The sequence below is a fragment of the Aeromonas sp. QDB23 genome, from assembly GCF_027707745.1.
GTDB classification, from domain to species: domain Bacteria; phylum Pseudomonadota; class Gammaproteobacteria; order Enterobacterales; family Aeromonadaceae; genus Aeromonas; species Aeromonas allosaccharophila.
The window spans coordinates 1-46,117 of record NZ_JAPCJA010000040.1; the positions used below are offsets into that span (position 1 = coordinate 1).

The following is a 46,117-nucleotide window of genomic DNA, read 5'->3' on the forward strand; positions in this document are numbered from 1 at the left end:
TCAGAAGTGAAACGCGGTAGCGCCGATGGTAGTGTGGCATTCGCCATGCGAGAGTAGGACACTGCCAGGCACCCAATTAAACAGCGACGTGCACATCACGACGTTGGCCGAGAGGATGACACCTTATTGAAGCGGCAGACAATTTAGCAAAAAGCTAACCAGACAGCGGAGCGGTAGTTCAGTCGGTTAGAATACCGGCCTGTCACGCCGGGGGTCGCGGGTTCGAGTCCCGTCCGCTCCGCCACTAATTTGAAAGGCCTTCCCGACTGGGAAGGCCTTTTTGCTATGGGCGATTTTTGCCCGGTGACCACAGATTTGCACACCAGAGCCAACACCAAAGCCCGGTCGAGAGACCGGGCTTTGGTGTTTTTAGCGTATTAAACGGCCAATGTTTGGTTTTTACCTGCCAAGAGAGTGCCAGATAGCCTGCTATTTCCACCATTGTTTAGCTATTAAGACTTCATTCGAGGCCATTCGAACGAGTCTACAGGTGGTCAAATCAGGCTTCTGCTGCTTTCTGACTACAGGGCAGCTCCATATTGACCACCCCGTCTTCCATCTGGACGTCGATCTTGAAGCCAAGCCGTTTGGCGAGGTTGACCATGCCGCGATTGCTGGGCATGGTCATGCCGGATAGCTGGCCAATCCCCTGCTCTTTGGCATAACGGATGATCTTCTCCATCATCAGTTTGCCGAGCCCCACCCCTTTCAAGTCCGATCGCACCAGAATGGCAAACTCGGCATCGCTCAGATCCGGAGTCGAAATAGCGCGTACCACGCCGAGGATCTGATCCTGCAGCTCGCCATCTTGCCCCACCGCTACGAAGGCCATCTCCCGGTCGTAATCGATCTGGGTCATGCGAGCCAGCTCTTCATGGCCCAGCTCGCCCACATCGGCGAAGAAGCGTTTGTACCTGTCTTCATCGGAGACTTGCAGTACGAACTGTTTGTGAGCCGGTTCATCTTCCGGCCGGATCGGGCGTAGCAGGATGTGGCGCTGATCTTTAAGCCAGGCGCCCTCCTCCAGTTCGGTAGGATAGGGGCGGATCGCCAGTCGATTGCTGGTCGGGATGGCGGGGTCAGCCAGTGTGAGGCTGGCATCCAGTACCACCATTTCGGCACCGCACGCTTGCAGCGGGTGCAGATCCAGCTCCTGAATCTCCGGAAAGGCGAGCAATAGTTCGGAGAGCTGGCAGAGCACCTGACTGAGAGCATCGATATCCAGTCGCTCCGGCGTGGCCTGTTCGCGGATCTTGCGGTTCTTGAGCGCGCCGATGATCTGGTAACGAGCCAGCGCCTGATTGAGCGGTGGCAAGGCTGCTACCATCTCCTGCGGTTCGGCGCCCGACTCGCCCAGCAGGATGACGGGGCCAAAGATGGCGTCTTGCTGGATACGGACTCGCAGCTCCAGGCCGCCGCTGCGGCGAGCCATCCGCTGCACCAGCAAGCCTTCGATGCGGGCGCCCGGATCGTGTTGTCTGACCCGATCCAGAATGGCATCCGCAGCTTGCGCTACCTCGGCCGAGGTGCGCAGGTTGAGTACCACGCCGTGCACGGCAGACTTGTGCAGGATATCTGGCGAGCGCAGCTTCACTGCCACCGGATAGCCGATCTGCTCGGCGGTCAGGGTTGCCTCGATGGCGTCGGTAACGATCCAGGTTGGCAGGGTCGAGAGGCCCGCAGCCTGCAAAATCGGATGCACCAGATGGGTATCCAGCCTCAGCTGTTTGCGCTCCTGCGCCTGACGGATCAGCTGCTGGCACATCTCGACATTGAGCTGGTTGCCGTGCAGTGACGCCGGGGTCTCCATCAACTGCTTCTGGTTGCGGCGGTATTCCACCATGTGCATGAAGGCGGCCATGGCACTTTCTGGTGTGCGGTAGGTCGGGAAGCCCGCCTCGGTAAAGAGTTTGCGCCCCTCCTGCGCGGAGTATTCGCCCGCCCAGTTGGTGAGGATATTGAAACGGCGCGCTCTGGGGTGCTGTTTCAAATGGGCGATAAGATGGCTTGCCAGCGGCGCGCTTGGCGCCGTGAGCGAGGGGGCGTGGATGATCAGGATGGCGTCGATACCATCCTCCTGCAACACGCTGTCCAGCGCCTCCTGGTAGGTGCTGATAGTGGCATCGCTGCCAATGTCGAGCGGTGGGCGAGCTAGCTTGCCGCCCCGTTCCAGCAGCACATCCACCGCCATATTGGCCAGTCCGCGGCCGTTGGAGATGATGGCGAGCCGCTCCCCCTTGAGGGTCATGGAGTGGCTGAGGGTTTCGACTGCGGCAAACAGCTCGTGGGTATCTCGTACCCGCAGCATACCGGCGCGGCGGATGGCGGCGTCATAGACATTGTCGAGGCCGTGGGCCGGATCGTGGCGCCCGCTTTTCAGCACCAGGATCGGCTTGTTGCGCGAGGCTGCCCGCGCCGCCGAGAGAAAGTGGCGGGCGTCGTGCAGTTTGTCCATGTAGATCAAAATGGCGCGGGTGACGCTGTCGCGGGAGAGCTGGTCCAGCAGTTGGCCGAAGTCGATGTCGCAGTGATCGCCAAGGGAGATGAAGGCGGAGAAGCCCAGTTCATGCTGCTTGGCCCAATCCAGAATGGTGGTGCTGACGGCGGCGGATTGCGAGAGAAAAGCGACCTGTCCCGGCTTGGCTGCAATGGGGGAAAAGCTGGCGTTGATCCCTTGGCCGGGCAGCAGCATCCCCATGCTGTTGGGGCCGAGCAGGCGAATGCCATATTGCTGGCAGACCCGTTTCAGCTCCAGCCGTTCCTCGGGAGAAAAGTCGGCGGCCAGTATGATGGCCGCGCCCGTACCTTTTTGGCCGAGCGCCTCCAGCAACGGCAAGACCCGCTCTCGTCTGGTGCAGATGATGGCGAGATCCGGGGTCAGCGGCAGGCTGGCGATATCGGGATAGGCCAGCACGCCGGCGATGGCCTTGTTGCGTGGGGTGACCGGGAGGACGGGCCCTTTGAACTGGCCCGCCAGCAGGTGGCGCACGATCACATGACCCGCCTTGAGCGGGTCGGTCGAGGCGCCGATCACGGCGATTGAGTGGGGTTTGAACAGCCGATCCAGACCGCTTGCTTTCATGGGCACTCCCGACAGAAGGGGGAAGATACCAGTCTAATACGCCTTTGCTGCGGGTTCTGTGACCGGATCCTGATCACCGTTTGTTCAGGGCATTGGCGCGCAGATAAAAGCGCAGTTCGCCTTGTACCCGGCGAATGGCGCCCAGGTGACGTTCCTGCAGATAGATATCCTGCTCCCGGTCCAGTGCAGTGCTGGGCACGCCCATGCTTTGCAGATACTCGTCAAACAGGGTTGAACCCTTGATCTCTACCAGATGCTGTTTCATGGCTCTCCTCCCTGCGCCTTGGCGTTTGTTGATGAGCGCCCAGTCTGCGATGACCTGCCGAGTTTGCCTATTGTCACTTTTGACACGAGATTTGACTCGAGAGCGCTCACACATCTTTCAGAGAGGGCACGGTGGAGGCGCTGGCTGGCGTTATAGTATGTCGAGGAGCACGAGGCACGGATGGTGCAAGGGATGATCAGAGTCTGGTGGTGGTGCATGGCACTGTGGGCGGTTGGCGTATCGGCAACCGAGCAGCCTATCCGTGCCTGGAATCTGCTGCTGGATCACCCCAACCCCGCCGTCGTCCAGTTGCTGCGGCTCTCCCTCGATCTCACCGTGCCCGAATATGGCCCCTACCAGCTGGTCTCCAGCCCGCAGATGGAGCAGGGACGGGCGGTGAAAGAGCTGCGTAGCGGCGAGTTGGTTCAGGTCGGTGTCTTTGCCCCGGATGGTGAGCGAGAGCGGGAGTTGCTGGCAATCCACATTCCGCTGGCCAAGGGGCTGCTCGGCTGGCGGGTTTGCCTCATTCGGCAGGGCGATGAGGGGCGATTTGCCGCGATCGGGTCGTTGGCAGACTGGCATCGCGCCGGGCTCTCCATCGGTCAGCACAGATCCTGGCCCGATACCCGGCTGCTCAAGGCCAACGGCCTCAAGGTGACGGTGGGCAACCTCTATGAAGCGCTCTTCAACATGCTGCGCAAGAAGCGCTTTGACTGCTTCCTGCGCTCGGTCATCGAGGTCGAGGATGAACTCAGGCAACATCCGGATCTCGCCATCGAGCCCCGTCTGGTGTTTCGCTATCCGCTGGCGCTGCTCTTCTTTGTCTCGCCAAAATATCCGGAGCTGGCGCAGCGCATCGAGCTTGGCCTGCAGCGGGCGCGGAAAACAGGGGATTTTGACCGGATCTTCGAGGAGGGGTTTGGCAGCACCATTCGGCGGTTGAAACTGGATGAGCGGGTGCGCCTCGAGCTGCATAACCCCGACTTGCCGCTGCCCAGCCGCATCATGATGGCCGATCCGGCCCTTATCTATAGTCCGGTGTCAGCGCAGTGAGCCCTGATTCTGCGCAGTATCCCAGAAGGCGCGGATCAGCGGTTCTTCCAGTCGCTTCTTGAGCACCCCAATACCCACATCAAATGGCTTGAAAGCGGGTTTGAGATCGATGATCCGTACCTTGTCGCCGAGCGGGCTGTGGTCGATCACCGCAGCCGGTACCAACCCCACGCCACAACCGAGCGCCACCATGGCGACAATCCCCTCGTTGCCCGCCACTTCGGCGTAGATGTTGGGGGCTATTCCCTTGTTGCGAAACCACTGATCGCTGCGTTTGCGGGCCAAGCCCTGCTCGGAGAGGATGACCGGCAACTGCTCCCAATCAGGTTCTCCCTGACGGAACCACTGGTTCAGCTGCGGAGCATTGCGCGGCGCAATAAAGACCAGCGGCACCAGCTGCAGGCTGGCGAACTCCAGCTTGGCGGGCAGGGCATCGGGGCGGGCGGCGATGGCGAGATCGGCCTCATCGGCCAGGATCTTGTCCACCGCCAGCGCCGGGTCGCCGGTCTCCAGTTTGATCTCCAGCTGGGGATAGCGGCGGCGAAAACGCTCCAGCACCTCGGGCAGCAAGAAGTAGCTGGCAGTGACCGAGCAGAACACTCGTAGCCGCCCCTGCAGCGGTTCGTCGCTGCGTTTGAGCTCCTGCTTGAGCTGACGCCACTCCTGCAACAGGCCGCCGCCAAACTCCCGCAGCTTCTCGCCGGCGGGGGTGAGCCGTACCGAGCGGTTGTCCCGCTCGAACAGGATGCAGCCGGTCTCCTGCTCCAGTCGCTGGATGGCGCGGCTCAGGGTGGATGGGCTGACAGCCATGGCATCGGCGCTCTTGCCGAAATGAAGGGAGTCGGCGAGGTGGAGAAACAGCTCGAGATTGCGAAGGTCCATTGATCACTTCCTGCTGCAGTCAGGGCATAAATTCATGCCTTACCGTCCGGTTCCTGTAACCATATCCCCGCACAATTCAGCGGCGATATTGTCGAAACGGGGGCGTGCATGGGGCGCAATTGCCAAGAATAATCTTTCAATTATTGCAACGTACTGTTTCGAATATATCAGTTCAGGCAATGAGTGTCCCGCGCTATAGTGGTTCAGACAACGCCGCTACCCGGCATGGAATCAATCGAACGGAGCAATCACCATGGCTAACTATTTCAACACCTTGAACCTGCGTCAGCAGTTGGCCCAGCTGGGCAAGTGTCGTTTCATGCAGCGCGAAGAGTTCGCGGACGGCTGCAACGTGCTGAAGGGCAAAAAGGTGGTGATTGTGGGCTGTGGTGCCCAGGGTCTGAACCAGGGTCTGAACATGCGTGACTCCGGGCTGGACATCTCCTACGCCCTGCGCAAGGCCGCTATCACCGAGAAGCGCGCCTCCTGGCAGAAAGCTACCGATAACGGCTTCGCGGTCGGCACCTATGAAGAGCTGATCCCGACCGCCGATCTGGTGCTGAACCTGACTCCGGACAAACAGCACTCCGACGTAGTGAAAACCGTGATGCCGCTGATGAAGCAGGGTGCCGCGCTGGGCTACTCCCACGGCTTCAACGTGGTGGAAGAGGGTCAGCAGATCCGCGCCGACATCACAGTCGTCATGGTCGCGCCGAAGTGCCCGGGTACCGAGGTTCGTGAAGAGTACAAGCGTGGCTTTGGCGTGCCGACCCTGATCGCCGTTCACCCGGAGAACGATCCCAAGGGTGAAGGCATGGCCATCGCCAAGGCGTGGGCCTCTGCCACCGGCGGCGACCGTGCCGGGGTGCTGGAGTCCTCCTTCGTGGCGGAAGTGAAATCCGACCTGATGGGCGAGCAGACCATCCTCTGTGGCATGCTGCAGGCCGGTTCCCTGCTCTGCTACGACCAGCTGGTTGCCGAAGGGACCGACAAGGCCTATGCCGGCAAGCTGATCCAGTTCGGTTGGGAGACCATCACCGAAGCCCTGAAGCAGGGTGGCATCAGCCTGATGATGGACCGCCTCTCCAACCCGGCCAAGTTGCGCGCCTTCGAGCTCTCCGAGCAGCTCAAGACCCTGATGCGCCCGTTGTTCGAGAAGCACATGGACGACATCATCGCCGGTGAGTTCTCCCGTGGCATGATGGCCGACTGGGCCGAAGATGACGTCAAACTGTTCACCTGGCGCGAAGAGACCGGCAAATCTGCCTTCGAAAACGCCCCGGCGTTCGCTGGCAAGATTGCCGAGCAGGAGTACTTCGACAATGGCGTGGTGATGGTGGCCATGGTCAAGGCGGGTGTCGAGCTGGCGTTCGAAACCATGGTGGCCTCCGGTATCTATGAAGAGTCTGCCTACTACGAATCCCTGCACGAGCTGCCGCTGATCGCCAACACCGTTGCCCGCAAGCGTCTGTACGAGATGAACGTGGTCATCTCCGATACCGCCGAGTACGGCAACTACCTGTTCGCCAACGCCGCCGTGCCGTTGCTGCGCGAGCACTTCATGCCGACCCTGAAAGCGGGCGATCTTGGTGCCAGCAAGGCGGAAGGGCAGAGCGTCGACAACCTGGCGCTGCTGGCGGCCAACGAGGCAACTCGCAACCATCCGATCGAGAAAATCGGCCAGGTGCTGCGCGGTTATATGAAAGACATGAAGCGCATCGCCGTTGGCGGTTAATCAGGTATGACCCGCAACCATGCCTGATGCGAGAAGATCGGTCAGGTACTGCGTGGCTACATGAAAGACATGAAGCGTATTGCCGTTGGCGGTTAAGCCAGCATCGGGCTGGATGATGAAGGGGCGGGGATGACGATCCCCGTCGCCGGTCGGACTGGACACCCGACCGGCCCGCCAGAAAACCCAGCCCGACAGCCATAAATAAAAAAGCCCCGCTCATCGAGCGGGGCTTTTGCATTCAGAAAGGCCGGATAAATCAGGCTTTCCACGCTTTCCAGGTGTTGATCAGACCGTTAGTGGAGCAGTCGTGACTGGTGACAGCCTCGGCGGTGTTGAGCTCCGGCAGGATCTTGTTGGCCAGCTGTTTGCCCAGCTCCACGCCCCACTGGTCGAAGGAGAAGATGTTCCAGATTGCGCCCTGTACGAAGATCTTGTGCTCGTACATGGCGATCAGGGCGCCCAGGGTTTTCGGGGTCAGGCTCTTGAACAGGATGGAGTTGGTCGGGCGGTTGCCTTCAAACACCTTGAACGGTACCAGATCCTTGACCTGCTCCAGCGTTTTGCCAGCAGCCAGGAACTCGGCTTCGACCTGTTCCTTGCTCTTGCCGAAGGCCAGTGCCTCGGTCTGGGCGAAGAAGTTGGCCAGCAGTTTCGGGTGGTGGTCACCGATCGGGTTGTGGCTGATGGCCGGAGCCAGGAAGTCACAGGGGATCAGCTTGGTGCCCTGGTGGATCAGCTGGTAGAAGGCGTGCTGGCCGTTGGTGCCCGGCTCACCCCAGATGATGGGGCCAGTCTGGTAGTCAACCGGCTTGCCATTGCGATCCACGTACTTGCCGTTGGACTCCATATTGCCCTGCTGGAAGTAGGCAGGGAAGCGGTGCATGTACTGGTCGTACGGCAGGATGGCTTCGGACTCGGCACCGTAGAAGTTGTTGTACCACAGGCCGATCAGTGCCAGCAGCACCGGCACGTTCTGCTCATAGGAGGCAGTGGCGAAGTGCATGTCCATCTCGAAGGCGCCTTGCAGCAGGGCTTCGAAGTTCTCGAAACCGACGGAGAGGGCGATGGGCATGCCGATGGCAGACCAGGAGGAGTAGCGGCCGCCAACCCAGTCCCAGAACTCGAACATGTTGTTGGTGTCGATGCCGAACTCGGCCACGGCCTTGCCGTTGGTGGAGAGCGCAGCGAAGTGCTTGGCAACGTGGGCCTTGTCACCGGCGATGTTGATGAACCAGTCGCGGGCGGTCAGGGCGTTGGTCATGGTCTCCTGAGTGGTGAAGGTCTTGGAGGCCACCAGGAACAGGGTGGTTTCCGGATCGATCTTCTTCAGGGTCTCGGCGATGTGGGTGCCATCGACGTTGGAGACGAAGTGCATCTGCAGGTGGTTTTTGTAGGGACGCAGTGCCTCGGTGATCATCACCGGGCCGAGATCGGAGCCACCGATACCGATGTTGACCACGTGCTGGATCGCTTTGCCGGTGTAGCCTTTCCACTCGCCGGAGATGATCTTCTCGCAGAAGCCTTTCATCTTGGCCAGTACGGCGTTCACTTCCGGCATCACATCCTTGCCGTCGCATTCGATGGGGCGGTCGGAGCGGTTGCGCAGGGCCACGTGCAGTACCGAGCGGCCTTCGGTCATGTTGATCTTGTCGCCATTGAACATGGCGTCGATCGCGCTGCGAAGATCGGTCTCTTTGGCCAGATCAACCAGCAACTTGAGGGTTTCTTCGGTGATCAGGTTCTTGGAGTAATCAACCAGTATGTCGCCGCCGAAGGTGAGGGAAAACTTGTCAAAGCGCTTCGGGTCCTGCGCGAACAGATCCTTGAGTCGGGTCTCTTTGTTTGCTGCAAAGTGGGCTTCCAGTGCCTGCCAGGCCTGGGTTTGGGTTGGATTGATGTTTTTCATAGGATTCCTGAAATGCCAAGTTGTGTTTGAACCTTGCAGGCAAGGTCCCGCCAAACCTTATTATCCGAGCATTATAGCGAGCCGATCGGGCGGCCCGTGTAACAGATTTTTACCGATTGTCTTTTTACCGCAATGGGTCACTGTCGGGAGCATACAACCAGAACATTGGGATTATGAGTCACGAAAGCAAGGCGGATCTTGCGCTTGCTCATGATTGGGGCCACCCCGATGGCCTGAAATTGTTTTCATCCGATTGGCGTGGTTATGCATCGAAACGGCCATGGGCTGGGGCCAGAAACGACAATGCCAGCCCGAAGGCTGGCATTGTGGGTTGCTGCAGAACCGCGATCACGCCTGCGGTTTTTGCATATGCATTACCATCTGCGGGAAGGGGATCTCGACGCCTTCGGCATCAAAGGTCAGTTTTACCTTTTCGTGGAAGTCGAACCAGACACCCCAGTAATCGGCGGTTTTCACCCACGGGCGCACCACGATATTGACCGAGGAGTCGGCCAGCGCGGCGACGGCGATGGTGGCTGCCGGATCTTTGAGGATGCACGGTTCTTCGTTCACCAGACGCTCGAGGATCTGCTTGGCCTTGCGCAGGTCAGAGCCGTAGCCGATGCCGAAGGTCATATCGACGCGGCGGGTATCCATGCGCGAGTAGTTGACGATGGTGCCGTTGAGAATGGCGGAGTTCGGCACTACCACCATCTTGTTGTCACCGGAGGTGAGGGTGGTGGTAAAGAGCTGAACGGACTGTACTACACCGTTGGTGCCCGCTACTTCGATAAACTCGCCTGCCTTGATGGGGCGGAAGATGATCAGCAGGAAACCGGCGGCGAAGTTGGAGAGCGAGCCCTGCAACGCCAGACCGATGGCCAGACCGGCGGCACCGATAATGGCGACGAAGGAGGCGGTCTGCACCCCGACCCGGCCCAGCGCGGCGATCACCACGAATACCAGAATGGCGTACTTGAGGATGCTGCCGACGAAGTGGGTGACGGTGGTGTCCAGCTTGCGGGCCTGCATCACCTTGACCACGCCCCCGCTGAGGAGGTTGGCGGCGATATAGCCGACCAGCAGGGTCAGCAGGGCCGCAGCGATATTGACGCCGTATTCGATCAGCAGTCCCTGATTATTGACCAGCCAGGTCTGCGCTTCGGTAATGATTTCGGGTTCCATAGGATGTCCTGTCAGGTTCTAAAAGGTTTATGGTGGATGAATCTAACACCGCAGCGCGACAGTCCGGGTCGCATCTGGTACTTCTTTTCTGCCATAAAAAACTGACACAAAAAAGAAGGGAGGCCAAGGCCTCCCTTCTTCATGCTCGCTGAAAAGCGCTGCCGATCAGCTCTGCAGCAGCTGACTGCGGATAAATTGCCACTGATCTTCGAATCCGGCGGTCGGCTTGAGCTTGAACTCGGAGCGCACAAACTGACTGATGCGACCTTCGGTGTAGGCCAGCAGCAGATTGGCCAGCATGGTCTCGTCGAGCTGGAAGCCCTGACCCTCGCGCAGCCGCTTCTCGCGTAGCACCTGCTTGATCTGGGTCTCCAGCTTGTCGAACAGGATGCTGATGCGATCCCGCAGCCGATCGTGTTCACCCAGCAGGGCGTCGCCGTTGAGGATGCGGGTGATGCCGGGATTGCGCTCGGCAAACACCAGCAGCAGCTGAAGGATGTGGTGGCAGCGCGCCATGGTGTCCTTCTCTTCCGCCATGATCAGATTGACCCGTGACAGCAGGGAATCCTCGATAAAGTCGATCAGCCCCTCGAACATCCGCGCCTTGCTGGGAAAATGTCGATAGAGGGCTGCTTCAGAGACGCCGACCTCGGCCGCCAGACGGGCCGTGGTGATGCGCTGACCCGGACTGGTTTCCAGCATATGGGCGAGCGCTTGCAGGATCTGATCGCGCCGACTCTGTTTCTGATTACTGCTTGCCATGGATTCCCCTAAAAAAACAATGGCTTGATTCTATTATTAAGCACCGCCCATCGGGCTGGTGTGGTCTGTTATTGGCGACCAGAAGAACCAAAACCGCCTTCACCCCGTTCGCTCTGATTGAACTCATCGACCAGTTGGAAGCTGGCCTGAACCACCGGCATGATCACCAGCTGGGCGATGCGCTCGCCGGGTTGCATGGTGAACTCATCTTTGCCACGGTTCCAGACCGAGACCATCAGCTGACCCTGGTAATCGGAATCGATCAGACCGACCAGATTGCCCAGCACGATGCCGTGCTTATGGCCGAGGCCGGAGCGGGGCAGGATGGTGGCACACAGAGCCGGATCCTGGATGTGAATGGCCAGACCGGTCGGCACCAGGGTGGTATCACCCGGGGCCAGGGTGATTGGCGCATCCAGCAGTGCGCGCAGATCCATACCGGCAGAGCCCGGTGTGGCGTAGGCGGGCAGCGGGTACTCGGTACCGATACGGGCATCCAGAATCTTCAGTTCAATTTGTGTTGTCATGAATCGTTATTTCAGTTGGAACTTGTGGCGGCGCCCCTCTTGCACGGCAAGGCGGGGCGTCATGAGTCTTGCGTTATCGGGACGCTCAGCGCCGGTAGTGGCGCGCAATCAGGGCGATCAGGTGACGGGCCAGCGTCAGCTTGTCGGCCAGCGGCAGCGGGGCCTGACCCCCTTGCCAGAACACGGTCAGGGCGTTGTCATCGGCGTTGAAGCCCTGCCCCTCGCGGGACACATCGTTGGCGGCGATCATGTCCAGCCTCTTACGCTGCAACTTGTCGAGGGCGTATTGTTCCACATCCACGGTTTCGGCGGCAAATCCGACGGTGAAGGGTTTGTCTGAAAGGGCGCCGACGGCCGCGATGATGTCGGGATTTTTCACCAGCTTCACCACCATCTGGTCGTTATCGCCGGTCTTCTTGATCTTCTGGCTGGCCACCTGCTCGGGGCGATAGTCGGCCACCGCCGCACAGCCGATGAAGAGGTCGCACTCGCCGACCCGGCTCATCACCGCCTGATGCATCTGCTCGGCGCTCTCCACATCGACACGGGTCACGCCAGCAGGCGTAGCCAGCGTCACCGGGCCGCTCACCAGCGTCACCTCTGCGCCTGCTTCACGGGCGGCGCGGGCGATGGCGTAGCCCATCTTGCCGGAGCTGTGGTTGCTGATGTAGCGGACCGGATCCAGCGCCTCGCGGGTCGGACCTGCGGTGAGCAGCAGCTTGACGCCCGCCAGCAAGGGCTTGGCGGCCAGTTGCTGGCAGCAGCGATCCACCAGTTCGAGGGGATCCAGCATCCGGCCCGGGCCCACATCGCCACAGGCCTGGCTGCCGGCATCCGGCCCCCACAGCAGAATGCCGCGGCTGGCCAGGGTCTTGAGGTTGGCCTGGGTCGCAGCGTTGAGATACATCTGCTGGTTCATGGCGGGCGCCAGCGCGATGGGCGCCGGAGTGGCCAGACAGAGGGTGGTCAGCAGCTCGTCGGCCATGCCGGCGGCCATCCGCGCCATCAGGTTGGCGCTGGCAGGGGCGATCAGTACCAGATCGGCCCACTTGGCCAGCTCGATATGGCCCATGCCCGCTTCGGCAGAGGGATCCAGCAGGCTGTAGGCCACCGGATGACCGGAGACCGCCTGCAGGGTCAGCGGGGTGATGAACTCCTTGGCGGAGCGGGTCATCACCACCCGCACTTCGGCGCCCTGATCTTTCAGGCGGCGTACCAGCTCGGCACTCTTGTAGGCGGCGATCCCGCCACTGACACCCAACAGGATGCGTTTATCGGCCAATCTCATCTGCTGTTTCTCTATCCGGCTCATTCTGACTGGTCGGCTAAGATACCACAGGCAATGGATGGCGACAGGGGTTGGCATCAAGGGGCGGGTCGGGCGCGCGCAATTTTTTGCTATGTTTTTTCTCAACAGGGATGAGGGAGAGACAAATGAGCATCAAAGAGTGGCCGGAAGATGAACGACCCAGAGAGAAGTTGTTGCGTCAGGGGCCCGCTGCGCTCTCCGATGCCGAGCTGCTCGCCATTTTTTTGCGCACAGGCGTCAATGGTTTAAGTGCTGTCGACTTATCACGCAACCTGTTGAATCAATTCGGCTCTTTGCGAAGCTTGCTGGGGGCGGATCAGCAGGCATTTTGCGAGGCGCACGGCCTTGGTCCGGCCAAATATGCCCAGCTACAGGCGGTGCTGGAGATGGCCAGACGCCATCTGGCCGAGCAGTTGCAACGGGGTGATGCGCTCACCTCGCCCCAGCTGACCCGGGACTATCTGCAGGCCCAATTGCGGGATCGACCGAGGGAAGTGTTTGCCCTGCTGTTGCTCGATAATCAGCACAGAGTCATTCAATTTGTTGAGCTTTTTTTCGGCACCATCGATTCGGCGAGCGTCTGGCCAAGAGAAATCGTGCAGATCGCGCTCAAACATAATGCAGCCGCGGTGATTCTGGCGCATAATCACCCGTCCGGCGTCGCCGAGCCCAGCAGGGCCGACCGCCAGATCACGGATCGGATCACGGCCGCCTTGGCCCTGATCGATATCAGAGTGCTGGATCACTTGGTGATCGGTGACGGCATCACGGTTTCTTTTGCCGAGCGCGGTTGGTTATGACTGTGCTCTGGCACCGTATTAGTTGATCTTTGATCACGGATGCTGTATAAAATGCCGCCTTCTGTTTGCCCCGCAATCGAAGGCCAGCGGGGCAGATATTTGCTCGAGCAATGAAGTAAGATTTGGAGAGACTGACATGTCTAGAGTATGCCAAGTAACCGGCAAGCGCCCGGCAGTTGGTAACAACCGTTCGCACGCTAACAACGCCACCAAGCGTCGTTTCCTGCCGAACCTGCACACTCACCGTTTCTGGGTTGAGAGTGAAAAACGCTTCGTAAGCCTGCGCGTATCCGCAAAAGGCATGCGTATCATCGACAAGCGTGGCGTTGAAGTGGTTCTGGCTGAACTGCGCGCCAGCGGTGTTAAGGTATAAGGAATTAGATCATGGCTAAAGGTATTCGCGAGAAAATTCGCCTGAACTCCAGCGCCGGTACTGGTCACTTCTATACCACTACCAAAAACAAGCGCACCATGCCCGAAAAAATGGAGATCAAAAAGTTTGATCCCGTTGTTCGTCAGCATGTGATCTACAAGGAAGGCAAAATCAAGTAATTACTTGATGCTGCATTCCCAAAAACCCGGCTTCGTGCCGGGTTTTTTTATGCGCCGAATTCAGTACACTGCCGGTTCAAAGGGAGGCTTGCCATGTTCAAATTGAGCCGCAAAGGCTGGAATAACGTGATCATCGTGGTGGTGCTGATCGTGATCACCCTGTTGCATCGGATGGAGACTGCCCAGCAGGAGAACAGCGCCAAGCGGGCTCGCCCCTTGCTGCCGGATGCGGCCGTAGTGCTCACCTGGCAAGGGCCGAGCTGGCAGATTGAGCGGATCGGTCAGGGCTGGCGCAGCGTGCCGGATCTGGGGCTCGACACGGCGCAGCTGGATGCCCGTCTGGCGCGCTGGCAGGGCTGGTTGCTGCCCCCCGGCGAGGCGGTGCGCGGCACCCCGGTGGCCATCAAGGTGTGGATTGCCGGCCAGAGCGATCCGCTCGAGATCGGCCTCTATCAGAACAGCGGCCAATATGGCGCCCAACTGCCGTCCGGTCTCTGGCTTGCCCTTACAGCCGAGCAGTATCGCGATCTGCTGCGTCCTGCCCCCTGAGTTTCTTTTCCTTGCGAGGTGCCCATGCCTGAATTGCCAGAAGTTGAAGTCAGCCGTCAGGGGATCTCCCCCTGGCTCACCGGCATCAAGGTGACGCGCGTGGTGGTGCGGGATGGCCGCCTGCGCTGGCCGATCCCCGGTGAAATTCAGGAGCTGGTGGACCTCACCATCCATCGGGTGCGTCGCCGTGCCAAATACCTGCTGCTGGAGACCGATTTCGGCACCGCCATCCTCCATCTGGGGATGTCCGGCAGCCTGCGGGTGCTGGATATCGGCACGCCAGCCGAGAAGCACGACCACGTTGATATCGAGCTGGAGAATGGCAAGTTGCTGCGGCTCAACGATCCGCGCCGCTTCGGCGCCCTGCTGTGGACCCGTGAACCGGCCGAAGCCCACGCGCTGCTCGCCAAGCTGGGGCCTGAGCCGCTCACCGATGCCTTCAATGCCGATTACCTGCAGGGGCGTGCCAAGGGGCGCAGCACCGCCGTCAAGCAGTTCCTGATGGACAATCAGGTGGTGGTCGGGGTGGGCAACATCTACGCCAACGAGGCGCTCTATGCCGCCGGCATTCACCCCAAGAGGGCGGCGGGCAATATCAGCGGCGAGCGGCTGGGAACCCTAGTGGCCGAGATCAAACGGGTACTGACAGAGGCGATTCGTCAGGGCGGCACCACCCTCAAGGATTTCACCAGTGCCGATGGCAAGCCGGGCTATTTCGTGCAGCAGTTGCAGGTCTATGGCCGTGGCGGTCAGCCCTGTTTCCACTGTCACACCCTGCTGAGCGAGATCAGAATGGGGCAGCGCACCACGGTTTTTTGCAGCCATTGCCAGCGCTGAGCGCACTTTTTTCCCCGATCCGGGGGAAGTTGTAACAGCGTATTTCCACGCTGTTGAAGATTTGCACAGCGGTCACTAGTATCTCGTCCGTTCAGGCGGTTTGAGAACTAAAAATGACTGTTAAATCAATAAACTGGGAGTATTTGTCCCGGCAGGAGCGCTATTGCGCCAAAAAAATGGCCCGCTTCCTCTATCCGGAGGGATGTGAGCGCAAGACCTTCAACCGTGGCAAGTTCGTGCTGCGCAGCCTGCTCTACCGCAAGTCGCTGAGCCGGGTCTTCAGCCTGTTTCAGTGCGACTCGCTCAAGGCGTTGCCAGCGGTCTATCCCGAGCTGCTCGACAAGCCGATGCGCCCCTATCGCTTCGCCTGTGCCACGGCCCGTCAACGGGCCGAGATGCTGGAAAATCACTACCGGTTGCTGCTCGAATGCTACCCGCAGCTGATCGACCCACTCTATCTGGGTGAGGGGATCGAACTTGGACACTATCCCCAGAGCAGCTGCCGCATTCTGCTGCGCCACGATGGCACTTTTCGCCGTGAGGCCGAGCTGGCGCTCTCCATCGTCAATGCCGAAGGGCAGCGCCTCTACAGCTGCGCCTTTTCGCTGGCGGGCAGTGAGGAGCGCTTGATGCTGATGATCGGCTCCATGCAGGGGCCGGAGCCGGCGGTCGATAATGCCCAGGCGCGGGTACGCGAGCTGACCAAAGAGGGGCACGGCCTGCGGCCCAAATCCCTGCTGGTGCAACTGGTGCTGCAACTGGCGCAGACCATGGGCGCGGTAGAGGTGCTGGCGGTGCGCAAGCGGGCCCACGTGTTTCAGGCCAAGCGCTATAGCAGCAAGCAGAAAGCCAATTTGCAGGCCGATTATGACGAACTGTGGCAGGAGTTCGACGCCCGGGATGTGGACGCCAACTTCGTCGCCCTGCAAGCCCAGCCGCGCAAGCCGCTGGAGGAGATCGCCTCCAAGAAGCGGGCCATGTACCGGCGCCGCTACGAGTGGCTCGATCTGCTGGTGCAGGAGATGAGCGAGCGGTTTGCCCGTCAGTAACCGGCAAGCAGGCTGACCTCTTCATAACGAGACAGATACAACAAGGGCTACCCGCGGGTAGCCCTTGTTCGTTGTTGCCGTCGGGGATTACGAGTGTGGAAGGGGATCACCCTTTCTGTTTGGCGGCGATGGCTTGGGCCACCACGGGGTCGACAAACTGGCGGATATCGCCACCGTGCAGCGCCACCTCTTTCACCAGAGTGGAGGAGATAAAGGAGTTCTCCTCCGCCGGAGTGAGGAAGACGCTCTCAAGCGTTGGCATCAGGCGGCGGTTCATGTTGGCCAGCTGGAATTCGTACTCAAAGTCGGAGACGGCGCGCAGGCCGCGGATCAGCACGTTGGCCTGATGCTCTTTGGCGAAATCGACCAGCAGGCCGGAGAAGCCCACCACCTTGACGTTGGGCAGCTGGCTGGTCACTTGCTGGACAAGCTGGACACGTTCTGCCAGATCGAACAGCGGGCGCTTGCTCGGGCTGTTGGCGACCCCGACCACCACCTCGTCAAACAGCTTGGCGGCGCGGCCGATCAGATCGGCGTGGCCATTGGTAACGGGATCAAAAGTCCCGGGATAAATTACCCTGGTAGTCATCTTTGCGGTCCTGCAACCTGGAAATTTGGTCGCATTATAAGGTCGTCGCTTGAGAATAGCAGTGCATCAGGCAAGAATACGCCATCGCGCATCAAGCCTCCTTGCATTGGTGACAGGGAGCAAAGGGATTTTTTATGAAACGTATTCTGGTCGTTCGCAATGACAAGATTGGTGACTTCATGCTGGCGTGGCCGAGTTTCGCCATGCTCAAAGGCTCCATGGAGTGTCATGTGACTGCCCTGGTTCCGGCCTACACGGCGCCGCTGGCCCGGCTCTGTCCCTGGATTGACGAGGTGATCATCGATCCGGGCGTGCGGGCCGACAAGGAGCAACAGCGAGCGCTGCTGGCGCGGATCAAGGCGGCGGCGTTCGACGCGTCAATCTGCCTCTTCTCCAACTCCCGCAACGCCATGCTGGTGTGGAAGGCACACATCCCTTACCGGCTGGCCCCGGCGACCAAGCTGGCGCAGGTGCTCTACAACCAGCGATTGGTGCAGCGCCGCTCCCGCTCCCAGAAGCCGGAGTCCGAGTACAACCTGGAGCTGATCCGCCGCTTCCTGACCGATCAGCAGGTGGCCGTGGTGGAGCCCAAGACCCCCTTCCTGCAGTTCGATGACGAGACCCTGCGGCAGGTACGTGAGCAGCTGGCGCTCAAGCTCAAGCTCGATGCCAGTCGCCCCTGGCTGATGGTGCATGCCGGTAGCGGTGGTTCGGCCAACAACCTCTCCATCGAGCAGTATGCCCGCATCATCATCAAGCTCAATCAGGCCTGCCCCGAGCTGCAGTGTGTGCTGACCGCAGGCCCGGGCGAGGAGAAGATGGCGGAACAGCTGGCGGCCGAGCTGCTGGCCCACGGCGGTAACGGCTGGATCTACCGCTCCAGCGACGGTCTGCCGATGTTCTGTCAGGTGCTGGCCAACGCCGCCCTGTTTGTGGCAGGCAGTACCGGGCCGCTCCATATCGCCGGTGCGCTCGATGTGCCGACCATCGGCTTCTTCCCGATGCGTCGCTCCGCCACCCCGCTACGCTGGAAGCCCCTCAACAGCGAAGGGCGTCACCTCGCCTTCAGCCCGCCCGAGGATAGCGACCATCCTGAGGATATGAGCCAGCTCGATCCCAAGACCATGGTGCCGGTGATGGCCCGCTGGGCGGCGCCGTTCTGGCGCAAGTAAGGTATGCAGCAATGCAAACAGGGCCCCGCGGGGCCCTGTTTCGTATGACGGTTATTCCGGCTGCTGCGGTTGCTGGCGCACCCAGAGGTCGGCGTATTTGACGAAGGTGGAGTGGGCGGAGAGGATCGCCAGCAGTAGCCCCTGCTTGCCATCGAGGAAACCTGCTTTGAGCAGGTACATCTTGAGGAAGCAGCCGACGGCGTGGATCAGCCCCTGACTGAGGGAGCCCTTCTTGCCGCGAGCGGTGCGCTGATCGGCCCAGGCGCGGGCATAACCGGCGGATTTGACCAGATAGTGCTCCAGATCCCGATAGGTGAAGTGGAGCAGGTCGCCATGAATATTGACGATCTTCATGTTGGCGCGCACCTCCACCTTCTCGTGCACCAGCGCCTCGTTGTAGCTGGTGAGCGCCTTGGGATAGAGGCGCAGCACCCGATCCGGATACCAGCCGCTGTGGCGGATAAAGCGGCCAAACACCCAGGAGAGGCGCGGGATCGAGTAGATGGTATCGCTGGCCGGATTGGCCATCACGTTGGCGATGGCGGTTTTCAGCTCGGGGGTGAGCCGCTCGTCGGCGTCCAGCCACAGCACCCAGTCGGATTGCACGTGGGATTGGGCCAGTCGGCGCTGTTTGCCAAAGCCTGGCCACTTGGCGTTGACGAAGAAGCGGGCGCCAAACTCGGCAGCAATGGCCGGGGTCTCGTCCTGACTGCCGGAGTCCAGAATGACGATCTCGTCCACCAGTCCGTCGAGGGAGGCGAGGCACTTGCGCAGGTTGTCGGCTTCATTCTTGACGATCAGAACGGCAGCCAGAGTCGGTTTTTTCACGAATGTGGGCTCACGGTTATTGCCCGGCTGGCGGGTCGAATGCGTATTGATGGGCCATTCTAACGGAAAAACGGGTCAAAGAGAGAGCTGCCATTGCCCGTTTCTGCCAGCTGTTTGCCTGCCCGGCTGGCGTTGCGTCTCTTTAGAAGACCTGTGGAAAAATGAGACGGCAGAGGCGCCTGGCAGGGATCTGCTGTTATTTACCCGACCATTCTTGTGGCGCGTAATCTCGCCCAGTTGGAAGAAGAGCGTCACTGGGAAAATGAGACGGCAGAGGCGATTGCCAAGGATCTTCTGTTATTTATCCAGTCATTCTTGGGGCATAATCTCGCCCAGTGATGATTAACAGCCGGGCCTGTCCCGAGAGAAGACGCGTGATGAAAATATTGGTGATCGGCCCCTCCTGGGTCGGCGATATGGTGATGTCCCAGAGCCTCTACAAGGCGATCAAGGCCAACCATCCGGAGTGCGAACTGCACGTGATGGCCCCCGCCTGGTGCTGCGCCCTGCTGGAGCGGATGCCGGAGGTGGACAAGGCGATCACCATGCCCCTTGGCCACGGTGACTTCAAGCTGGTGGCGCGCCGCCGCCTCGGCAAGCAGCTGGCGGCCGAGCAGTACGATCAGGCCATCGTCCAGCCCAACTCCATGAAGTCGGCGCTGATCCCCTGGTTTGCCCGCATTCCGGTGCGTACCGGCTGGAAGGGCGAGAGCCGTTACGGCCTGCTCAATGACCTGCGCAGCAACAAGTCCGCCTTCCCGCTGATGGTGGAGGGCTATCTGGCGCTCGCCTATCCCAAGGAGCAGATGAAGAGCCGGGCCGATATCCCGACCATTCCGCATCCGGCGCTCCACGTCGATCTGATCAACCAGAGCAAGGCGCTGGAGCGGCTGGGGCTGGATCGCGCCCGTCCGGTGCTGGTGCTCTGCCCCGGTGCCGAGTTCGGCCCGGCCAAGCGCTGGCCGGAGGGACACTACGCCGTGGTGGCCCAGCAGCATCTGGACGAGGGGTGGCAGGTGTGGATCTTCGGCTCCAACAAGGATGTGCCGGTCGGCAACACCATCCGTGATCGGGTCAATCTGCTGACGCGCCCCAACTGCCATGTGCTGGCGGGCAAGACCAGCCTGCACGAGGCGATCGATCTGATGGCGCTGGCCAGCAGGGTCATCTCCAACGACTCCGGCCTGATGCACATCGCCGCCGCCCTCAACCGGCCGCTGGTGGGGGTCTATGGCTCCACCTCGCCGCTCTACACCCCGCCGCTGGCGGATCGGGTCGAGATTGTCCACACCGACATCGATTGCCGCCCCTGCTTCAAGCGCACCTGCAAGTTCGGTCATCTCAAGTGCCTGATCGACTTGCCACCGGAGCAGGTGGTCGATGCCTGCAAGAAGCTGGAGCAGAGCCAGTAAGATGCCCTACCGTCTGCTCTACAACCTGCTGATCCATCTGGGATTGCCGTTGGCGCTGCTGGCCCTCTACAAGCCGAAGAAGGGCAAGCCCGGCTTTGGCGAACGCTGGGCCGAGCATCTCGGACGACTGCCCGCCACCGGACAGGATGCACCGCTGTGGATTCATGCGGTGAGCGTGGGGGAGACGCTGGCCATCACGCCGCTCATTCGCGCCCTCAAGGCGGAGCGGCCCGATCTGCCGATCCTGCTCACCACCACCACCCGCACCGGCGCCGAGCAGGCCGCCAAGCTGGGGGAGCTGGTGATGCATCGCTACGCGCCGCTCGACTACCCCTGGGCCGTGGCGGCCTTTCTCGACACCTTCAAGCCGCGCGCGCTCTGGGTGATGGAGACCGAGTTGTGGCCGAACTGGCTGGCCGCCTGCGAGGCGCACCACCTGCCGGTGACCATCATCAACGCCCGCCTCTCCGAGCGATCCTGCCAGCGTTACGCCCGCTTCCACGGCGCCTTCGACGCCCTGAGCCGGCCGTTGACCCATCTGCTCTGTCAGCATCAGGACGACGCCGACCGCTTCGCCCGTCTCGGCATCGGCCGCGAGCGGCTGGCGGTGACCGGCTCCATCAAGTTCGACATCCAGTTTGGTGACGAGGTGCAGGCCAAGGGGCGTGCCTTGCGTCAGCAGTTGGGCGCCGAGCGTCCGGTCTGGATCGCCGCCAGCACCCATCAGGGTGAGGACGAGCAGGTGCTGGCCGCCTTCGATCTGCTGCTCAAACGCCATCCCGCTGCGCTGCTCATTCTGGTGCCGCGCCACCCCGAGCGGTTCGATCGGGTGGCCGAGCTGTGCGCCCCTTACGGCTGTGTGCGGCGCACTGATGGCGCAGCGGTGAGTGCGGAGGATAAGGTCTATCTCGGCGATACCATGGGCGAGCTGCCGCTGATGCTGGCGGCGGCCGATGTGGCTTTCGTTGGTGGCAGTCTGGTGAAGATCGGTGGTCACAACCTGCTGGAACCGGCGGCGCTCGGCAAGCCCTGCCTGACCGGCCCCGCCTACTTCAACTTCAGCGATATCACCCGCCAGCTGGTGGCTCAGGGGGGCGCTGCCATCGTGGCCGATGCCGCCGAGCTGAGCGAGCGGGTGAGCCAGCTGTTTGCCGACGGGAGCGCCCGCCGCGAGATGGGCGAGCAGGCCCGCGCCGTGGTGCTGCGCAATCAGGGGGCGCTGGCCCGCACCCTATCTCACAGCCTGGCTGCGCTGGAAAACGACTGAGTTTCAGCCTTTCATACAGCCCGCCATCCATCATCGATGGCCGACCATAAAAAAAACGGAGCGCGATGCGCTCCGTTTTGTTGTTGGCGATGACCGGGATTAGCGAACGATCAGCCCCAGCAGGATGCCCAGCACGCCGAAGTCGGAGTCGCTGAAGGTGGTGTTGGCAAAGCCGAGGTCGCCCAGTACCGGCAGTAGGAACACCGGCAAAATGGTGAGCAGCAGCAGGCCGTTGGCGAAAGAGCCCAGAATGGCACCGCGACGGCCACCGGTGGCGTTACCGAATACCCCGGCAGCGGCGCCGACGAAGAAGTGCGGTACCACGCCCGGGATGATGACGGTCAGCCCCATCACGTAGAGCAGTGCCATCCCCACCAGACCGGCGGCAAAGCTCGACAGGAAGCCGATCAGCACAGCGTTGGGGGCGTAGGGGAAGACGATGGGGCAGTCGAGCGCCGGTTTGGCGTTCGGCACCAGCTTGTCGGAGATCCCCTTGAAGGCCGGTACGATCTCGGCGATGACCATCCGCACACCCTGCAGGATGACGTAGACGCCTGCCGCGAAGGTGATGGATTGCATCAGGGAGAACATGAACCAGTGCTTGCCCTTGGCGACGCTGGTGACAAACTCGGGGCCGGCGAAGGCGGCAGTCACCAGGAAGATGATGCCCATGGTGAAGGAGATGGCCACCGGCGTGTCGCGCAGGAACAGCAGGCTCTTGGGTACCTGTACATCCTCACAGCTGTGAGCCTTGTTGCCGAACTTGGCACCGATCAGGGCAGAAAGCACGTAGGAGCAGGTGGAGAAGTGGCCCAGCGCCACGTCATCAGAGCCGGTGATCTGCTTCATGAAGGGGTGGGCGATGGCCGGGAAGAAGACCATGGCAACACCGACGACCAGACTGCCCACCGCGATCAGTGGCACGCCGCTCATGCCACCGGCAGAGAGGATTACGGCCACCATCATCGACATGAACAGGGTGTGGTGACCGGTCAGGAAGATGAATTTCCACGGGGTGAGGCGGGCGATCAGGATATTCACCAGCATGGCGAAGAACATGATCATCGCCATCTCCTTGCCAAACGAGGTTTGGGCGATGGAGACGATGGCTTCGTTGTTGGGCACAACGCCCTTGATGCCGAAGGCGTGCTGGAAGATGACGGCGAAGTCACCCAGCGAGTTGATCACCAGGGTGGCACCGGCCCCCAAAATGACGAAACCCATGATGGTCTTGACCGTGCCCTTGATGCACTCGGTCACCGGTTTCTTCTGGGCAATCAGGCCGATAAGCGCGATCAGGCCGACCAGCACGGCGGGCTCGGACAGCACGTCAAACATCAGAAAATTGAAAAATTCCATGGTCAGCTCCTGGCAATGGAAGATGCGGCCCGCAGGCCGCATGGAGGATTCTTAGAGGGCGCCCAGTTCGCGCAGGGCGGTGGAGAGCTGCTCTTTCATCGCGACCTTGTCGACCATGTTGGCGAGGCTCACCAGTCGGCCATTGACGCCCATGGATTGCAGTTGCTCGGCGATGTCGCGGGTGGCGATAAAGATCTCGGCGGTTTCGCTACCGGCAGAGGCCAGATCGCGGTGATCCACGTCGGCGGTGACCGCCAGCTCTTTCAGGATGCTCTTGATGCTCATCTCCATCATCAGGCTGGTGCCCAGACCGTGACCGCATACAACCAGAATTTTCATTGTCTCTTCCTCTGTCAGGTGCGCCGTGGCGCAGATCAGTAGCGCGCCAGAATGCGCAGGATGTCGTCTTTGGTGTTGGCCGCGATGATGGCCGCCACGTCCTCTTCATTCATAAACAGCTCGGCCAGCTGGGCGATGGTCTCCACGTGGGAGTTGCTGTCGCTGGCCGCCAGTGTCACCAGTAGCTGGACTGGGTCGTTGCCCTCGGAGTCGAAGTTGACCCCCTGCTTGATGACGGTCAGCCCCAGACCCAGCCGGTTGACGCCGTCCTCGGGGCGAGCGTGCGGCATCGCCAGACCGGGGCCCAGCACGTAGTAGGGGCCGAGCTCTTCATGAGAGCGGAACAGCGCCGCCACGTAGGAGGGCTCGATGGTGCCATTGGCCAGCAGGGGCGCCGTGGCCAGCGCGATGGCGTGGCGCCAGTCGCGGGCGGCGGGTTCGATGCGGATGACATCCTCGGTCAGCAGTTGAGTCAGCATGGTGGTGATCCGGCTAGTTAAGATGGCGCCAATCTATCGATCTTGCGGTGGTGAAACTGTGAGGCTGATCGCGAAAGTTAGCGCTATCAGATAGCGCTAACATGAAACTGTGATAGCGCTATCACTTCATCCATTAACGGGAGTCATCTTGCCCCCGTGATCCGGGAAAGAGGGTAGAATCGACCCTGAGCAAATAGTCAGTGCCGCACTTTTGCCTTAAAGTGGGCAGCCGCAAGTCGAGGATGGGATGGATGTCAGAAGCAAAGAAGCGCCGTAGCACGGGTCGGGTGACCCTCAACGATGTGGCTCAGTTGGCTGGCGTGGGGGCCATGACGGTCTCCCGTGCCCTGCGCACGCCGGAGATGGTCTCCGACAAGATGCGCGAACGCATCGACGCCGCGGTGGAAGAGCTCGGCTACATCCCCAACCGGGCCGCCGGGGCGCTGGCCTCTGCTACCTCCCAGACCATAGTGGTGATCGTCCCCAGTCTGGCGGAAGCGGGCTGTGGCGAGATGATTGCTGGCCTGCAACAGACCCTGCTCGACGAGGGTTACCAGATCATGCTGGGGGATGCCCAGCATCTGAAGCAGCAGGAAGAGCGCCTGCTGACCAGCTTCCTGCAGCACAATCCGGCGGCGGTGGTGCTGTTTGGTGGCGATCCCGGCGAGACGATCCGTACCCGCCTGAAAGCCTCCCGTCTGCCGGTGGTGGAAGTGGGCGCCATGGCGCGCAGCCCCATCGACATGAATGTGGGAGTCTCCAACTTCGATGCCGGTTATCAGCTGACTCGCCACCTTATCGAGCGGGGCTACCGCAACATCGGTTTTCTCTGCGCCCGTCAGGAGCAGTGGATGCTGCAACAGCGGATGCAGGGCTGGCAGAAGGCGTTGCTCGACAACTACCTCTCCCCCGATGCCATCATCAACACCTCGGAGCGGCCCAGCTTCAGCACCGGTGCCACCATGCTGGGAGAATTTCTGCTGCGCTGGCCCGAGCTGGACGCGCTGATCTGCGTCAATGACGAACTGGCGGCCGGGGTGCTGTTCGAGTGCCAGCGTCGCCATTTGAATGTGCCGGGCAAACTCGCCATCGCCGGATTTGACGATCTGGATGTGGCGCGCGCCTGTTATCCGACCCTTACTTCGGTCAGGATCCCCTATCGCAAAATGGGGCAGGAGGCCGCCGAGCTGATCCTGCGCCAACTGGCCGGGGAGCCCGTGATGGGCACCGCGCTGGCCCTCGATTTTCAACTGCAAAAGCGCCAAAGCAGCTGATCCCCGTTTCACACGTCATCAAAGAGGCAACCATGTTCAAGGCTCTGTTACTGGAAAACCAAGACGGCAAGACTGTTCCAACCCTGACCCGACTGACCGAGAGCCAGTTGCCGGAAGGTGAAGTGCGGGTGGCGGTCGCCTACAGCTCGATCAACTACAAGGATGGGCTGGCCATCACCGGCAAGGGCAAGATCGTGCGTCAGTGGCCGCTGGTGCCCGGCATCGACTTTGCCGGTACCGTGCTCGAATCTGCCGACAGCCGCTATCAGCCCGGTGACAAGGTGGTGCTGACCGGTTGGGGTGTCGGCGAAGGGCACTGGGGCGGCATGGCCGAACAGGCGCGGGTCAAGGGGGACTGGCTGGTGCCGTTGCCCGCCGGGCTGGATGAGCGCCAGGCCATGTGCATCGGTACCGCCGGTCTCACCGCCATGCTCTGCGTGCTGGCGCTGGAAGAGGCGGGTATTACTCCCGAAAGTGGCGAGGTGCTGGTCACCGGCGCGGCAGGGGGCGTGGGCTCCACCTCGGTTGCCCTGCTGGCAGCCCTTGGCTATCAGGTGGCGGCGCTGACCGGTCGCCCCGAAGAGCAGGGCGCGATGCTGACTGCGCTGGGCGCCAGCCGTATCGTGCCGCGCAGCGAACTGCTGGTGCCCGCCAAGCCGCTGGAGAAGCAGCTGTGGGCCGGTGCCATCGACACCGTTGGCAGTCAGGTGCTGGCCAAGCTGCTGGCCCAGATGAACTATGGCGGCGCCGTGGCGGCCTGCGGGCTGGCGGGCGGCTTCGATCTGCCGACCAGCGTGATGCCCTTCATCCTGCGCAATGTGCGACTGCAGGGGGTCGATTCGGTGATGTGCCCATTTGCACGTCGTCAACTGGCGTGGCAGCGGCTGGCGCGGGATCTGCCCGCCAGCTTCTTCGAACAGGCGGTTACCGAGATCGGGCTGGAGCAGGTAGTGGCGGCCGCCGAGGCCATCACGCTGGGCCAGATCGCCGGTCGCACGCTGGTTAAACTTTGAACGCTCTCTGACTGGCGAGCCTGACAATTCCGGATAAAATTGGAGTGCGGGTGAACTATCCAAGGAGAGTGAAGATGGGTGGACACAAGCCGGATTACGACTCCTCTGATGACGAGTGGGATCCGGAATCCTGGGAAGAAGAGCTGGATCAATGGGAAGATGAAAGCTGGCAGGATGATGACCCTTTCGATGACCAGTGAACCACAGCATGAATGAACAGGCGGGCTTTGAGCCCGCCTGATTTTTTTGCCGCGCTCACACGGCTGAGTGTTGGCCCTTGGTCAGGGCCGGGCCGCTGGGTAGAATGAACTGCCCAAATGACACTCAAGGATGACTATGCGACTCACCATCATATTGTTGGCTGCCCTGCTGGGTGGCTGTGTCTCCAACGATGACCCCTGCGAGAAGGTGTGGAGCGAGGTCGGGGAGGCGGATGGCAAGCTGGGCTTCACCGCCGAGCGGGTCGAGTTCCATCAGGGCCAGTGCGGCAAAAAGGTGGATACCGAACTGTGGGAGCAGGGGCGCCAGAAGGGGTTGGCATGGTATTGCCGTCCCGAGCATCTCTATCTGGCTGGCCGTTCCGGCGAGGAGTATCGCGGAGTTTGCCCGAATGATATCCAAGCGCGCAGGCTGTTCGAGCAGGGGCGTCAGGGCTGGACCGATCAATAATGCCCTGACAGGAAGGGGCTACTCCTCTTTCAAGCGCAGTGGCTGGCAGAGGTAACCCTTGTCATTGGCGCTGCGGGCGCACTTGCCGCAGACAAACTTGGGTTTGCGGACTATCTTGCGCAACGCCTTGAGATCGGTAGGGATCTCGTGACGGCGCCATTCACACAGGGTTTTGCTGCCCATAACGACTACCTCTACGACTCGACGGCCGTATTGTAATCGATTTTCATTTCGAATAAACCGGCAAAGCTCGCTTATTGGCCGATATGCCAATAAGCGATTGTTTCGGGAGGGATTACTGGTAGAGGAACTTGGTGAAGATGAGCTCGCGCACCGCTTTCTTGCCGGTCTCTTTCACCAGCAGTTCGTTGACCTTGGTCTCGCACTCCTTGCGCAACTCTTCGCGGCTGACCAGGGATTTAATCTGCTCGGCGCTCTTGCTGCCCATCAGGCGGATGATGGTATCGCGGATCAGCGGGTCATGCTGCTCCAGCAGCTTGAGATCGGCCTCGTTCTCCGCCATCAGCTCCACCGTGACCCGGATATAGCCGAGGGTTTTGCCATCGCTCAGATAGTTGGTGATGATGTCGGGATCGAGCGCGTGGTAGGAGAAGCCCGGCTTGGCGGCCGCGGCCGCTTCTTCTCCCTCTGCGGGCGGCTCTTCTTCGGATGAGGCCTGTACATGCAGCACACTACAGCTCAGTAACAACACCAGCAGAATTTTGAAGATCTTCATATAGATGGCTCATCAGCAAGAGATAACCCATTTTTGATGTTGCCATCGGGGCCGTCAAGCACGGATGTTCTTACATTTCGCTATTGATTTACGGATAATAAACCGGATTTTAACCTGAACACGGAAATCTCTGGATGGTGAAGCTGTGAAGTCCGAGTTGACTGTTCCCCTCACGCCGTTAAGCGGGTGGCTGGCCCCCGAATGTTGCGAGTTGCCCGCCAGCTTGCGCCCCTGGCTGCTGGAGACCGGCTCCATGACCCGACGCCTGCGCCAGCACAATCGCCACTTTTCGGTGGAGTGGCTGGGCAATCACCCGGTCGCCCTCACTGCCGATGAGCAGTGGCTGGTGGATTCGGCCTCGCCGGCCGGTACCTGCCGCGAGGTGATCCTGCATGGGGATCAGGGGCCCGCCGTGCTGGGCTGGACCCTGTTTGCCGATGGCGCGCTGCAAGGGAGCGGCATTGCCGAGCTTGGCGAGCAGCCGCTGGGTGAGCGGGTATTTGGCCATGAGCCTGCCCGCCGCGATCATCTGCAACTGGCCCGTTTCGATATCGCCGCCAATCCCCGGTGCCCGGCCGCCACTGTCTGGGGGCGTCGTTCCCGTCTGTTTCTGGGGCAGTGGCCACTGCTGGTGCACGAGCTGTTTCTGCCCTCTCTCGTCTGTGACAAGGAGCTGGAGTGAATCTGTTAACCAAGGAGCGGGGACTGGCGTACATGCAGTTGGCCCGCATCGACAAGCCCATCGGTTCCCTGCTGTTGCTGTGGCCGACCCTGTGGGCGCTCTGGCTGGCCGCCGGTGGCCTGCCCAATCTCTGGGTGCTGACCGTATTTGTGGTCGGGGTCTTTCTGATGCGCTCGGCCGGGTGCGTGATCAACGACTATGCGGATCGCAACTTCGATGGCCACGTCAAACGCACCGCTGGTCGGCCCTTGCCCACGGGCAGAGTCAAACCATGGGAGGTGCTGGCGCTCTTCTTCGTGTTGGCGCTTATCTCGTTTGGTCTGGTGCTGACCATGAATCCGCTCACCATCGGCCTGTCGTTTGTCGGCCTGCTGCTGGCAGTGAGCTACCCCTTCATGAAACGCTTTATCTCCAACCCCCAGCTGGTGCTCGGGATGGCCTTCTCCTGGTCGATCCCGATGGCCTATGCGGCGCAGGCGGATGCCCTGCCGCTGGTGGCCTGGCTGCTCTTCTTCGCCAACCTGCTGTGGACCGTGGCTTACGATACCCAGTACGCCATGGTGGATCGGGATGACGACCTCAAGCTCGGCCTCAAATCCAGCGCCATCCTGTTTGGCCGTTATGACAAGCGGATCATCGGCGCACTGCAACTCTCGGCACTGCTGCTGTTGCTGGCGGTGGGGCATCTGATGGCGCTTGGTGGCTGGTATTACTGGGGATTGCTGGGGGCGGCGGTGCTGTTTGTCTATCAGCAGCGGCTCATTCGCGAGCGGCAGCGGGAAGCCTGCTTCCAGGCGTTTCTCAACAACAACTATGTGGGGGCGCTGGTGTTTGCCGGTCTGGTGCTCGACTACCTGCTGGCGTGACTTATCCCGCACAAATCCTGATAAAAAAGAAGGCCGCATGATGCGGCCTTCTTTGTTTGCGTTGCAGATTAGAGCTGGTTGCCCGCCTGAATGGTACGGCGGATCTTGTTGCTCAACAGCGGCACTATGTTGTCGGCCAGCGCCTGGAAGCGGCCGAGATCCGGTTTGCACTCGGGGGAGAGGTAACCCTCCTTGCGCAAGGTGTGGATCAGGGTGCTGAACAGCTTCTGGTCGAAGAACTCGGGGGCGTTGATGCCGTGCAGGGTGCCGAGGCGCTCTGCCATCATCAGGCCGTCCGCCTCCAGCTGCTCCGCCTCGATATGAGGCTGTGCCAGCACCCGGGTCAGCACGATGGCGTAGCGTTGCAGGGTCTCCTGAATGCTCTCCGCCAGCAGCAGCAGTCGCATCTGGTTGGCCGGATTGACCCAGTAGCCGCCATCGCGGGTCTCGATCAACTGCTGGGTCTGCAGGGCGTCGAGCAGGCTGTCGACCAGCGCTGGCAGCTCTTCCTCTTCATAGCGCAGGAACAGCTCGGTCTTGAGCAGCGGATAGATGTCGATGCAGCGGGCCATGATCTCGCTGCGGGAGATCCCCTCGCACTGTTCGATCAAGGCCGCCACCAGCGAGGGCATGGCAAACAGGTGGAGGATGTTGTTGCGGTAGTAGGTCAGCAGGATCGCCTGATAGCGGTCCAGGCTGATGATCTGCCCCAGCTTGTCCTCGCTCACCTCGAACTTGTTGAGCTCCATCGCCTGATCCAGCAGGGTCTTGGCATCCTCATCCGGAATGGTGCTCTGTGGGCTGTAAGGCACCGCCTTGAGCAGATCCAGATAGGTGTTGAGCTGGGCCTGCAACTCGTCGCGGGTCAGGGCGTGGCGCTCGGCGGCCAGCAGCGCCAGCGCGCTCAGGGTCAGGCCGTTGACCGCGGCCGCATCGTTGATGCGGGTCATCAGCAGTTCGGCCAGATCGTTGACGGTGCCCGCCATCCACTCCGGACGCTCCTCTTCCCCGATGTGCTTCTTCCAGTCCGGAATATGTTCGCTCAGGTAGTTGTTGAGGGTCAGCGGTTCGCCGAAGTTGACGAAACCACGGCCGTAGTTGCGCAGCTTGCGCAGGATGCCGAGCACCTGCAGGAAGCTCTCCTTCTCCTTGCGGCTGCCCTTGAGCTCGTTGTGGTAGGTGTTCACCTCCATCACGTGCTCGTAGCCCAGATAGACCGGTACCAGAGTGACCGGACGATCCAGTCCGCGCATCATGGCCTGCAGAGTCATCGCCAGCATGCCGGTCTTGGGTGGCAGCAGACGGCCGGTACGGGAGCGGCCGCCTTCGGTGAAGAACTCCACCGAGTAACCCTTGGCAAACAGCAGGTTGAGGTATTCACGGAACACCGTGCTGTAGAGCGGGTTGCCCTTGAAGGTACGGCGAATGAAGAAGGCGCCACCGTGGCGGAAGATCGGGCCAGCTGGCCAGAAGTTGAGGTTGATGCCTGCCGCGATATGGGGCGGCACCATCCCCTGGTGGTAGATGACGTAGGAGAGCAGCAGGTAGTCCATGTGGCTGCGATGGCAGGGGACGTAGACGATCTCGTGCCCCTCCTGCGCCAGCTGGCGTACCTTCTCGGCGCCATTGACCGACAAACCGCGATAGAGCTTGTTCCACAGCCAGCCGAGGAAGCTCTCGCCCAGGCGGATCAGCCGGTAGGAGAAGTTGGAGGCGATCTCGTCCATGTAGCCATGGGCGCGCTTTTGCGCCTTCTCGAGGCTGATGCCCTCGCGCTGGGCCTCCTCTTCAATCGCCTGCTGGATCACCGCGGAGTCGAGCAATTGCTTGAACAGCAGATTGCGGTTCGGCAGTTTCGGGCCGGTGGCGGCCAGCTGCTGGCGGCTGAAGTGGGTACGGGCCACTCGCGCCAGCTTGTGGGCGATCGCCTCGTCGGTGCCGTGCTTGTCGGCCATATGGCGCAGGGAGAGCGGCGGCGAGAAGCGCACCAGATTCTCGCGACCCTTGAGGATCACGATAAGCGCCTTCTTCAGCCGGTTTGGCGCCAGGCTGCTGATGATGTTGAGGCCGGAGGCCTCCTCCCCTTCCCGACCCGGAGCGCGGCCCCAGAACAGGGTGACGGGCACCACCTGGATATCCAGTTCGGGATCCTGCTTGTGCAGATCCAGCAGCTGGTGGAACTCCTGCAGGAAGGGGAGCGGCTTGCTGCGTTTGCCAAACAGGGGAGGCGGACGATCCAGACAGACATAGCGCGGCAGCAGCTGGCCGTTAAGTTCCAGCGGCGTGAAGGGGCCGGGCAGACCGAGATCCTCGCAGCACTGCTGCAGGGTCATCAGGTCGGTGATCGAACTGGTTTTCAGGGCATAGACGATGGGTCTGGCCGGATCCAGATTGAGTTCTGTGATGGGATTTTCCGGCAGGCTCTTGTGATTGACCAAGCCGCTGACCGGCCATTGCAAGATGGCTCTGGAAATCTTCTGTCCTAGGGACATGTGCGTCTGCTCTCCAAAAAAATGCGGCGTGAGCATAGCAAATCGGCAGCCCCTTGTCGCCGAGAGGTACGATGAGTCGGCTGCGCAGGATCAAAACAGCAGTAAATGAGGGGTTGGTTGCGACAAATGTCAGCTGCGCCTTGCCTTGGCCACTGCACTGTATATACTGCCAGTGTGCTGTATAAAAAGACAGGTGCCAATGCTATGAAACCCCTTACCCCCCGCCAGGCCGAAGTGCTGGAGCTGATCAAGGTGAACATGAGCGAGACCGGCATGCCGCCGACTCGTGCCGAGATTGCCCAGAAGCTTGGTTTCAAGTCGGCCAATGCGGCCGAAGAACATCTGAAGGCCCTGGCCAAAAAAGGGGTCATCGAGATCATGCCGGGCACGTCCCGCGGCATTCGCCTGTTGCTCGAAGCGGAAGAGGTGCTGGAAGAGAGTGGCCTGCCGCTGATCGGCAAGGTGGCCGCCGGTGAACCCATCCTGGCGCAGGAGCATATCGAGAGCCACTATCAGGTGGATCCCGCCCTGTTCCATCCGCGCGCTGATTTTCTGCTGCGGGTGCAGGGGATGAGCATGAAGAACATCGGCATTCTGGATGGCGATCTGCTGGCGGTGCACAAGACCCAGGAGGTGCGCAACGGTCAGGTGGTGGTCGCCCGCCTCGATGAGGATGTCACCGTCAAGCGCTTCCAGCGCAAGGGCAGTCAGGTATGGCTGCTGCCGGAAAATGAAGAGCTCTCCCCCATCGAGGTGGATCTCTCCTGCCAGCAGCTCACCATCGAGGGACTGGCCGTCGGGGTGATCCGCAACGCCGACTGGATGTAATTATCTCCGCCAACTGCGTTTGCCACACGGCCTCCTTCGGGAGGCCGTGCTGTTTCTGGCGCACTTTCCCTGTCATATCAAACAGATCATCGGCGGCAGCATTTTGTCCCGTGCGATCGGTTACCAATCATCCATTTCAGATATATGCTCAGATCAGTGCCCTGTCGCCGAGACAGGGCTTGGCGCCTCCCTCTGGCAACCGCAATGCGCCGTGACGGGAGGGGCGGCAATAACGAGAATCGGGCAGTACACCTTCACGGGATATGAAGGGGGAGTGGGGAGATCCCGAGCCTTGTCGGGCAAAGGGGACCATTCGTAGTGGTTGCAGAGAGTCGTGACGGGCCTGACGCCAGTTCAGGCCGACGAAGCAACATGACCTGTCGGTCAAGGAGGACTGGTATGGCATCAAGATCGCCATGGGATTCAGAGGCTGCGGCTGCGCCAGCGGAATCGTCAATCACCCGTTTTGTCAAAGGTAGCCGGATGACCTGGTTCTACGGTCTCTGGTTGCACCATCGTGGGTCGCACTGGACGCTCTGGCTGGGATGCCCGAAAGAGAAGGTGGTGCGTCTGGTGCTGCTGTTCAAGCGGGGTCACGGCGATCGCCAAGGGGAAGAGGGCTGGCTGGCCCCCGTTATTCCCATCGGCGTGCGGGCCATCGGCAAGATGTTGCAGCAGGGGCGCAACGCTCGCCCCTGAGCAGAAGAGACAAACAAATGCACCCACAACCGGCACCCGAAGTGCCGGTTTTTTTATGGCCGCAACTGGCGATCAATTGTGCCAAATGGTCGACTCCTGACAGGGTGTTGCACAAGGTTGACCCCCCTTGGTGGCTCGCTGGGGTACAATGCCCCCTCTTGTCCGGTCACTGCTGGCCATCTGCCTCGAACTGAAAGGGTCTCTTGTTATGATGAAGCTCCGCTATCCCCTGCTCTTTCTGCTGCTGACAGCCTGTCTGATCCTTGCGTTCTGCGCCACGCAGCCAGAGCAGCCACAGCAGGCCGACTACTATCCGGCGGGGCGGGACATCAACGATTTTGCCTTTACCGATGCGGACAACCAGCCGTTCACCCCTGCCAACCTGAAGGGGCATTGGACCTTCCTGTTCGTCGGTTACACCTTCTGCCCCGATATCTGCCCCACCACCCTGGCAGATATGCGATCCGTTTATGATCAGCTGAAGAAGATGGCGCCCGACAGTCAGGTGGTGTTTATCTCGGCAGATCCCCAGCGTGACGACATTCCCCGCCTCAAGACCTATACCGCCTTCTTCAATCCCGAGTTCAAGGCGGCCACCGCCCCCCACGACAAGCTGTTCCCGTTCGTGCGCAATCTGGGGCTGATCTACTCCATCGCCAATCAGGGGGAGAAGGATTACCTGATCGATCACTCCGCCTCCATCGTGCTCATTAACCCCACGGGCAAGCTGCAGGCGGTATTCCGCCCACAAGTGGCGCCGGGTCAGGTGCCACGGGTGCAGATGGCCACCATGCTCTCTGACTTCTCCCGCATTCTGAAGCTGACAGGCCACTGAGCGTGACCCCAGCTGTTGCCCCCTGGTGGCGAGATCCCTCTCGCCACCGCGCAGTGTTTGCGCTCGCCCTGCCCATGGTTTTTTCCAATATCACCACCCCCTTGCTGGGGCTGGTGGACACCTGGGTGATCGGTCATCTCGGTCAGGCCTGGTTTCTGGGGGGCGTCTCGGTCGGTGCAACCCTGATCAACCTCATCTTCTGGTTACTCGGCTTTTTGCGGATGTCGACCACCGGGCTGACGGCGCAGGCGCACGGCGCCGCCGACGGTCGTGCCCAGCTCGATACCCTGCTGCGGGCGCTGGGGCTGGCCATTGCCCTCGGCCTGGCGCTGCTGTTGTTGCTCTTCCCCCTGTTGCCACGATTGATCGCCCTGAGTGGCGGCTCGGCCGAGGTGCAGCTCTATGCGGGCCAATACGTGGCGCTGCGGATCTGGAGCGCCCCGGCGGCGCTCTGCAATCTGGTGATCATGGGCTGGCTGCTGGGGATGCAGGATGCCCGCAGCCCCATGGTGATGCTGATCCTCACCAATCTGGTCAACATGGCGCTCGACGCCCTGTTTGTGCTGGGGCTCGGCTGGCAGGTGCGGGGTGTGGCGGCGGCGTCGGTCATGGCGGACTACTGCGCGCTGGCCGCTGGCATCTGGCTGGTGCGCCGTCAGTTGCGGCAACTGGCACCGACGGTGTGGCAGGATGGCTGGCAGCGCTGGCGGCAACTTGCCCCCATGGTGCGGTTGCTCGGCCTCAACCGCGATATCTTCCTGCGCTCCCTCTGTTTGCAGCTCTGCTTCGCCTTTATGACCCTGCAAGGGGCGCGGTTGGGGGATGTGGCAGTGGCCGCCAATGCGGTGCTGCTCAACTTCCTGATGCTGATCTCCTACGGGCTTGATGGCTTTGCTTATGCGGTGGAGGCCATGGTGGGGCGAGCCATCGGTTTGCGGGATCGGCAAAAACTGCGGGAGGCCATCGTGCTCAATCTGGGTTGGGCCGCCCTGATTGCGACCGCATTTACCTTTGGGTTTGCCCTGCTGGGCAGTTGGCTGGTGGGGCAGATCACCGATATCCCGGCAGTGGTGGCGGAGGCACATCGTCAGCTTCCCTGGCTGATCGCCATGCCGTTGCTGGCGGTCTGGTGTTTCCTGCTGGACGGGGTATTCATCGGGGCGACCCGGGCGCGGGAGATGCGCAACAGCATGTTGCTGGCCGCGTTTGGCGGCTTCTTCCCGATCTGGTGGCTCTGTCAGTCATGGGGCGTGGCCGCGTTATGGGCGGCGATGGCAGCGCTGATGGTGGGGCGTGGTCTGTCGCTGGGGGTCACTTGCTGGCGGCTGGAGCGCAGCGGGCATCTGCTCGACGCCCGCCACTGATCATCGGTGGCGCTTACATGGCGCCGTCGTAACCGAGCTGGCGCCAGCTCTCGTAGACGAACACCGATACCGCGTTGGAGAGGTTCATGCTGCGGCTCTGGGGCACCATCGGAATGCGCAGCCGCTGCTCGAATGGCAGGCTCTCGATGATCTCGCTGGGCAGGCCACGACTCTCCGGGCCAAACAGCAGGGCGTCGCCAAGGGCATACTGGGCTGTCGAGTGCGCGGTGCGGCCCTTGGTGGTGCAGGCGAACACCCGCTTGGGTGCCACGGCGGTCAGAAACGCCTCATAGCTTGGCCAGCGCTTCACCTCGGCAAACTCGTGATAGTCGAGTCCCGCCCGCTTTACCCGCTTGTCATCCCACTCAAATCCCAGCGGCTCGATCAGATGGAGCCGGTAACCGGTATTGGCGCAGAGCCGGATGATATTGCCGGTGTTGGGCGGAATTTCCGGCTGGTAGAGGACGATATCGAGCATGACGAGTTCCTGCAAAGAGATGTAAAGCCAAGAAGGGGCGCCAGCATACCCAGCGCCCGTCCGGATGAAAAGGATCAGGCGATGGGCAAGCGGATGGTGATGGTCAGCCCGGTCGGGTGATTGTTGCTGGCCGCAATGGTGCCGCCGTGACGCTGGATCGCCTCCGAGGCGATGGCCAGCCCCAGTCCGGTGCCGCCGGTCTTGGCATTGCGGGCATCATCGACCCGGAAGAAGGGCTGGAACAGCAATGCTTGCTGCTCGTCAGGCACCCCGGGGCCGTCATCCCGAATGGTCATCACCCACTCCAACCCCTCCCGATACCAGTCCACCTTGATGAACTCGCGAGCATACTTGAGGGCATTGCGCAGAGGGTTCTCCACCGCTCTGGCCAGCAGCTCGGGCCACATCTGGATCGACTCGGCAGGCAGCGGTGGCAACCTGAGCTGCTTGCCGCTCTGGTTCGCTTCGAACATCGCATCTTCGAGGATGGGCTCCAGCAACTCGGCCAGCGGATGTACCACCGGCGCCTCCACATGCTGCTGTACCCGCGACAGGTCCAGCAGATCGCCGATCAGCTTGTCCAGCCGTCCGATTTCCGATTCGATCCGCGCCAGCTCGGCGCTGTCACCCTGTTTGCGGCGGATCAGCGCCTGCGCCAACTGCATCCGGGTGAGGGGACTGCGCAGCTCGTGGGAGATATCGGAAAGCAGCTGTTTCTGCTTCTGGATCATGCTCTTGAGCGTCTCCACCATGCGGCTGACGTTATCCGCCAGCTGGCCGATCTCGTCGCCCCGTCCCAGATTGGGGATCTGCACCTCCAGATTGCCGGCCGCCAGTTGGGAGACCGACTTCTGCAGTTGCAGGATGGGACGGGTCAGCCGCCAGGCGAGCAGCAGGCAGAGCGGGGTGCTGACCAGCATCGAGATGCCCAGAATGCGGATCGGGTGATCCAGCACCTGAATGAACAGGAACAGGTAGGGGTTCTCGGCATTGAGGCCGAAATAGACGTGGTAGCGATGGCCGTGGTGCTCCATCAGGAAGGGGCCGGCGATCGCCTTGCGATCCTCGTTGCCCAGCATGGGGTTGGCCGGGTCGTCGGCATCCACCATGAAGCGCACCACGAACTTGCGCGGATGGGTGGTCGACTGGATCTGTCCCCGCTCATCGCGCAGATAGACGTTATCCACCGGCAGCATGGCGATATTGTCCATCGCTTTGGCCAGATCGAAATCCTGATCCGGATCGGCGGCATTGAGCAGGGCCTGAACATTATTCTGCATCCGCGCCACCTCGTGGGTCGGCAGCGGGATCTGGTTGCGGGGATCCAGAGTCGGCAGGCTGATCACGGCGGCGAGGATCACCAGCAACATGAGCCAGAACCAGAGGAAGATGTGGGTCGAGATCCCGTTGAGGGAGCTGATGCGCTCTATTCTTGCTCTAGCCACAGGTAACCGCGCCCCCGTACGGTTTTGAAGCGGGGCTGGCCATCGGTGCGATCCGGCAGCTTTTTGCGCAGGTTGCTCAGGTGCATGTCGATGGCCCGATCGAAGGGTTCCAGCTTCTTGCCCAGCACCTGCTCGGAGAGATGACTCTTGCTGACGATCTGACCGGGATTGCGCAGCAGGCACTCCAGCAGGCCGAATTCGGTGGCGGTCAGCTCCAGCAGCTGTTCGCCGCAGCGGGCCTGCTGCAGGCCGGGTTGCAGCACGATATCCATGAAGTGCACTTCGTCGGAGGAGTTGCCGCGCTGGGGCGGGGCGCTCTGGGTGCGGCGCAGGATGGCGCGCACGCGGGCGAGCAGCTCCCGATCATCGAACGGCTTGGCCAGATAGTCGTCGGCGCCGGCCTCCAGACCGTTGACCCGATCCTGGCTGTCACCGCGGGCGGTCAGCATCAGTACCGGGGTGTCGTGGGTTTTGCGCAGCTTGGTCAGCATGGCAAAGCCGTTGAGCCTGGGCATCATCACATCCAGCAGTACCAGATCGAAGCTCTGCTCCGCCAATCGTTGCAGCCCCTCTTCACCATCCTCGGCGACCGTGACCTGAAATCCCTCCAGGGTCAGAATTTCGGTGAGCAGTTGGGTCAATTCAAGATCGTCGTCGACCAGGAGTATTCTGTTCATCTGGTGTTATTCCGCAGATTTTCGCGCCAAACTGACGCCGGGGTCAGGGTATAATAAGTTTTTCATCGCCAGAGGAAAGCCGGTTTTGAGCCATCAACAATATTCCCGTTGGGTCACCTTTGCCAGCATGGCGGCGGTCACCACTGCCACCCTGCTGATCATCGGCAAACTGATCGCCTGGCTGATGACCGACTCGTCGACCCTGCTGGCATCGCTCACCGACTCCTTCATGGATGTGAGTGCCTCCATCATCAACCTGCTGGCCATTCGCTATGCGCTGGCCCCCGCCGATGACGAACACCGGTTCGGTCATGGCAAGGCGGAGTCACTGGCGGGCCTCATTCAGTCAGCCTTTATCTCCGGTTCCGCGCTGCTGCTGGTGATGCACGGTATCTCGTCGCTGCTCAAGCAGGCGCCCATCGAGCGGCTGGAGGCGGGTCTCTGGGTCAGCGGTGGTTCCATCGTGCTGACCCTGCTGCTGGTCAGCTTCCAGAGCTTGGTCATTCGCAAGACCAACAGCGTCGCCATCAAGGCCGACATGCTGCACTACCGTTCCGATCTGCTGCTCAATGCCGGTGTCTTGCTGGCGCTGGTGCTGGCGGGGCAGGGGTGGTACTGGGCAGACGGCCTGTTTGCCATCCTGATCGGGCTGTTCCTGTTGTGGGGGGCGGGACACATCGGCTACGAGTCGGTGCAGGCCCTGCTCGATCGTCAGTTGCCAGCCGAAGAACAAGCGAGAATAATGGCGCTCTGCTGTGCCGTAGAAGGTGTACACGGCGTACATGACCTGCGCACCCGTCAATCCGGGCCGACCCGATTCGTACAGTTGCATCTGGAACTGGATGATCAGATCCCCCTGGTCAAGGCCCATCAGATCGCCGATGAAGCCGAACTGGCGGTACGCCAGGCATTCGAGCGGATGGATGTCATCATCCACATGGACCCCATCTCGGTGCTGACAAAAGAACAACAGAGCCCTCACCCAGAACAACAGTAGGCTGCAACATGGATGAACTGGTTGCCAAAACCTGGCACAAAATTCAGCAAGAAGCGGAGTGCATGGCGGCCCAGGAGCCGATGCTGGCCAGCTTCTTCCACTCCACCATTCTCAATCACAAGAATCTGCGATCGGCCCTCAGCTTCCAGCTGGCCAACAAGCTCGACAGCGCCACTATGCCCGCCATCGCCCTGCGCGAAGTGATCGAGCTGGCGCTGCGCAGCGAGCCCGAGCTGCTGGCGGTGGTGGCGGCCGACATCTGCGCCGTGCAGGAGCGGGATCCGGCGGTCGATCTCTTCTCCACCCCGTTGCTCTACCTCAAGGGGTTCCATGCCCTGCAGGGGTATCGGGTCGCCAACTGGCTGTGGCGTCAGGGTCGCCGCTCGCTGGCGCTCTATCTGCAAAACCAGATCTCGGTGGTGTTCGGGGTGGATGTGCACCCGGCCGCCCGTATCGGCAAGGGGATCATGTTTGACCACGCCACTGGCATCGTGGTCGGCGAGACGGCGGTGATTGAAGACGATGTCTCGATCCTGCAGAGCGTGACCCTCGGCGGTACCGGCAAGGAGAGCGGCGATCGCCATCCCAAGATCCGCGAAGGGGTGATGATAGGGGCGGGCGCCAAGGTGCTCGGCAATATCGAAGTGGGCATGGGCGCCAAAATTGGCGCAGGCAGCGTGGTGATCAATCCGGTGCCACCGCACACCACGGTCGCTGGCGTACCCGCCAAGATCGTCGGTCGTCCGGAGTGCGACAAGCCTTCACTGGATATGGATCAGTGTCTCTGATCTCCTGACCGGAGGCGTCGATGGCCAAACGCTGGTCGGGTTATCTGATACTGGGGATGTGGCTGCTCAACCTGCTGCATCTCTATCTGGGACTCTCCCCCTGGCCAGCGGCCATTGCGGCCTGGGGGGCGTCACTGCTCACCTGGCCCTGGCTGGTGGGGGCCGCCAAGCGGCAGGCACTGGCTCTCTATGGCGCTGCTCTGTTGCTGCTGATCTTTTCCTGGTGGCGGGGCGCGACCCTCAGCGCCGGTGACTGGCTGCTGCCCAACATCAATATGCTCACCATGTTTGCCGCGGTGAGCACCCTCAACCTCGCCACCTCCGGTCTGCTGACCGGCACCACCTCCTGGACCGGGCGCAAGGGGCTGTGGAGCACCATGGCCAGCCTCAATCTGCTGGGGGCTGTCATCAACCTCTCGGTGCTGTTCATCATCGGCGATCGGCTGGAGCGCAACGGCACCCTGGAGCGGCGTCAGGTGATGGTGCTTAGCCGGATCTTCTGTGCCGCCGCCTTCTGGTCACCCTTCTTTGTCGCCATGGCGGTAGCACTGACCTATGCGCCGGGTTTGCAGCTCTCCCATATTCTGCCGTTCGGGATCCTAGCCGCCTTGCTGGCGATGGGGCTGACTGCCTGGCAGGTGGAGCGGATCGGAGTGGCCGACTTTGCCGGTTATCCGCTGCGGCTGCAGACGCTGGGGTTGCCGGTCACGCTGGCGCTGCTGGTACTGCTCATCAAGCAGATCTGGCCCCAGCTTGGCATTCTGGCGGTGATCGCGCTGGTGGCCCCGCTGCTGGCGCTGCTCTTTATGCCGAGGGTCGGGCGTAAGGCGGCCCTCAAGCGGCAGGTGGTGGAGCGCTTCCCCGCCATCGGTGGTCAGCTGGTGCTGTTTCTGGGGGCCGGTTTGCTGGCCGCCGGCATCAACAGTGCGCTGTCGGTCATCGATCTCGGCGCCGGTCACGGCCTGCCGCTGTTCAACCACTTTGGCTGGCTTGAGGCATCCCTCACTCTGTTGCTGATCCTGCTGGTGGCCATCGTCGGGGTGCATCCGCTCATCAGCATCTCCGGGCTGGCGCCGTTGCTCTGGCCGCTGGCGCCGGATCCCAGCCTGCTCGGCATGTGTTTCCTGCTGGGATGGGGGCTTGCCACCGGCACCAGTCCGCTCTCCGGATCCAATCTGGCGCTGGCCTCCCGCTACAACCTCAGTGCCGGGTTGATCCTGCGCTGGAACCTGCTCTACGGCCTGCTGATGTATGTCGTCGCCTGTCTGTTGCTGGGGGCTTATATCGCCTTGCATGGATAAGGTCGGTGTCATCAGGATGGCGTCAATGATGCGCCGGTGGCGGGGCCTTTTACGCTCGGTTCAGTGTGTTGTCGCGGCTCGGGCGCAGGATGCGAGAAAAATAGACGCATATTTAGACAATACATCTATGGAAGGCGCATTTTACAGCGCACTGGCTTGTTTGTGCCGATGCGCTCGGGGTATGCTGGCTTCACGCGCTTGAATCGCCCTCTGTGGGGCATCGCAATTGAACAAACAGGTATGCATATGTCACTAGAAGTCCTTGAGCAACTCGAATCCAAAGTACAATCCGCCGTCGACAACATCTCCCTGCTGAAGATGGAGCTGGACGAGCTGAAAGAGCAGAACAGCAAGCTGCAAGACGAGAACCATCAGCTGCGCAACGAGCACGTTGCATGGCAGGAGCGTCTGCGTGCCCTGCTGGGTAAAATGGATCAGATGGGCGAAACCATCTAATTCATCGCCTTCAGGCAGAATTGAAAACGGGCCGCTCCATGAGCGGCCCGTCTGTTTTTGGCGGGGTGGGAATTACAGCGCCAGCAACTGTTTGACCGTCTTCTCGATACCGTCTGCCGCCTCGACAATATTGTTGGCCAGCATGTAGGCGGGGGTGGAGATCACCTTGCGCTCCTGATCCACCACGAACTCGTTGACCGGGCAGTTGAGATGGCTGCCGCCCATCGCCTCGATGGCGTTGGCGGTACCCTCGTCATGGCCGATGGTCGCCAGCGTCCCGGCACCGTAGATCAGTGGGATCATGGCGGGTGCGATGCAGATATAGGCGGCCGGTTTGTTGGTCTTGGCAAAGCTCTGGCACGCTTTCAGCACATCGGGCTGGATCTGGCACTCGGCGCCCCGGATGGCGAAGTCGCACAGGTTCTTGGCCGCGCCAAAGCCGCCGGGCACCAGCAGCGCGTCGTAATCGGCCGCATCCAGCTCGGCCACATCCTTGATCTGGCCACGGCAGATGCGGGCCGCTTCGACCAGCACGTTGCGGCTCTCTCCCTCGCTCACTTCACCGGTCAGGTGGTTGATCACATGGAGCTGCGCCACGTTCGGGGCGAAGCACTGGACGGTTGCACCCTGACGGGCCAGCGCCAGCAGGCTGATGACGGCCTCGTGGATTTCGGCTCCGTCAAAGACACCGCAGCCACTCAAAATCACGGCCACTTTTTTCATGGCAAACTCCTCGTTGTTGAAAATGTGAGCCAAGATGGATTGTTGTACTTTTGTATGGTTATCGCTCGCCATCCGCTGGTCAAGTCATCTTGCTGTGCTAGGATTGTTTCGTTTTGGATCCTGCCGTATCTACTCCCTTAAATCTTTTTCCACATTGATCGAGATCATTCTAACTGTCTCACGATCGGTTTTTGCGATCTCAATATATTGTTTTTAATGGGTTTTTATATTCTTATGCACAGCTTTATCACTGTGCGCTCTGATGCGTCCCATTTTTGAACACAGAGTTATCCACAGCTTGAGTCCCTTTATAAGGGCATTTGTGCTGTTGCTGCGCCCCTTGGTGTGAGGGGGGCCCTGTGGCATCCTAGCGGCTGTTTATCTCTGGCAGGACGATTTCATGGCCCCTAGCAATCCCCTTATTCTGGTCGACGGCTCCTCTTATCTTTACCGCGCCTTCTTCGCCTCCCAGCAGGCCGATCTGCGCACATCGACCGGTTTGCCGAGCGGCGCCGTCCGTGTCATGGCCAACATGATGCGCAGCCTGCGCAAGCAATATCCTGACTGTCATGTGGCCGTGGTGTTTGATGCCAAGGGCAAGACCTTTCGCGACGACATCTATCCCGAGTACAAGGCGACCCGTGCCAGCATGCCGGACGATCTGCGCAGCCAGGTTGCCCCTATCCATCAGATGATCAAGGCGATGGGCTTCCCCTTCCTGATGGTGGAAGGGGTCGAGGCCGACGATGTGATCGGCACCCTGGCCCGCCAGGCGACCGAGAAACAGTTGCCGGTGCTGATCAGCACCGGTGACAAGGACATGGCGCAGCTGGTCTCAGACCACGTCACCCTGATCGACACTATGAAAGATGTGAAGACCGATCGGGAAGGGGTGATCGAGAAGTTTGGCGTGCCGCCCGAGCTCATCATCGACTATCTGGCCCTGATGGGTGACAAGGTCGACAACATTCCCGGCATGACTGGTGTTGGCGAGAAGACCGCACTGGCCCTGCTGCAGGGGATTGGCAGCATCGACGAGATTGCCGCCAACCTCGACAAGGTGGCCGCGCTCGGCTTCCGAGGCTCCAAGGCGTTCGCCGACAAGTTCCGCGAGCAGGAAGAGCAGGTTCGTCTCTCCTATCGACTGGCGACCATCAAGACCGACGTCGAGCTGGAACAGAGTCTGGAGCAACTGCAGCTCCAGCCGGTCGACAAGGAGTCCCTGCTGGCCGTCTATCGCGAATACGAGCTGCGCAACCTGATTAAGGAGCTGGAGTCCGGTGGTGAAGAGAGCGGCGAGCGTGCCGGACCGGACGAGGCTGGCGATGAGAGCGCCGCTCCGGTTGCCGCCATCGAAACCGACTACCGCTGCATTCTGGACGAAGCTGAGTTTGACGGCTGGCTGGAACAGCTGAAAGCGGCACCGCTGTTTGCCTTCGATACCGAAACAACCAGTCTCGACTATATGGAGGCGCGGATCGTCGGCGTCTCCTTCGCCGTCGAACCGGGCAAGGCCGCCTATGTGCCGTTTGGCCATGACTATCTCGGGGCGCCGGTGCAGCTGACTGAAGCCGTGGTGCTGGGCAAGCTCAAGCCGTTGCTGGAAGATCCGACCCGTCTCAAGGTGGGGCAGAACCTCAAGTACGATCGCAACGTGCTGCTCAACCACGACATCGACCTGCAAGGTATCGCCTACGACACCATGCTCGAATCCTACGTGCTCAACTCCACTGCCAGTCGTCACGATATGGATTCGATGGCCAAGCGTTACCTCGGGGTCGAGACCACCTCCTTTGAAAATATCGCGGGCAAAGGGGTGAAACAGCTCACCTTCAACCAGATCGAGCTGGAGCAGGCCGCTCCCTATGCGGCAGAAGATGCCGATATCACCCTGCGTCTGCACCAGACCCTGTGGGGGCGGCTGGAAGCCGTGCCGGGCCTCGCCAAGGTATTTAGTGAAATCGAGCTGCCGCTGTTGCCGGTACTGGCGCGGATGGAGTTGCTCGGCACCACTATAGATCCCAAGCTGCTGCACCAGCAGAGTCAGGAGATCGAGCTGCGGTTGGCGGAGCTGGAGAAGCAGGCTCACGAGCTGGCCGGACAGGAGTTCAACCTCTCCTCGCCCAAGCAGCTGGGGGAGATCCTCTTCACCAAGCTGGGCCTGCCGATCATCAAAAAGACTCCGAAGGGTGCACCGTCCACTGCGGAAGAGGTGCTGGCCGAGTTGGCGGAGACCTACGAGCTGCCGCGCCTACTGATGGAGCATCGCGGGCTGGCCAAGCTCAAGTCCACCTATACCGACAAGTTGCCGCTGATGATCAAGCCGCAGACCGGGCGGGTACACACCTCCTATCATCAGGCGGTGGCGGCCACGGGTCGTTTGTCATCATCTGATCCCAACCTGCAGAACATCCCGGTGCGCAACGAGCAGGGGCGCCGGATCCGTCAGGCCTTTATTCCGAGCGCCGGTTACAAGCTGGTGGCGGCGGATTACTCCCAGATCGAGCTGCGCATCATGGCGCATCTTTCCGGTGATAAGGGGTTGCTGACCGCCTTTGCCGAGGGCAAGGACATCCACAAGGCGACGGCTGCCGAGGTATTCGGCGTAGCGCTCGATGCGGTCACCACCGACATGCGCCGCAGTGCCAAGGCGATCAACTTCGGCCTTATCTACGGCATGAGTGCCTTTGGTCTGGCCAAGCAGCTGGGGATCGGCCGCGCCGAAGCGCAGAAGTACATGGATCTCTACTTCGAACGCTACCCGGGCGTGCTGGAGTATATGGAGCGCACCCGCCAGCAGGCGGAAGCCCAGGGGTATGTCGAGACCCTGTTTGGTCGTCGCCTCTATCTGCCGGATATCAAGTCCCGCAACGCCGGCCTGCGCAAGGCTGCCGAACGTGCCGCCATCAACGCCCCGATGCAGGGTACCGCTGCCGATATCATCAAGCGCGCCATGATCAACGTGGACAGCTGGATCCGCGGTATCGAGGGTGAGTCGATCCGCATGCTGATGCAGGTGCACGATGAACTGGTGTTCGAGATCCGCGAAGAGAAGCTGGAGGAGTACACCGCCATCATCAAGGAGAAGATGTCGGCCGCTGCCGAACTGCATGTGCCGCTGCTGGTTGAAGCGGGCACCGGCGATAACTGGGATCAGGCCCACTGATTTCCGGTCAGCCGTTCTGCACGGCTATATAGCTATATAAGAAGCGAAGCCCGGCATCATGCCGGGCTTCCTGTTTCTGCCTGCCCTATCAGGTCTCTTGCAGATACTCATTCTTGAGCAGGACATAGTTGTCAGCCGAGGTTTTGAGAAACGCGATCTCGGCGGGTTTGAGCGGGCGAGCCTGTTTGACGGGATTACCTATATATAGAAAGCCCGATTCGAGCCGTTTGCCCGGTGGCACCAGCGAACCTGCGCCGATCATCACATCATCCTCGACTACTACCCCATCCAGAATGATGGTCCCCATGCCGACCAGCACCCGGTTGCCTATGGTGCAGCCGTGTAACATCGCCTTGTGACCCACAGTGACATCTTCACCGATCAGCAGCGGATAGCCGTCAGGGTTGCTAGCGCTCTTGCGGGTAAGGTGCAGCACAGTGCCATCCTGAATATTGCTGCGGGCGCCGATGCGGATATGGTTCACATCCCCCCGTGCCGCCACCATGGGCCAGATGCTGGCATCGTCGGCCAGCTCGATATCGCCCACCAGTGTCGCGCAGGGGTCTACATACACCCGTTTGCCCAGTTGCGGGCGTTTTCCCTTGTAGGGTCTCAGTCGCAAGTCCATCTTGGCCTCCTTGTTTTCGGCCATTCTAGCAATCCGGAACCTGTTTCTGTGGATAAGTTTGT

The 46,117-nt window shown here is 61.0% G+C and carries 48 protein-coding genes and 1 tRNA gene; 27 read left to right on the forward strand and 22 right to left on the reverse strand.

The genetic code is table 11. The features are described from left to right. Positions 1–167: 167 nt before the first annotated feature. A tRNA-Asp gene (locus PG888_RS15935) sits at positions 168–244 on the forward strand. A gap of 255 nt (positions 245–499) precedes the next feature. On the opposite strand, the gene PG888_RS15940 is transcribed toward PG888_RS15935, so the two are convergent. Next, positions 500–3,082, reverse strand: coding sequence for a bifunctional acetate--CoA ligase family protein/GNAT family N-acetyltransferase (locus tag PG888_RS15940; RefSeq protein ID WP_270693796.1), 2,583 nt, complete (start codon positions 3,080–3,082; stop codon positions 500–502). 73 nt (positions 3,083–3,155) lie between these two features. Then, positions 3,156–3,347: a hypothetical protein gene (locus tag PG888_RS15945; protein ID WP_005339486.1), complete on the reverse strand. Its 192-nt coding sequence runs from the start codon at positions 3,345–3,347 to the stop codon at positions 3,156–3,158. A 192-nt stretch (positions 3,348–3,539) separates the two neighbouring features. Between PG888_RS15945 and PG888_RS15950 the strand changes: the two genes are divergently transcribed. After that, positions 3,540–4,400 carry a hypothetical protein gene (locus PG888_RS15950; RefSeq protein ID WP_270693797.1) on the forward strand — a complete coding sequence of 287 codons (861 nt, stop codon included), beginning with the start codon at positions 3,540–3,542 and terminating at the stop codon, positions 4,398–4,400. On the opposite strand, the gene ilvY is transcribed toward PG888_RS15950, so the two are convergent. Continuing rightward, a complete protein-coding gene (gene ilvY / locus PG888_RS15955) occupies positions 4,389–5,282 on the reverse strand; it encodes an HTH-type transcriptional activator IlvY (RefSeq protein ID WP_005342097.1) in 894 nt (297 codons plus the stop codon). The genes PG888_RS15950 and ilvY overlap by 12 nt on opposite strands. A 253-nt stretch (positions 5,283–5,535) precedes the next feature. On the opposite strand from ilvY, the gene ilvC reads away from it, so the two are divergent. Beyond that, positions 5,536–7,017: a ketol-acid reductoisomerase gene (ilvC, locus tag PG888_RS15960; protein ID WP_270693798.1), complete on the forward strand. Its 1,482-nt coding sequence runs from the start codon at positions 5,536–5,538 to the stop codon at positions 7,015–7,017. Between the two features lie 256 nt (positions 7,018–7,273). Here ilvC and pgi read toward each other — a convergent pair whose 3' ends face one another. The 5 genes from pgi to coaBC form a co-directional block, all read right to left on the reverse strand. Next, positions 7,274–8,923 carry a glucose-6-phosphate isomerase gene (gene pgi / locus PG888_RS15965; RefSeq protein ID WP_270693800.1) on the reverse strand — a complete coding sequence of 550 codons (1,650 nt, stop codon included), beginning with the start codon at positions 8,921–8,923 and terminating at the stop codon, positions 7,274–7,276. A gap of 348 nt (positions 8,924–9,271) precedes the next feature. Beyond that, positions 9,272–10,108: a mechanosensitive ion channel domain-containing protein gene (locus PG888_RS15970; RefSeq protein ID WP_270693802.1), complete on the reverse strand. Its 837-nt coding sequence runs from the start codon at positions 10,106–10,108 to the stop codon at positions 9,272–9,274. Positions 10,109–10,273: 165 nt separating this feature from the next. Then, positions 10,274–10,870, reverse strand: a complete 597-nt coding sequence (slmA, locus tag PG888_RS15975) for a nucleoid occlusion factor SlmA (protein ID WP_005339495.1) — start codon at positions 10,868–10,870, stop codon at positions 10,274–10,276. Between the two features lie 68 nt (positions 10,871–10,938). Further along, the gene (dut, locus tag PG888_RS15980; protein WP_042657786.1) at positions 10,939–11,397 is read right to left on the reverse strand and encodes a dUTP diphosphatase; all 459 of its coding nucleotides are present in this window, start codon (positions 11,395–11,397) and stop codon (positions 10,939–10,941) included. An 85-nt stretch (positions 11,398–11,482) separates the two neighbouring features. After that, positions 11,483–12,685, reverse strand: coding sequence for a bifunctional phosphopantothenoylcysteine decarboxylase/phosphopantothenate--cysteine ligase CoaBC (gene coaBC, locus PG888_RS15985; RefSeq protein ID WP_270693804.1), 1,203 nt, complete (start codon positions 12,683–12,685; stop codon positions 11,483–11,485). 146 nt (positions 12,686–12,831) lie between these two features. Between coaBC and radC the strand changes: the two genes are divergently transcribed. From radC to PG888_RS16015, 6 genes are all read left to right on the forward strand, one after another. After that, a complete protein-coding gene (gene radC, locus PG888_RS15990; protein ID WP_058059080.1) occupies positions 12,832–13,506 on the forward strand; it encodes a RadC family protein in 675 nt (224 codons plus the stop codon). 136 nt (positions 13,507–13,642) lie between these two features. Beyond that, entirely contained in the window at positions 13,643–13,879 is a 237-nt protein-coding gene (gene rpmB, locus PG888_RS15995) for a 50S ribosomal protein L28 (RefSeq protein WP_005307492.1), read from the forward strand. A gap of 11 nt (positions 13,880–13,890) precedes the next feature. Then, positions 13,891–14,058, forward strand: coding sequence for a 50S ribosomal protein L33 (gene rpmG, locus PG888_RS16000; protein WP_005307500.1), 168 nt, complete (start codon positions 13,891–13,893; stop codon positions 14,056–14,058). A 93-nt stretch (positions 14,059–14,151) separates the two neighbouring features. Beyond that, the gene (locus PG888_RS16005) at positions 14,152–14,607 is read left to right on the forward strand and encodes a hypothetical protein (RefSeq protein WP_270693805.1); all 456 of its coding nucleotides are present in this window, start codon (positions 14,152–14,154) and stop codon (positions 14,605–14,607) included. A gap of 24 nt (positions 14,608–14,631) precedes the next feature. After that, entirely contained in the window at positions 14,632–15,444 is an 813-nt protein-coding gene (mutM, locus tag PG888_RS16010) for a bifunctional DNA-formamidopyrimidine glycosylase/DNA-(apurinic or apyrimidinic site) lyase (RefSeq protein WP_270693807.1), read from the forward strand. 176 nt (positions 15,445–15,620) lie between these two features. Next, complete coding sequence (locus PG888_RS16015) at positions 15,621–16,493, forward strand: VirK/YbjX family protein (protein ID WP_270693828.1); 873 nt, start codon at positions 15,621–15,623, stop codon at positions 16,491–16,493. A gap of 106 nt (positions 16,494–16,599) precedes the next feature. Here the strand turns inward: PG888_RS16015 and coaD are convergent, their stop codons facing one another. Then, a complete protein-coding gene (gene coaD, locus PG888_RS16020; RefSeq protein ID WP_184237655.1) occupies positions 16,600–17,082 on the reverse strand; it encodes a pantetheine-phosphate adenylyltransferase in 483 nt (160 codons plus the stop codon). A 134-nt stretch (positions 17,083–17,216) separates the two neighbouring features. Between coaD and PG888_RS16025 the strand changes: the two genes are divergently transcribed. Next, the gene (locus tag PG888_RS16025) at positions 17,217–18,254 is read left to right on the forward strand and encodes a glycosyltransferase family 9 protein (RefSeq protein ID WP_234664161.1); all 1,038 of its coding nucleotides are present in this window, start codon (positions 17,217–17,219) and stop codon (positions 18,252–18,254) included. 51 nt (positions 18,255–18,305) lie between these two features. On the opposite strand, the gene PG888_RS16030 is transcribed toward PG888_RS16025, so the two are convergent. Continuing rightward, the gene (locus tag PG888_RS16030) at positions 18,306–19,082 is read right to left on the reverse strand and encodes a glycosyltransferase family 2 protein (protein WP_005339515.1); all 777 of its coding nucleotides are present in this window, start codon (positions 19,080–19,082) and stop codon (positions 18,306–18,308) included. Positions 19,083–19,459: 377 nt separating this feature from the next. On the opposite strand from PG888_RS16030, the gene waaF reads away from it, so the two are divergent. Next, a complete protein-coding gene (gene waaF, locus PG888_RS16035) occupies positions 19,460–20,494 on the forward strand; it encodes a lipopolysaccharide heptosyltransferase II (protein WP_270693810.1) in 1,035 nt (344 codons plus the stop codon). 1 nt (position 20,495) lies between these two features. Next, a complete protein-coding gene (waaA, locus tag PG888_RS16040; RefSeq protein WP_270693812.1) occupies positions 20,496–21,761 on the forward strand; it encodes a lipid IV(A) 3-deoxy-D-manno-octulosonic acid transferase in 1,266 nt (421 codons plus the stop codon). A 99-nt stretch (positions 21,762–21,860) separates the two neighbouring features. On the opposite strand, the gene PG888_RS16045 is transcribed toward waaA, so the two are convergent. From PG888_RS16045 to PG888_RS16055, 3 genes are read right to left on the reverse strand one after another with little or no spacing between them, the layout of a single operon-like run. Next, a complete protein-coding gene (locus tag PG888_RS16045) occupies positions 21,861–23,120 on the reverse strand; it encodes a PTS ascorbate transporter subunit IIC (RefSeq protein WP_042061212.1) in 1,260 nt (419 codons plus the stop codon). Positions 23,121–23,171: 51 nt separating this feature from the next. Further along, positions 23,172–23,459 (reverse strand): PTS sugar transporter subunit IIB, encoded by a 288-nt coding sequence (locus PG888_RS16050; RefSeq protein ID WP_058053271.1) that lies wholly within the window; start codon positions 23,457–23,459, stop codon positions 23,172–23,174. Positions 23,460–23,494: 35 nt separating this feature from the next. Continuing rightward, positions 23,495–23,938 (reverse strand): PTS sugar transporter subunit IIA, encoded by a 444-nt coding sequence (locus tag PG888_RS16055; protein ID WP_270693815.1) that lies wholly within the window; start codon positions 23,936–23,938, stop codon positions 23,495–23,497. Positions 23,939–24,189: 251 nt separating this feature from the next. Between PG888_RS16055 and PG888_RS16060 the strand changes: the two genes are divergently transcribed. The 4 genes from PG888_RS16060 (at position 24,190) to PG888_RS16075 (ending at position 26,894) form a co-directional block, all read left to right on the forward strand. After that, positions 24,190–25,212, forward strand: coding sequence for a LacI family DNA-binding transcriptional regulator (locus PG888_RS16060; protein ID WP_042657795.1), 1,023 nt, complete (start codon positions 24,190–24,192; stop codon positions 25,210–25,212). 32 nt (positions 25,213–25,244) lie between these two features. Further along, positions 25,245–26,225, forward strand: a complete 981-nt coding sequence (gene acuI / locus PG888_RS16065) for an acrylyl-CoA reductase (NADPH) (protein ID WP_270693817.1) — start codon at positions 25,245–25,247, stop codon at positions 26,223–26,225. A gap of 74 nt (positions 26,226–26,299) precedes the next feature. After that, the gene (locus tag PG888_RS16070; protein WP_265328520.1) at positions 26,300–26,425 is read left to right on the forward strand and encodes a hypothetical protein; all 126 of its coding nucleotides are present in this window, start codon (positions 26,300–26,302) and stop codon (positions 26,423–26,425) included. A 136-nt stretch (positions 26,426–26,561) separates the two neighbouring features. Further along, entirely contained in the window at positions 26,562–26,894 is a 333-nt protein-coding gene (locus PG888_RS16075) for a DUF2799 domain-containing protein (RefSeq protein ID WP_042061170.1), read from the forward strand. Positions 26,895–26,912: 18 nt separating this feature from the next. Here PG888_RS16075 and PG888_RS16080 read toward each other — a convergent pair whose 3' ends face one another. Together PG888_RS16080 and PG888_RS16085 are read right to left on the reverse strand one after the other, a co-directional pair. Further along, entirely contained in the window at positions 26,913–27,077 is a 165-nt protein-coding gene (locus tag PG888_RS16080) for a hypothetical protein (protein ID WP_098971330.1), read from the reverse strand. 112 nt (positions 27,078–27,189) lie between these two features. Further along, entirely contained in the window at positions 27,190–27,630 is a 441-nt protein-coding gene (locus tag PG888_RS16085) for a flagellar basal body-associated FliL family protein (RefSeq protein ID WP_163127949.1), read from the reverse strand. A 145-nt stretch (positions 27,631–27,775) separates the two neighbouring features. On the opposite strand from PG888_RS16085, the gene PG888_RS16090 reads away from it, so the two are divergent. After that, entirely contained in the window at positions 27,776–28,312 is a 537-nt protein-coding gene (locus PG888_RS16090; RefSeq protein WP_270815850.1) for a chorismate--pyruvate lyase family protein, read from the forward strand. Beyond that, positions 28,309–29,178, forward strand: a complete 870-nt coding sequence (gene ubiA, locus PG888_RS16095) for a 4-hydroxybenzoate octaprenyltransferase (protein ID WP_270693819.1) — start codon at positions 28,309–28,311, stop codon at positions 29,176–29,178. Before PG888_RS16090 ends, ubiA begins: the two co-directional genes overlap by 4 nt. Positions 29,179–29,246: 68 nt before the next feature. On the opposite strand, the gene plsB is transcribed toward ubiA, so the two are convergent. Next, positions 29,247–31,670, reverse strand: a complete 2,424-nt coding sequence (gene plsB, locus PG888_RS16100) for a glycerol-3-phosphate 1-O-acyltransferase PlsB (protein WP_270693821.1) — start codon at positions 31,668–31,670, stop codon at positions 29,247–29,249. 204 nt (positions 31,671–31,874) lie between these two features. Between plsB and lexA the strand changes: the two genes are divergently transcribed. Beyond that, positions 31,875–32,498 (forward strand): transcriptional repressor LexA, encoded by a 624-nt coding sequence (gene lexA, locus PG888_RS16105; protein ID WP_270693822.1) that lies wholly within the window; start codon positions 31,875–31,877, stop codon positions 32,496–32,498. A 148-nt stretch (positions 32,499–32,646) separates the two neighbouring features. Here lexA and PG888_RS16110 read toward each other — a convergent pair whose 3' ends face one another. Further along, positions 32,647–32,904, reverse strand: a complete 258-nt coding sequence (locus tag PG888_RS16110; RefSeq protein WP_270693823.1) for a hypothetical protein — start codon at positions 32,902–32,904, stop codon at positions 32,647–32,649. Positions 32,905–32,981: 77 nt separating this feature from the next. On the opposite strand from PG888_RS16110, the gene PG888_RS16115 reads away from it, so the two are divergent. The 3 genes from PG888_RS16115 (at position 32,982) to PG888_RS16125 (ending at position 35,396) form a co-directional block, all read left to right on the forward strand. Next, positions 32,982–33,197 carry a hypothetical protein gene (locus tag PG888_RS16115; protein ID WP_019446524.1) on the forward strand — a complete coding sequence of 72 codons (216 nt, stop codon included), beginning with the start codon at positions 32,982–32,984 and terminating at the stop codon, positions 33,195–33,197. Positions 33,198–33,405: 208 nt separating this feature from the next. Beyond that, complete coding sequence (locus tag PG888_RS16120) at positions 33,406–34,032, forward strand: SCO family protein (RefSeq protein ID WP_042657801.1); 627 nt, start codon at positions 33,406–33,408, stop codon at positions 34,030–34,032. A 74-nt stretch (positions 34,033–34,106) separates the two neighbouring features. Continuing rightward, on the forward strand, positions 34,107–35,396 hold the full coding sequence (locus PG888_RS16125; protein ID WP_270693829.1) for an MATE family efflux transporter: 1,290 nt from the start codon (positions 34,107–34,109) through the stop codon (positions 35,394–35,396). 13 nt (positions 35,397–35,409) lie between these two features. Here PG888_RS16125 and trmL read toward each other — a convergent pair whose 3' ends face one another. The 3 genes from trmL to PG888_RS16140 all read right to left on the reverse strand — a co-directional run bounded on the left by trmL (position 35,410) and on the right by PG888_RS16140 (position 37,996). Continuing rightward, positions 35,410–35,874, reverse strand: a complete 465-nt coding sequence (trmL, locus tag PG888_RS16130; protein ID WP_042061156.1) for a tRNA (uridine(34)/cytosine(34)/5-carboxymethylaminomethyluridine(34)-2'-O)-methyltransferase TrmL — start codon at positions 35,872–35,874, stop codon at positions 35,410–35,412. A 74-nt stretch (positions 35,875–35,948) separates the two neighbouring features. Further along, on the reverse strand, positions 35,949–37,319 hold the full coding sequence (locus PG888_RS16135; protein ID WP_270693824.1) for an ATP-binding protein: 1,371 nt from the start codon (positions 37,317–37,319) through the stop codon (positions 35,949–35,951). Further along, the gene (locus tag PG888_RS16140) at positions 37,301–37,996 is read right to left on the reverse strand and encodes a response regulator (protein ID WP_042061153.1); all 696 of its coding nucleotides are present in this window, start codon (positions 37,994–37,996) and stop codon (positions 37,301–37,303) included. Before PG888_RS16140 ends, PG888_RS16135 begins: the two co-directional genes overlap by 19 nt. A gap of 85 nt (positions 37,997–38,081) precedes the next feature. Between PG888_RS16140 and fieF the strand changes: the two genes are divergently transcribed. The 4 genes from fieF to PG888_RS16160 all read left to right on the forward strand — a co-directional run bounded on the left by fieF (position 38,082) and on the right by PG888_RS16160 (position 41,538). Next, a complete protein-coding gene (gene fieF / locus PG888_RS16145) occupies positions 38,082–38,993 on the forward strand; it encodes a cation efflux pump FieF (protein ID WP_042061152.1) in 912 nt (303 codons plus the stop codon). Between the two features lie 8 nt (positions 38,994–39,001). Continuing rightward, a complete protein-coding gene (gene cysE, locus PG888_RS16150) occupies positions 39,002–39,781 on the forward strand; it encodes a serine O-acetyltransferase (protein WP_058053260.1) in 780 nt (259 codons plus the stop codon). A 20-nt stretch (positions 39,782–39,801) separates the two neighbouring features. Then, positions 39,802–41,082: a hypothetical protein gene (locus PG888_RS16155; protein ID WP_234664171.1), complete on the forward strand. Its 1,281-nt coding sequence runs from the start codon at positions 39,802–39,804 to the stop codon at positions 41,080–41,082. A gap of 246 nt (positions 41,083–41,328) precedes the next feature. Beyond that, on the forward strand, positions 41,329–41,538 hold the full coding sequence (locus tag PG888_RS16160; protein ID WP_033136398.1) for a cell division protein ZapB: 210 nt from the start codon (positions 41,329–41,331) through the stop codon (positions 41,536–41,538). A 72-nt stretch (positions 41,539–41,610) separates the two neighbouring features. Here PG888_RS16160 and elbB read toward each other — a convergent pair whose 3' ends face one another. Then, positions 41,611–42,261 carry an isoprenoid biosynthesis glyoxalase ElbB gene (elbB, locus tag PG888_RS16165; protein ID WP_270693825.1) on the reverse strand — a complete coding sequence of 217 codons (651 nt, stop codon included), beginning with the start codon at positions 42,259–42,261 and terminating at the stop codon, positions 41,611–41,613. A 400-nt stretch (positions 42,262–42,661) separates the two neighbouring features. Here elbB and polA point away from each other — a divergent pair, with 400 nt between their 5' ends. Next, complete coding sequence (gene polA / locus PG888_RS16170; RefSeq protein WP_270693826.1) at positions 42,662–45,427, forward strand: DNA polymerase I; 2,766 nt, start codon at positions 42,662–42,664, stop codon at positions 45,425–45,427. 88 nt (positions 45,428–45,515) lie between these two features. Here polA and PG888_RS16175 read toward each other — a convergent pair whose 3' ends face one another. After that, on the reverse strand, positions 45,516–46,055 hold the full coding sequence (locus PG888_RS16175; RefSeq protein WP_270693827.1) for a gamma carbonic anhydrase family protein: 540 nt from the start codon (positions 46,053–46,055) through the stop codon (positions 45,516–45,518). Positions 46,056–46,117: the final 62 nt, after the last annotated feature.

Excerpts from the sequence above, each read along its gene's own strand:
- PG888_RS15940 (WP_270693796.1), bottom strand. The coding sequence starts at position 3,082 with ATGAAAGCAAGCGGTCTGGATCGGCTGTTCAAACCCCACTCAATCGCC.
- PG888_RS15945 (WP_005339486.1), bottom strand. The coding sequence starts at position 3,347 with ATGAAACAGCATCTGGTAGAGATCAAGGGTTCAACCCTGTTTGACGAG.
- PG888_RS15950 (WP_270693797.1), top strand. The coding sequence starts at position 3,540 with ATGATCAGAGTCTGGTGGTGGTGCATGGCACTGTGGGCGGTTGGCGTA.
- ilvY (WP_005342097.1), bottom strand. The coding sequence starts at position 5,282 with ATGGACCTTCGCAATCTCGAGCTGTTTCTCCACCTCGCCGACTCCCTT.
- ilvC (WP_270693798.1), top strand. The coding sequence starts at position 5,536 with ATGGCTAACTATTTCAACACCTTGAACCTGCGTCAGCAGTTGGCCCAG.
- pgi (WP_270693800.1), bottom strand. The coding sequence starts at position 8,923 with ATGAAAAACATCAATCCAACCCAAACCCAGGCCTGGCAGGCACTGGAA.
- PG888_RS15970 (WP_270693802.1), bottom strand. The coding sequence starts at position 10,108 with ATGGAACCCGAAATCATTACCGAAGCGCAGACCTGGCTGGTCAATAAT.
- slmA (WP_005339495.1), bottom strand. The coding sequence starts at position 10,870 with ATGGCAAGCAGTAATCAGAAACAGAGTCGGCGCGATCAGATCCTGCAA.
- dut (WP_042657786.1), bottom strand. The coding sequence starts at position 11,397 with ATGACAACACAAATTGAACTGAAGATTCTGGATGCCCGTATCGGTACC.
- coaBC (WP_270693804.1), bottom strand. The coding sequence starts at position 12,685 with ATGAGATTGGCCGATAAACGCATCCTGTTGGGTGTCAGTGGCGGGATC.
- radC (WP_058059080.1), top strand. The coding sequence starts at position 12,832 with ATGAGCATCAAAGAGTGGCCGGAAGATGAACGACCCAGAGAGAAGTTG.
- rpmB (WP_005307492.1), top strand. The coding sequence starts at position 13,643 with ATGTCTAGAGTATGCCAAGTAACCGGCAAGCGCCCGGCAGTTGGTAAC.
- rpmG (WP_005307500.1), top strand. The coding sequence starts at position 13,891 with ATGGCTAAAGGTATTCGCGAGAAAATTCGCCTGAACTCCAGCGCCGGT.
- PG888_RS16005 (WP_270693805.1), top strand. The coding sequence starts at position 14,152 with ATGTTCAAATTGAGCCGCAAAGGCTGGAATAACGTGATCATCGTGGTG.
- mutM (WP_270693807.1), top strand. The coding sequence starts at position 14,632 with ATGCCTGAATTGCCAGAAGTTGAAGTCAGCCGTCAGGGGATCTCCCCC.
- PG888_RS16015 (WP_270693828.1), top strand. The coding sequence starts at position 15,621 with ATGGCCCGCTTCCTCTATCCGGAGGGATGTGAGCGCAAGACCTTCAAC.
- coaD (WP_184237655.1), bottom strand. The coding sequence starts at position 17,082 with ATGACTACCAGGGTAATTTATCCCGGGACTTTTGATCCCGTTACCAAT.
- PG888_RS16025 (WP_234664161.1), top strand. The coding sequence starts at position 17,217 with ATGAAACGTATTCTGGTCGTTCGCAATGACAAGATTGGTGACTTCATG.
- waaF (WP_270693810.1), top strand. The coding sequence starts at position 19,460 with ATGAAAATATTGGTGATCGGCCCCTCCTGGGTCGGCGATATGGTGATG.
- waaA (WP_270693812.1), top strand. The coding sequence starts at position 20,496 with ATGCCCTACCGTCTGCTCTACAACCTGCTGATCCATCTGGGATTGCCG.
- PG888_RS16045 (WP_042061212.1), bottom strand. The coding sequence starts at position 23,120 with ATGGAATTTTTCAATTTTCTGATGTTTGACGTGCTGTCCGAGCCCGCC.
- PG888_RS16050 (WP_058053271.1), bottom strand. The coding sequence starts at position 23,459 with ATGAAAATTCTGGTTGTATGCGGTCACGGTCTGGGCACCAGCCTGATG.
- PG888_RS16055 (WP_270693815.1), bottom strand. The coding sequence starts at position 23,938 with ATGCTGACTCAACTGCTGACCGAGGATGTCATCCGCATCGAACCCGCC.
- PG888_RS16060 (WP_042657795.1), top strand. The coding sequence starts at position 24,190 with ATGTCAGAAGCAAAGAAGCGCCGTAGCACGGGTCGGGTGACCCTCAAC.
- acuI (WP_270693817.1), top strand. The coding sequence starts at position 25,245 with ATGTTCAAGGCTCTGTTACTGGAAAACCAAGACGGCAAGACTGTTCCA.
- PG888_RS16070 (WP_265328520.1), top strand. The coding sequence starts at position 26,300 with ATGGGTGGACACAAGCCGGATTACGACTCCTCTGATGACGAGTGGGAT.
- PG888_RS16075 (WP_042061170.1), top strand. The coding sequence starts at position 26,562 with ATGCGACTCACCATCATATTGTTGGCTGCCCTGCTGGGTGGCTGTGTC.
- PG888_RS16080 (WP_098971330.1), bottom strand. The coding sequence starts at position 27,077 with ATGGGCAGCAAAACCCTGTGTGAATGGCGCCGTCACGAGATCCCTACC.
- PG888_RS16085 (WP_163127949.1), bottom strand. The coding sequence starts at position 27,630 with ATGAAGATCTTCAAAATTCTGCTGGTGTTGTTACTGAGCTGTAGTGTG.
- plsB (WP_270693821.1), bottom strand. The coding sequence starts at position 31,670 with ATGTCCCTAGGACAGAAGATTTCCAGAGCCATCTTGCAATGGCCGGTC.
- lexA (WP_270693822.1), top strand. The coding sequence starts at position 31,875 with ATGAAACCCCTTACCCCCCGCCAGGCCGAAGTGCTGGAGCTGATCAAG.
- PG888_RS16110 (WP_270693823.1), bottom strand. The coding sequence starts at position 32,904 with ATGCCATACCAGTCCTCCTTGACCGACAGGTCATGTTGCTTCGTCGGC.
- PG888_RS16115 (WP_019446524.1), top strand. The coding sequence starts at position 32,982 with ATGACCTGGTTCTACGGTCTCTGGTTGCACCATCGTGGGTCGCACTGG.
- PG888_RS16120 (WP_042657801.1), top strand. The coding sequence starts at position 33,406 with ATGATGAAGCTCCGCTATCCCCTGCTCTTTCTGCTGCTGACAGCCTGT.
- PG888_RS16125 (WP_270693829.1), top strand. The coding sequence starts at position 34,107 with ATGGTTTTTTCCAATATCACCACCCCCTTGCTGGGGCTGGTGGACACC.
- trmL (WP_042061156.1), bottom strand. The coding sequence starts at position 35,874 with ATGCTCGATATCGTCCTCTACCAGCCGGAAATTCCGCCCAACACCGGC.
- PG888_RS16140 (WP_042061153.1), bottom strand. The coding sequence starts at position 37,996 with ATGAACAGAATACTCCTGGTCGACGACGATCTTGAATTGACCCAACTG.
- cysE (WP_058053260.1), top strand. The coding sequence starts at position 39,002 with ATGGATGAACTGGTTGCCAAAACCTGGCACAAAATTCAGCAAGAAGCG.
- PG888_RS16155 (WP_234664171.1), top strand. The coding sequence starts at position 39,802 with ATGGCCAAACGCTGGTCGGGTTATCTGATACTGGGGATGTGGCTGCTC.
- PG888_RS16160 (WP_033136398.1), top strand. The coding sequence starts at position 41,329 with ATGTCACTAGAAGTCCTTGAGCAACTCGAATCCAAAGTACAATCCGCC.
- elbB (WP_270693825.1), bottom strand. The coding sequence starts at position 42,261 with ATGAAAAAAGTGGCCGTGATTTTGAGTGGCTGCGGTGTCTTTGACGGA.
- polA (WP_270693826.1), top strand. The coding sequence starts at position 42,662 with ATGGCCCCTAGCAATCCCCTTATTCTGGTCGACGGCTCCTCTTATCTT.
- PG888_RS16175 (WP_270693827.1), bottom strand. The coding sequence starts at position 46,055 with ATGGACTTGCGACTGAGACCCTACAAGGGAAAACGCCCGCAACTGGGC.